Source organism: Streptococcus hepaticus, from assembly GCF_043656315.1.
Taxonomy (GTDB): Bacteria; Bacillota; Bacilli; order Lactobacillales; family Streptococcaceae; genus Streptococcus; species Streptococcus hepaticus.
Genome location: NZ_JBINIY010000002.1, coordinates 109,691 through 165,297, shown reverse-complemented (window position 1 = coordinate 165,297; position 55,607 = coordinate 109,691). Strand labels below are relative to the sequence as shown.

Sequence of the window (55,607 nt, the reverse complement as noted above, 5' to 3'; positions counted from 1 at the left end):
TCTGATAGTCAGAACGACAAATAGTTACGAGGGCCTACATGGACTACGCAAATGGCATCTTCCTGAACCCATCGTCTTAACTTTGGGAGTTATGCTCACTTTTCTGCCCATTTTGCCGCAGCAAGCACAAGCCATTCACCAAGCCTTGCGGCTAAGAGGCATCTTTTTACGCAAGCGGGATGTTCTCTTTCACCCTATCCAGTATGGAGAATACCTCCTCATTCCACTTTTAATGGCGACGCTTCGCCGGGCTCAAGAATTAACCATGGCACTCATGACTAAAGGGATTACACCGCACACGCGGCCACAAGAATTTTTCACCAGTAAATGGAACTGGTTAGATTGGGGAATTAGCCTATGCAGCATCGGACTCTGCCTCTTCATCAGCCTATCATCACTGCCAACTCCCTAAGTTTTACCTACCATCATGCAGAAACAACTGCTTGCCAAATTGATGAGCTCCATATCCAAGCCGGAGAATGCATCTTGGTTGCTGGTCCATCTGGCTCAGGAAAATCAACCTTTCTCAAACTCATCAACGGACTCACACCTGAATACTTTACTGGTACTCTCAAGGGACAACTAGAAATTGCAGGTATCCAAGCTGGTCAAGCTACGACAGAAGAACTTGCCCAACAAGTCGCCTCTGTCTTTCAAAATCCTAGTAGTCAATTTTTTCATCAGTTGGTCGAACATGAATTGGTTCTTCCTTGTGAACAAAAAGGCATGGCAAAAGAGCGTATCGCTAGTAAATTACAGCAAATAGCTTCAGATTTTCAACTCCACCATTTGTGGGGCCGTCAGGTACAAACACTTTCTGGAGGAGAACAGCAGAGATTGGCTCTGGCCTGTGCCAGTATGCAGGACACTCCTATTCTGGTCTTGGATGAACCGGCTGCAAATCTTGATGAGTCTGGAACTAGAATCATCAGAGAACAGATTGGTCAGCTAAAAGCAGCTGGAAAAACCATTCTTTTAGCAGAACATCGAATCGATGATTGGATTGATTTAGCTGACCGTATCTTCTACTTCACTCAAGGACGATTAGAAAGAATTTTCCAAAAAGAAGAACTCCTAGCACTAAGGGACGACGAACGGAAAAAACTTGCTCTACGTAGCCTAGATGTCAGCGAAAATAAGAAAAAACTCCTACAAAAGACAAGAAATCTTTCCAGTACAAGTTCTACAGGCGGTCTCTACCTAGAAGAACTGTCAATCATGGCAGGGCAGAAAAAATTTGGTCAACTAACAGATTTGACATTGCCACAAGGGCAGATTATCGGACTCATGGGGCCTAACGGCTCAGGAAAATCCAGCCTAGCTAAGCAATTGGTAGGACTCAAGTCTGTTCCAGATGAAGCCATTTTTTGGAAAAGTCAACACCAATCCTCCTCCGAAAGACTAGACCATATAGGGCTTCTACTACAAGATGTTCGCCTCCAAATATTCACACTGACTGTCGCAAAAGAGTTGACTCTTGGCAGTAAATCTCTGGCAAGTATAGAGGATATTTGCCAAAAATTAAAACTAAACCATCTAATGCACCGCCATCCTGCTAGCCTATCTGGTGGTGAACAACAACGGCTACTCCTAGCAGCCAGCCTTCTGAGTGGGAAAGACTTTCTCATTTTAGATGAACCTAGTAGTGGACTCGACTACCTACAAATGGTAGAAGTCGCTCAACTCCTTAAAGAAGCCAAACGCCATGGACAGACTATCCTCCTCATCAGTCATGACCTTGAACTACTAGACTTGGTCTGTGATAGTGTCATTGACCTCACCAAAGTCATAAAAATAACCTAACCCAGATACAGACTGGGTTAGGTTTTATTTTTCTATAGTTGTCCGTGGCAGCATATTGAGCAAAATCTGTGTCATCTGCTCAGCCGTTTCCTTCTTTCCACGAGTAATCCACATTTGGTAAATCCCAAAAATGGCATGGCTAAGATAGACACTATTGTAAAGTTTTTCTACTGGCGCCTTGTCCAAGGTCTGGTATTCATCATACAGTTCTTTAGAAATCATGGTCTGCAACTTATTGCGAATATAGGTCTGAATTTCCTTGGTACCATTTTGTGTTAACAAAGCTGCAAACAAAGACTCTCTGTCCAAAAACTCGAATATTTCTAGTAAAGCCTTCTCTTTCTGAAACTCATTTTTATCAAAAACATATTCTAACTTGCTAAAGAGAGTCTGCTGATAACGGTCAATCATTTCATATTTATCTTTGTAATGTGTATAGAAACTAGAACGGCTAATACCTGCATTCTTAGCTAGTTGACTGGTTGATATCTCATCAAAACTCTGGTGTTTCAAAAGATTAACCATAGCTTTTTCAATAGCTTTTTTCGTTCTCTCTCTGCGATTATCTGTTGACATATGCGCCCTTCTCATCTTTTTTGACATTTTTATACATTGTGTCCAAATACCAGTTCTAAAACTTGTTTTTTGCTTCGCTACGTGTATAATATATTTTATCATATTTTTTAAACAATGTGTCTAAAAGAGGTTAAAATGTTAGAAGAATTAAAAGGACTTCTTAAGAAGCCCATGTCAATGATTACACTGATTGGAGTCGCATTGATTCCTACCTTATACAATGTGATTTTCCTATCCTCCATGTGGGATCCCTATGGAAATCTTGAACATCTCCCCGTCGCAGTTGTCAACCAAGACCAGTCGGCTAAGTTAGAGGATAAAAACATTCATATCGGTCAAGATATGGTGGACAATATGTCTAAAAACAAGATCTTAGACTTCCATTTTGTTTCTGAGAATAAGGCCAAAAAAGGACTGGAAAAGGGTGACTACTACATGGTCATTACCTTCCCAAAAGACCTTTCTGAAAAAGCAACAAGTTTGATGACAGAAAAGCCCGAAAAACTAACCATCCATTATCAGACGACCAAGGGACTCAGCTTTGTCTCCTCTAAAATGAGCGAATCAGCCATGGCTAAACTCAAAGAAAAAGTTTCTGAAAGTGTCACTGAAACCTATACTTCTTCGGTCTTCAAAAGTATGACCAAGCTGCAATCAGGTATGACAGAGGCTGCTGATGGTGGGCAGAAATTGCTTGACGGTACGGACAAATTGCAGAACGGTAGCCAAACCTTGACCAGCAATCTCAATACCTTGTCCTCTTCCAGTCAAACATTTTCAACTGGTGCCACTACGTTAAACAAGGGAATTGTAACCTATACCGACGGTGTTGCCAGTCTTTCAAGTGGTTTGAATAGCTTGAATTCTGGTGTCACTGCTTACACAGACGGTGTGAACAAATTGACCAACGGAGCCCAAGCTATCAACAGTAAGTCAGATACCCTCCTAGCGGGTATCAATCAGCTCAAGGCAGGCTCTAGTCAAATTCAACAGCTAGTAGACGGTTCTCATTCACTAACAGCTGGTTTAGAGGAAATGGCTAATAAAACTAGTCTTTCCAATGAACAATCTACTTCTCTTGACCAAGTCAAACTAGCCTTACCGCAAATCAATGCAAGCCTGCAAACGATTAATAGTCAATTAAATAGCGGAACAAATCCTGATACACAAGCTATCGAGACTGCTCTAACAACCATAGCAGGTCAAGCGCAAGCTATTTTGACAAGTAGTCAAGCTGAAAAAACTGCTATGCTTACAGCAGTACAAGCAACTTCCGCTTATCAAACCATGACCAGCGACCAACAAGCTGAAATTACGGCTGCCATCAACAATACTCCTTCAACAACTGCCAGTGCTGCGCAAAACATTCTTGAAAATGTCAAAAACATGTCAGGAGAACTGCAAACTCTCCAAACACAAGCCACTTCACTCGGTCAACTCAAAACAGCACTCGGTCAACTATCAGTAGCTTCTACTCAAGTCCTTCCTGGTGCGGTGACCAGCATTCAAACCCTGCAAAATGGCTTGTCAGGTGTCAACATGGCTCTCACTCAAAAAGTCTTACCGGGTAGCCACCAACTCAGTACAGGTATTGTTACCTTGCAAGGCAAACTTGCTAGTGGTTCCGACCAACTATTGACAGGAACTAGCCAGTACACTACTGGTGTTGCTCAATTAGCAAACGGTGCTACTACTTTATCAAGTAAATCTAACCAGCTCCTAGATGGCACAAGCAAAGCCTCTGCTGGCGCTAATAAGCTAGACAGTAATTCTAGTCAACTAGCTTCCGGTGCAAGGCAGTTAGCTGATGGTGCAGAGAAAATCGCTGACGGCTCTTCAAAATTAGCCGACGGTGGACAAAGCTTGACAGATGGCTTAACCACACTCAATGCTGGCACAGATAGCCTAACCTCATCCCTTCGTGCAGCTAGCGAGCAATTATCTCTGGTTTCTACTACCGAAGAAAATGCCAAAGCAGTCTCCAAGCCAGTCAAACTAAAACATAGTGACAAGGACAATGTAGACAACAACGGTGTCGGCATGGCACCGTACATGATGTCCGTTTCCATGATGGTCGTGGCCCTCTCAGCCAACGTCCTCTTTGCCAAGGCACTTTCTGGTCGCCATCCTGAAAATCGCTGGCAATGGGCTCGCAACAAACTCTTTATCAACGGAACTATTGCCACAGTCGGCGCCATCGTTCTCTACCTTGCCGTTCGTTGGGTCGGTGTCAATCCTAATCATGAGGGGCTCACATTAGGCATGACTATCTTGGCCAGCTGGACCCTCATGGCTCTGGTCACAGCCTTGGTTGGCTGGCACAATCGCTTTGGCTCCTACGCTTCACTCATCCTCTTGCTCTTGCAACTGGGTTCTAGTGCGGGAACCTATCCGATTGAACTGAGTCAAAAGTTCTTCCAAACCATTCAGCCTTACCTGCCTATGGCCTACTCGGTAGCTGGTCTTCGCGAAAGCATTTCTCTTACTGGAAATGTCGGCTCACAAGCTGGTCACCTAGCTTTCTTCCTCATCGGATTTATGGCATTAGCTCTCTTGATTTATCGTGATCAAGAAGATTTATAAACAGACAAAAACGGAGGCAACTCCGTTTTTTCTTATTTCTTCAATGAAGTTTGATAGAGTTGGCGCGTCTTGAAGCCTTTGTTCAAAATGTCCAACATTTCTGCCTTGCGTTTTGCTTGCGTTGCTTCTTGCTTAGCAGAAAAGACATACCGAGCCCAATCCTTTTGATAACCTGGCGTGAGACTATTATAAAAAGTCAAAGCAGCCTCGTCCGCCAACAAGAGTTGACGGATATCATCAATACGCTCTGCGTAGTCAGCCACCTTCTGAGAAGCGGCACTTGATTTCTTAGGATTGACCAGATTTTTCACCGAAATCATGGTGTAATTAACATCAATAGCCAACATCCGATTAAATTTCAAGCTAGTATTTTCAATAAAATGTTCTTTATTGATACCCAGATATGGGAAAATCGAATCTCGTCCAATGGCTTGGTGCCCCAAGGGATTTTTCTGTTTAGGGTAAATGAGGAAAAGTTGTCCATTATCCGTTAAAGACTGAGCAGCCAGTACGTGGTCGATGACCGATTTCATTTGGACCAAGTCATAGACGTAGGCGACAAGGAGGTCTGCTTGAGCTAGGTCAGAACTTGAAAAATCTGTCCAGCCGTCAAAGGGTGAGGCTTCCTTGCTGGCTGTCAGCACCGCTTTTTTATCAAACTTATGCAAGCCAAGCTTCTTATCCAAATCTGTATCTGCACTAGCCGTGAGCTTTTCCAGCCAAGCATTCGTGAGCACTGCGTGATCTTTTTTGAGGGTAAAATAAGAACCGCGAATGGTACCAGCCAACTTGGACTTCTGACGGGCAAACTTGAACTGGCCTACCAACTCAGTAGGCACCTCCATACCCTCAGAAAGCTTGAGACCAACTGCCTGCTTCTTGCGGTCCTCCATGTCGTAGAGAATATTAATGGTCAATCCATCCTCATAAAAAACGTGGGTCCAAAGAATGTGGTCCTCCAAGAAGAGTTGGGAAATTTCTAAGGGTTTAGCTGCAAAAACTAGGTCCCTCTCCTCTTTTAACAAAACATTAATATCCGCCATAAGATCGGCTTTTTCAGCTATTGGAAAAGTCTCAAAGACAACCTTGTACTTGTTCCAAAAATAGCGTGCCTCATTCGCCCGCATACCTGCTAGCGCCTCCGCCACTGGCGATGACTCCAAACCAACTGTTGATACTTCCTTAAAATCAATAATCATCTGTTTTCTCCATTTTCTAGATACACTATTATACAGGTTTTAGGGAGAAAGAGGAAATGATTGGCACAGGGATTACTATTTTCGTTGGCGAGTATAGAAACTAAGGAATTTTCCAATCCAGAAAAGAAAAGCAAGAACAACAATCAAGGCACACAAACCGTTTACGGTCATGAGAAATTTATAAACCGTTGGAAAATGATGATTACAGACATAAAGTCAGATAAGGTAAGCACAGAAAAATAACCATGTCACAAATGATTTTTTCTTCATCATATGCACCTCTTGGGTAGTTTTTCTTTCATTATATCCTACGCATTAAAAGGTGTCCGTCCCTACCTCACTGTCTCCACTTGCCACTCTTTCCACCCGTAAAAGCGGATGGCTCCTTGTTGGTCAGTGCGAAAGACGGTCATGTTTTGTTCTGAAAATCGTTCCAAGATTTCTTGGTGCGGGTGCTGGTAGCGGTTCTTTTGCCCCGCTGAAATCAAGGCTAGGTTTGCACCGATATGTTTCAAGAAGGCTGGATCTGACGAGCCTTTTGAGCCATGGTGACCTGCCTTCAAGATATCCACAGGTAAGTCAGGGTAGGCTGCCATCAAACTTTCTTCCCCCTCTTTTTCCAAATCTCCCGTAAATAGAAACTTCCTATCCAAGAGTTGACCGTATAGAACCAGCGAATCATTATTGCCTCCGTCTCCTTGCTCAAAGGGATAGAGTACCTGCAAATTAGACCCCATCATAGAAAATTGATGCCCCGACTGAATCGCCTGCACCTGTACACCAGTTTGATGGAGCTTAGCTACAAAGTCTTCATTTGTCAGACTCCCTAGCGATGTATAAATGGTCCCAATCTTAAAGGCCTTCACCACAGGTAGGAGATCGCCGACATGGTCTGTATCGGTATGCGTCAAAACCAGACTATCAATCTTACCCACACCTCGACTACGCAGATAGGGAACCAAGGTCCGTTCCGCATTGGCTTGGCTAGACTTCTGCCGCCAGCTCTCGTCTGAGCTAAAATCCACCTTTCCTCCCACATCAATTAACATCGTCCTCCCCGCCACATCACGCAAAAAAATGCTATCACCCTGACCAATATCGACCACCGTCACTTCATTTGTCAGGGGATTTTTTGTTATGAAAAATAGCAGAGCTGTGGAGAAGATAAGCACCGCCGTCCATTTTTTCTGTCCCCAGTAGTCATAGGTCAGCCCCAATAGGATGAGAAGCGCCAGCAAAACTGGTATTTCTGGCTTGCCAAAAACAAATGGATAGGGAAATAAGTTGGACAACCAAAGCATAATTTTTTCCAAAAGAACAAAGAAAAAGTTGACCTGTGTCAGAGAAATCAAAGGCGACAGCAGAAAAATAGCGGTCACCCCTGGTAGCATGAGGCTGTCAAAGAGAAAGGAAAATAGGAAAGTTAACAGGATAGACATGGGCTGGAAACTATAAAAATAATAGATTAAGATAGGTAAAACGCCAAGGGTCAGTGCTAAACTTTCCACAACTATTTTCCGCATGCCGCTCAGACTATCAAAGTCAAAAACCGTCAGCAAGAGGGCATAGCTAAAGGACAAAACGCCACCAGCTGTCAGGAGAAAATGAGGTGTCAACAGAAAGCAAATCATAGCTGTCAGAGCAAGATTATCCAAGCGCCTTATCCCCAAATTTCCCAATATTTTCTGAATCAGTGAGCGCACAACTGATACTGAATATCCTGTCAAACCTGCATAGACTAGGGAAATTGGGAATTGCAGCCAGTCCACCATTTCCCGTTTTACCCCCAAACGCAGAAAGCCCCGTCGAAACAAGTCCATAAAAAAGCCCACCTGCATACCAGACAAGGCAAAGAGGTGAATAATCCCCAAACTACTGTAAATATCACTCATCTCATCAAAATCACTGTCCAAGTCACCAAACAAAAGTCCCGTCATATAGTGGCTCATTGGAGCTGGAAATTGTGACTTGATGTGCACCAGAGCCGTCCTACGCCAACTTGAAATCCAATCAAGCGGATTCCAACTGCTGTAAACAGTCGTTGAGTGTATCTGCTCGATTCGGACTGTTCCATAAATTCCTTGGGTTCGTAGATAGGCTGCATAGTCAAAGCCATTAAAATTTCGTTGAGGAGTGGGCTTTTCTACTACCGCTTCCACTTCAAGTTGAGTTGTTTTTGTTAACTTTTGAAAGAATTTTTTCTCTTCCTGACTTTTTAATTTGTAAAAAACTTGGTAGGTCTGTCCAGCAGATTTGCCTCGAAAAGACAGACTGTCACCGTTGACTTTAATGGTATCTACTTGCATAACCAAACTGGAAATCTGATTTGGTAGGGCCTTTTCTTTTTCCTGCGCTAGCCATTTTTCTCCTAAAAAAAGAGAAAGAAAGACCAACAAAATGGGAAGTATGGTTGCTAGTTTTCGCCTGTATACCCAGAGTAGGCGTAAACTGAGACTAACTGAAAGTAAAACCGACAAGAATGAAAAATTAAAAACGGCAAAATAAAGACTAACAACTACCACTGCTAGATGGATGGGGACTATGTCCCATTTATTAATCCACTGTGACATAGGGGCGAATATTTTCCAGCGTTTTGTCGCCGATGCCAGAGACATTATTGAGGTCATCCACCGACTTGAAGCTACCATTAGCCTCACGGTAGGCGATGATATCTGCTGCCCGCTTGGCACCAATTCCTGTTACCGTCTGCAAATCTGCTTCTGTGGCAGTATTGAGGTTCACAAGATTAAAGCCTGAAGAACTGGACTGTGCACCATTCGTCACATCTTGCTGACTAACAACTGACCTATTTTCCTCACCAGTAGCTACATAGACAACCGCTTCATCGCTGACTTTTTGTGCTAAATTAACTGATTTTTGGTCGGCATTTGAGGCAAAGCCTCCTGCCGCTTGGACTGCATCATTAACTCGGGCACCTGATTTGAGCTGATAGAGGCCAGGTTTAGCAACAGCTCCTTTGACATCAACAATTATTTCGAGCGTTTCTTCTACCGCTTCCTTTTCCTGATTTGCGGATGAACTGCTTGCGATTGTTTCTATTTTTGGAACCAAAGCCACCTGTTCTTGACTTTGAGCAGATTGGCTAAACAATATGACTATAGCTACTAGCAAAGCCACACAGACCAGACCTGTCTGCCACTTGTACTCTTTAATGATTTCTATGAATTTTTCTTGCATAGTTTCCTCCTACTTTATCTATTCGTAGAAAAAAGAAAAAAACTGAGACTGCTGTCCCAAGTTTAATCTTCTAATTTAACATCTGGATTGATAAAGAAGCTAGCTACATACGAACCAATATAGGTTACCAACAAGATCAGCAAGACCAGGACAATGACTGGTATACGATAAATATAGGTTAGTGGATTTAACTTTTTCTTGGTTTGATAAGAATTTGCCAACACATCTAATCGGCTAAATTCCGCTTCGATACGGCTAGTTACCTCTGCAATTCCTGCTTCGTCCATGCGTTTAATGTCTGACACATCAATGAGATGACCAAAGACCACATCTACTCGTTCACCTGTCAAAAGCCCCTTCAAAGCATTGGGTCCCACATAGTTGGCTGGCATAATTTTAACCTTAGCTGTCTTAGCAATCACAGCCACACCACCTTTTAATTCTGTTGTATGGCGACTCCCAGAAGGAAACATGACCAAAGACCGATCACTTTTTTTCAACATTTTAACAGGGTATTTGAGAACTGCCTGACTCGGATTTTCACGGTCAACTGGAAAGGCACCACACTTGCGAATCCACCAACCAAAACCACGATTCTTAAAGAGCTCTTTTTTAGCCATAAAAATAAATTTCTTAGGCGCTGCACCAAATCCGAGGAAAATCGGATCCCAGAAATTCTTATGAGGAGCAACCAAAATGTAATTCTCATCTTCTGGCAAAATATTTTCCTTATCATGGTAATGAACATTGCCATTAACAGCCCAGAGTAGAAAGACCAATAGATTTCTCAAAAATGAATAAAACATAAACTCTCCTTTTCAAACACTCTTCATTATACCATATTTTTCCGTCTTTTCAGCCATTTTCTTCCTGATAAAAGCTTCCTATGCTATAATGTTTTTATGACAAATCAACACTTATTAGACGGTGAGCGGATTGACCAGCTCTTTTCAACAGACGTTAAAATTATTCAAAATCGGGAAGTTTTCAGCTATTCTGTGGACAGTGTCCTTCTGTCCCGCTTTCCAAAATTACCCAGCCGTGGATTGATTGTGGACCTTGGCAGTGGAAATGGTGCGGTCGGTCTTTTTGCCTCTACCATGACCAAAGCACAGATTGTTCAGGTCGAACTTCAAGAGCGTCTGGCTGACATGAACCAGCGCTCCATCGTTCTCAATCAACTAGAGCAACAAGTCTCTGTTATCAACGATGACCTAAGCAACCTCACCCAGCACATGGATCATTCCAAGGTGGACCTCATCCTCTGTAATCCGCCTTACTTCAAGGTAGATGAGCAGTCCAATCTCAACCAAAGTCAGCACTACTTACTGGCTCGTCATGAAATCACAACCAACCTAGACGCCATCTGTCGAACTGCCCAACAGGTTCTCAAATCCAACGGACGACTTGCCATGGTCCACAGGCCTGATCGCTTTTTAGACATTTTGGACACCCTCAAACGCTATAAATTAGCTCCAAAACGCATTCAATTTGTCTATCCAAAAGCCAGCAAAGAAGCCAATATGCTTCTCATCGAAGCTATTAAAGACGGCTCTACCCAAGGCTTGAAAATCTTACCTCCACTCATCGTCCACGAAGAAAATGGAGACTATACCAAAGAAATCCACGAGATTTACTATGGAAAATAAAGCCTATATGTACGTCGTCGAATGCGCTGATGGTAGCCTCTACACCGGCTATACAACAGACATTGCACGCCGCATTCAAACCCACAATCGAGGAAAAGGTGCCAAGTACACTAAAACTCGTCTTCCAGTCACCTTACTTTATTGGGAAGAATTTGACAGTAAAAATGCGGCCATGTCCGCGGAAGCTCTTTTCAAAAAGAAAACCAGACAGGCTAAATTAGAGTATATCAGAGAACAGTTAAACAGATTCTCCTCTTAGATAATCTGTTTCCCACTAACAAGTTAGCATTAGTCTGACTTGTTTTTTCATTTGATAATTCAAACATATTTTTCTATAAACATTTTCAAAAAACGTTCGTCATTTTACAAAAACTTATTGAATGAGAGCGTTTTTTAGGTTATAATTGTTTGTGAAATACACTTTTAATACAAAGGAAGAAGATTCATGAAAAAGAATTATCGTTTAAAATCTGCCTTAGCACTCAGTCTGTTGAGTCTCGGTCTTCTGGGTAGTGTTGCTGCTGCAGACCAAGTCAATGTTCAGATTCTAGGTGTCAATGACTTCCACGGAGCTCTCACATCAACAGGGAGTGCCTATATGGAAAACGGTCAAAAAGTATCTGGTGCAGGTACTGCTGCCCTCCTTTCTTCTTACCTCAATCAAGCTGAAAATGACTTTTTAAATAACAATGCTGGCGGTGTATCCATTCGTGTACAAGCTGGCGATATGGTCGGTGCTAGTCCTGCTAATTCTGGACTCTTGCAAGATGAACCAACTGTTAAAATCTTCAATGCCATGAAATTCCAATATGGCACACTTGGAAACCATGAATTTGATGAAGGTTTAGATGAATTCCACCGTATTATGACAGGGCAAGCTCCAACTCCTGGTCAATTCGCCTCTGTTGTAGATTCTTACCCACACGAAGCCAGCCAACAAAGCATTGTCATCGCAAACGTTGTAGATGGAAATGGAAATGTCCCATTTGCTGACTGGAAACCTTACGACATCAAAGAAATCCAAGTCGGAGAAACAACTGAAAAAATTGGATTTATCGGTGTGGTAACAGGTGAGATTCCAAATCTTGTCTTGAAAAAACACTATGAAAACTATACCTTCCTGAACGAAGCAGAGACTATTGTCAAATATGCTAAAGTCTTGCGCGACCAAGGTGTCAAAGCCATTGTTGTCTTGGCTCATATTCCTGCTACTAGTTCAGCTGACCAAGCTCAAGGGGAAATGGCTACTATCATGCAAAATGTCCAAGCCAAGGATCCTGAGAACAGTGTTGATATTGTCTTCGCTGGTCACAACCACATGTATACAAATGGTACAGTAGGCACTACCCGCATCGTTCAAGCGACTTCACAAGGTAAAGCTTTCGCCAATGTGACAGGAACCATCGACACAACAACGCATGACTTCACAACCGTTCCAACAGCTGAAGTTAAAGCTGTTGACCCTAACGGCGGTCTAGCTCCTGATGCTAGCATTCAAACCATTGCTGCGGATGCAGATGCGCGGATCAAGCCAGTTACAGAAGCGCGTATTGGTACTGCTACTCCTGCTGAAACGATCACTCGTGAAGTGGATAAAGATAAGGAGTCTCCAGTTGGTAAAGTTATTACAATTGCTCAGTTAGAAATGGCACGTCAAGCTGGTTATGCTGCGGATTTTGCTATGACAAACAACGGTGGTATTCGCGCTGACCTTGATGTTCAGGCTGACGGCACCATCACTTGGGGAGCTGCTCAAAAAGTACAACCATTTGGCAATATCTTGCAAATCATTGATATGACAGGTCAAGATATTATCGACGTCCTCAATCAACAATACGATGAAGAAGAAAAATACTTCCTTCAAATTTCAGGTTTGAAATACATCTATACAAACAATGAAGACCCTGCCCAACCATATAAAATTGCTAAGGCCTACAAAGCGGATGGTACCGAATTAGACCCAGCTGCTACCTATAAAGTTGTCATCAACGACTTCTTGTTTGGTGGTGGTGATGGATTTAGCGGCTTTACTGGTAAACATCTTGCTGGCGCTATTAGCTCTGATACAGAAACATTTGTCAACTACATTAAAGATCTTGATAGCAAAGGACAAGCCGTTACTGTTCCAGCCGACAAGGTGAAAACGTATATGACAGCCGAAGAATTGTCTAAATTGGAGCAAGGAACAACAACGACTACAACTAGCTCATCATCTACAGTCCAAACATCAACTTCTCAAACTCAGCCAACTACTCCATCAGAAACTCCTGAACCATCCACTACCCCTGAAGCGAAAAAAGTTGGAAAAACACAAAAAATCTTGCCTCGTACTGGTCAAGAAATTGTAAACTTCCTTCCATTAGCAGGACTAGGAATTTTGGTTGGGCTTATCCGTTTCAAATCAAAAGCTAAAAAATCTTAATTTAACCCAAAACACCCGCAGTTGCAAAACTGCGGATGTTTTATTTTATCCATGTAAATGCCCGGCAAGCAATAGTCTCAACTGGTTGAAAACCAAGGCTCGTATAGAATGCGGCTGTCTTTTCTGTCTGATCGGTCAGCAAGTGAATCTGGTATACATGGACATATTTTTCTAAAGTTTTTTGAACTAATGTCCGCCCAATTCCTTGATGCTGATAGGCTGGATGAACTAAAATGTCTTGAATGAACAAAATAGAGACTCCATCACCGACTGCACGAAGAAGCCCAACTAACTGCTCACCATCAAAAGCAGCAAGAACAAATAAAGAATGCTTGATGGCTTCTGCCACCATCTGCGGATTTTGTGTATAGTTTGTCCAACCAACAGAATCATATAAATGCAATACATTCGATAGTGCTAAATCCGGATTTTCAATAAAGTTCATCGTTCTCTCCTTTACACATATTCTATCACAAAAAAACTTCCTAAGAATATTTCTTAGGAAGTTAGACTTTATTTGTCACCTTTATTGCGGATTACAAAGCCTGTTTTCTTTTCACTTGATGTGTTTTTATGTGGCTTTTTATTGTCCTTGTGACGATTGTCTTTTTTGAAGCGGTCACGATCATCGCGATCACGACGTTTGAAATCACGGTCATTACGGTCGCGGTCTCCACGACGACGATCTCCACGGTAACCACCGCGGTCACGGTCGTTACGATCACGATTACCACCGCGATCATTGCGACGGCCACCGCCACCTTTACCCTTGAAGCCACCACCAGCTGGTTTGAATGGCAATGGACGTTCTTGAGCGATTTCCACTTTTTCTTGCATATCTGGGTCTTGGACTGTCAAAGTCAAGATATACATAGCCAATTCTTCTGGTGAAAATTCTGCTGCCAACTCACGTGCATCTTTGCCAAATTTCTCAAAATTAGCACGAATGGTTTCGTTAGCAAAATCACGTTCGATTTTCTTAAGAGCAACTTTTTTCTTAGCTTGGAAGGCATCTTCAGCAGTTGCTGGTTTGAGACCCTTCATACGCTTTTTAGTCGTATTTTCGATGATTGCCAAGTAGCCCATTTCATTTGGTGAAACAAAAGTAATAGACTGACCAGACTGACCTGCACGACCAGTACGACCGATACGGTGCACATAGCTTTCCGCTTCTTGTGGAATATCGTAGTTGTAAACATGAGTCACACCAGAAATATCCAACCCACGCGCCGCAACGTCTGTCGCAACCAAAACATCCAAGTTGCCATTTTTGAAATCACGAAGAACACGAAGACGTTTGTTTTGATCCAAGTCACCGTGAATACCTTCTGCACGGAAACCACGGATTTTCAAACCACGTGTCAATTCATCCACACGACGTTTTGTACGTCCAAAGACGATAGCCAATTCAGGTTGATCTACATCCATGAGACGGGTCATAGTATCAAATTTTTCGCCTTCACGAACACGGATATAGTATTGATCTACCAAATCCGTTGTCAATTCTTTCGCCGCAATTTTCACATGCTCAGGATCTTTCATGAACTGCACACCGATACGCTTGATTGCATCTGGCATCGTTGCTGAAAAGAGCAAGGTTTGACGACTTTCCGGAACGCGACTGATGATTGCTTCAATGTCTTCCAAGAAGCCCATGTTGAGCATTTCATCTGCTTCATCCAAAATCAAGGTCTCGATATTGTCCAAACGAAGTGCCTTGCGTTTAATCAAGTCAAGGAGACGACCTGGTGTCCCAACTACAATGTGGGCACCTGAACGAAGAGCCTTGATTTGTTTTTCAATAGAAGAACCGCCGTAAACAGAGCGAACTTTTACGCCTTTTGCACGACCAAAACGGAAGAGTTCTTCTTGAGATTGTACAGCCAATTCACGCGTTGGTGCAATGACCAAGGCTTGAATGGTTTGATTTTCAGTATTGATTTTTTCCAAAGTTGGAAAGCCAAATGCAGCTGTTTTACCAGTACCTGTTTGGGCTTGACCAATCACATCTTTACCTTCCAAAGCAAGTGGAATGGTTTGTTCTTGGATTGGTGATGGCTCTGTAAAGCCAGCGTTTTCGATTTCTGCCATCAATTCAGCAGACAAGTTTAATTCAGTAAATTTCAATGTATTTCCTTTTCTAAAGACAGTGCGAAGCTGTCTCACAGCGCTTTCTTCTGTTGTTTTCAACAGTCCTTTTGACTTTTCTCCCACAGCAAGATTCCCATCGCATACCAAAACTTTGGTAAGGAGGATTCGAGTAGAGAAAAGAACGACAAGGGATTAAACAACTTAACTAGTGTAACACAAAGCAAGGTAAAAAGATAGGACAAGCCTTGTCTTTTTATATAAACACGTTTTCATGAGATTTTTTCCAGTTTTCAGACCGATATTTTTAAAAATGCTGTCATTTACTCTTCTGCAATCTAGCCATCTCATTATCCTGTCTCATTCAGGTTCTTTTTGAAAATGAATATTACTATAAAAAATAAGCCAGGAAAATGTCCCAGCTTATTAAGCATTTTAATTATTTAGCATGTGCTGCTGATTGGTTACCAGCTTGACGACCGAAGATGATGATATCTGCTACTGCATTACCACCGATACGGTTTTTACCATGGATACCACCTGTTACTTCACCAGCTGCGTAGAGACCTGGGATAGCTGAGCCGTCTTCTTTCAATACTTCTGCATTTGTATTGATTTTAAGACCACCCATTGTGTGGTGGATACCTGGTGCAACTTTAATAGCATAGAAAGGTGCTGCAGACAAGTCATGATCCATACCAGTTGTACGACCAAATGCCGCATCAGATTTTTCTGCAACAGACTTGTTCCAAGCAGTCATTGTTTCCTTCAACGTCGCTGCATCAACTTTCAATTCTTTAGCAAGATCTTCGATGGTAGCTGCTTCTACAACCAATCCTTTTTCTTTGTATTGGTTAATAGCTTTTACACGTCCACGAAGGGCATCATCAAAGATGACATAAGCATAGTTAGGTTCAAGTTTGTTAATAGCTGCAGAAACATTATCACGTGTTTCCAATTCATTGACAAAACGTTTACCTTCTTGATTGATAAGGATCGCACCCTCACCACGTACAGCTTCTGTGATCAAGTAAGATGTTTTTTGTTCTACAGATGGGTGGATTTGGATTTGGTCCATATCTACAGTAGCTGCACCTTCTTTTTCAGCAAGAGCAATACCGTCACCTGTTGAACCTTCTTGGTTAGTTGTTACATAACCTTCTAAGGCAGGGTTCAATTTTGTAACCATCTCCATGTTGGCACCGAAACCACCTGTTGTCACAACAACTGACTTAGCCATAACTTTTTTAGTTTTTCCGTCAATTTTTACTTTGACACCTGTTACAGCTCCGTCTTTGTCCAACAATGACGTAACATCCGCATTTACAAAAGTTGGGATTTTACGCTCAGTAACGTTCGCATACAATCCATCTACCAAGTAACGACCAACTGCTGAACCATCTGTAGGACGGTGTGTACGTGTGACACTCATACCACCTGTTGTAGTGATATTGTCAAGAGTGATTCCCATACCATCCAACCATTCAATGGCTGATGCTGAATTGTCTACAAAATAGCGAAGCAACTCAGGATTGTTTGTTCCCTTACCACCTTTAAGAGTTTCTTCGTAGAACAAATCGTTTGAGTCTTGGATACCTTGTGCTTTTTGAAATTTTGTTTCAGAAGCATTCATACCTGCTGAAGATTTTGACGTATTTCCCCCAATAACTGGCATTTTTTCAAAAATCACAACATTTGCCCCTGCATCTTTTGCAGAAATAGCTGCTGCCATACCAGCACCACCAGAACCAACGATGATAACATCGTATTTTTCTTTTAATTCTTTGGGATCAGTATAAGTTTTTTCAGATGCACCTGAAACGACTTCTTCTGAACTACTTGGTGGAGTAGAAGATTTTTCTGTTTCTTTAGCTGTTTTAGTGCCTCCACAAGCAACTAAAAAGACTGTGAGCAAGCTAGCCAATAAGACTAACCAATGTTTCTTTTTCATCATTGTTCCCCCTAATATTATTTTTTTAATGATGCTTTTATATTGTACATTATTTCACAAACGTTGACAAGCTATTTTGAAAAGAATTTTTAAGGAATAATAAAAAAGTAAACACGATACTTTCGTGCCTACTTTTTAAAATTATTTTTTAGCAAACTCAGCTGCTTTTGTACCAGCTTGACGGCCAAAGATGATAATGTCCGCAACCGCGTTACCACCGATACGGTTAGAGCCATGTACACCACCCGTTACTTCACCTGCGGCAAAGAGACCTGGGATAGCTGAACCATCTTCTTTCAATACTTCTGTGTTTGTATTGATTTTAAGACCACCCATTGTATGGTGAATACCTGGTGCAATCTTGATGGAGTAGAATGGACCTTTAGAGATATCGCGGTCCATACCTGTTGTACGGCCAAATTCTGTATCATTCTTAGCAGCAACATAGCCATTCCATGCGTCAATAGTAGATTTCATGTTTTCTGGTGAAACGCCCATTTCTTTTGCCAATTCTTCAATGGTATCTGCTTTTACAACCATACCTTTTTCTTCGTAAGTATCAATTGATTTAGAATGTTCACGAAGTTGTTGGTCAAAGACAACATAAGCATATTGTTCTGGAAGCGCATTAATGGCTGCAGATACATTGTCACGTGTTTCCATTTCATTGTAGAAACGTTTTCCTTCCGCGTTGATAAGGACTGCACCTTCTCCACGGATTGCTTCCGAAACGAGGAATGATTTTTCTTGGTAAACTGTTGGGTGGATTTGAATTTTATCCATTTGAACAGTTGCTGCACCAAGTTTTTGAGCCATGGCAATACCATCACCTGTAGCTCCTTCATGGTTAGTTGTTACATAGCCTTTAAGTTCAGGTTTGTAGCTTGTAATCATATCCATGTTGGCACCAAAACCACCAGCAGTATCAATAACAGCTTTGGCTTTGATTGTTTTTTCTTTGCCATCAACAGTTACTTTAATACCTGTTGCAGCACCATCTTTTTCTGTAATTTCTGTTACATCAGCATTGACAAAGATTGGAACTTTTTTCTCCATCAAGTTGTTGTAAAGACCATTAACAAGGTAGCCACCTACTGCTGAACCATCAGCTGGACGGTGAATACGTGCCTTAGAGAAACCACCTGAGAAAGAAACGTCACTCAATGTGATACCAATGCTATCCAACCAGTCAATCGCTTCTGATGAGTTATCGACTAGGTAACGCAGCAATTCAGGATCATTTGTTCCCTTACCACCCTTAAGGGTTTCTTCGTAGAACAAATCGTTTGTATCATCAATACCTTGTGCTTTTTGGTATTTTGTTTCAGAGGCATTCATACCACCAGATGATTTAGTTGTATTTCCCCCAATAACTGGCATTTTTTCAAAGATTGCAACAGTTGCTCCTGCTTCTTGAGCAGAGATAGCTGCTGCCATACCAGCACCACCAGAACCAACGACAACTACGTCATAGCTCTTCTTCATTTCTTTTGGATTAGTATAAGTCTTTTCAGATGCACCTGAAACTACTTCTTCTGAACTACTTGGCGGAGTTGAAGATTTCTCTGTTTCCTTAGCTGTTTTAGTGCTTCCACAAGCAACTAAAAAGATTGCAAACAAGCTAGCCAATAAGACCAACCAATGTTTCTTCTTCATCATTGTTCCCCCTAATATTATTTTTTAATGATGTAAATACATTGTACATTATTTCACAAAATTATGCAATCGTTTTCTGTAAAATTTAACTCATTTTCTTTACTATTTTGTAAAAAGTCCCTTACTTGTATTGTGCTCTGGATTTCAGTATAATAACAATCACTAGGTAGTTAGAGAGGAAACAAGTATGCAAGAGACTATATTTGGAGAGTATAAATGGATTAATATTGATATTGAGCAGCACCCAGATAGCCACTCACTTCCGCAAGAAATTGATCCTGAGATTATCAACTATTCCTTAGATAAGAATGAACGAGCTTTTATGGAATATGATATAGATTCTGACAGTTTGACACTGGTCTTCAATGTTTTAGATCCCATTCAAGAAGACCAATATTACGAGACAATCCCTGTAACGTTTGTCTTAAACAATAAGCAACTCATCTCTATTACCAATCATCGAAATGCCTATGTTTCTCAAATGATGGCTACCTATTTGACAAATCATCCCCATGTATCTGTCAAAACCTTCCTCTTTGCTACCTTAACGCTTTTAACTAAAAAATATTTCCAGGCAGTAGATTTTATTGATAACGAAAAAGACGAACTCAATCGCAAACTCCGCCAGCAAACGAGTAAAAAAAATCTGCTGGCCATGTCCGACTTGGAGACAGGTTCTGTCTACCTCCTTGCCGCTTCTAACCAGAATGTCCTACTCCTAGAGCAGCTGGAAAGTCACCATAGTCAGAAAAATAATAGCGACGCTGAAAAGGAGCAATTGACAGATGCCCTCATTGAAGCTCGCCAGTTGGTCAGTATGACGCAGCTCAACTCACAAATTCTTGCCCAACTATCTTCTTCCTTCAACAATGTCCTCAATAACAATCTGAATGACAACTTGACCGCTCTTAATGTCATTTCCATCAATCTAGCCATCCTTGCCTGTATCACTGGATTTTTCGGGATGAATATCCCCCTTCCCTTTACCGATAGGGAACATACTTGGATTTACCTTTGCATTATTTCGGTGATCATTTGGTTTATCGTAGCCAGACTCCTTCTCCTCTTTGTTAGAAATAAGCGTTAAAAAACAGCCCTCAGGCTGTTTTTTAATTACATCTTCTCTTCCAGTGCTACATCTGGATATTTATCCGCAAACCAGCGGAGGGCAAAGTCATTTTCAAAGAGGAAGACTGGTTGGTCAAAGCGGTCTTTAGCCAAGATATTTCGGCTAGATGACATGCGCTCATCCAAGTCCTCTGGTTTAATCCAACGAACTGTCTTTTTACCCATCGGTGTCATGACTACTTCTGCATTGTACTCGCCTTCCATGCGGTGTTTGAAGACTTCAAACTGCAACTGACCAACAGCACCGAGCATGTATTCACCAGTTTGGTAGTTCTTGTAAAGCTGGACGGCTCCTTCTTGCACCAATTGCTCGATTCCTTTGTGGAATGATTTTTGTTTCATGACGTTCTTAGCTGAAACTTTCATGAAAATTTCAGGTGTGAAGGTTGGGAGTGGTTCAAATTCAAATTTATTTTTACCAACAGTAAGCGTATCCCCAACTTGATAGGTTCCTGTATCGTAAACCCCGATAATATCACCAGCAACCGCATTCTCAACATTTTCACGGCTCTCTGCCATAAACTGAGTCACGTTGGATAGCTTAGCCCCCTTACCAGTACGAGGCAGGTTGACAGACATACCGCGCTCAAATTCACCCGAAACAACACGCACAAAAGCAATACGGTCACGGTGACGTGGGTCCATGTTGGCTTGAATTTTGAACACAAATCCTGAAAAATCTTGATTGAGTGGGTCAATCACTTCACCTTCAGTCGTCTTATGACCGTGAGGTTCTGGCGCAAATTCTAAGAAAGCATCAAGGAAGGTCTGTACACCAAAGTTTGTAAGGGCTGATCCGAAGAAAACAGGGGTCAATTCACCATTGAAAATAGCTTCTTGTGAAAATTCATTTCCTGCTTCTTGCAAAAGCTCAATATCTTCCAAAACTTGGGCATAGAAAGGATTGCTCCCAAAAAGCTTGTCCCCCTCTTCGATGGTCGCAAAGCGTTCATCCCCTTTGTAGAGTTCCAAGCGCTCATTGTGCAAGTCATAGAGACCCTCGAAGGATTTCCCCATGCCGATTGGCCAGTTCATTGGATAGCTGGCAATGCCCAGCACTTCTTCCAATTCTTCCAAAAGGTCAAGTGGCTCACGTCCATCACGGTCCAATTTGTTAATAAAGGTGAAAACTGGGATATTACGGTGTTTCACAACTTCAAACAGTTTTTTAGTCTGCGCCTCGATCCCCTTTGCAGAGTCAACGACCATGACCGCCGCATCCACCGCCATCAAAGTACGATAAGTATCTTCAGAGAAGTCCTCGTGCCCTGGCGTATCCAAGATATTGACGCGTTTACCAGCATAGTCAAACTGCATCACAGATGAGGTAACAGAGATACCACGTTGTTTCTCGATATCCATCCAGTCAGACTTGGCAAAGTTCCCTGTCTTTTTTCCCTTAACAGTTCCCGCCTCGCGGATTTCCCCACCAAAGTAGAGCAACTGCTCCGTAATAGTCGTCTTACCAGCATCCGGGTGAGAGATGATGGCAAAAGTACGACGTTTCTTAATTTCGTCTTGTAATGTCATATTCTTTCCTTTTTCTTTTTTAAAATAGCAGAGCTATCATCTATATCTTATCCGTTTATTTTTTTACATTGGTAAACTCCTAATACGTAAAAAAGTAGAGCTAGACCTCTAACTCTACTATTATACCCAAACTAAGGCTTTTTATCAATCCTTATCAGCTGAGAGTACCAAGGAAGCCTGTAAACTTTTCTGAAAAGCGGTCGCAGTCAAGGTCAACAAGAGAATAAAGACTCCACTGACTAGAAATAGATTGAAGACCGGTTGTTGACTATGCAAAATAGGTGTATCTGCTAAAAAGCCGTAATTTCCTCCTGTCAAAAAATTGACCAGTATTAAAAGGCTATTTAATATAATTGTCACCTTAGCAATCCAAAATGCATTTATCTGAACCAGTGTCTGACTCTCTTTCAAATGAAGCAAGCTTAAGGCGAATAAGCCAAAATGTCCTGTGAAGAAAAAGAGATTCGTCACATGAAAAAGAGGGTAGGGATAAAATGCAGGATAAATCATGGCTAAGATAGAACCAACCACTCCAATTAAGGCAAAATAATCCTTGATTTGTCCTTTAGGGCAAAATAAGAGTATAAACATAGCCATTCGACAATGATAAAGTGGCAATAGCTCAGATAAGGGTAGGCTTGCCCAGATAAACCAAGTATAGACTACGATTAGCTGAAACAGCATGCCATTACGCCAAATCTTTTGAAAACTAGCTTTGTGACTCCAAAGTTGGACAGCATAAGCAATCAAGATTAAGCATAAGATGGACAAAAAGTGTATCGATAATGGAAAATGAGGTAATTCGGTACGAAGTGGTGAAAAAAATGTGTGCATTTGTTCATCTTTCATTCAAGTATTTCATTCTATTATACCAAAAAACGAGGCTAGCTCCAACACCACAAAAAACAAGCAATAGATCTGCCTGTTTTACATCTTATTTCTTATTCATTAGAGAACGTAGATAAAAAGTGGTTACTAGGCCAATCGAATAAAAAGCTAGAAAGACTATAAGCGTCGTCGTATAAGATTGAGACCAAGAATAGTTTTCCGACAAAAGAATGGGACCGAATAAACCTGCTGCTGCCCAGGCCGTCAAGCTATAGCCGTGCAAGGCGGCTAATTCCTTAGTTCCAAACATATCACTGAGATAGGCTGGAAGAAGGGAGAAACCAGATCCATAGCACTTCATGAGGACAGACATAGCAATGGAAAAGAGCATCGCTTCCTTGGCAAAGAAGAGGCTAGCTGTCATCCCTAAATTCACCAAGAAAAGGATGAAAAAGGTCAAGGGACGGCCAATATAATCTGAAAAACTTGCCCAAAGAAGACGACCAAAGCCATTGAAAATCCCTAGTAACCCAACCAGTACCGCAGCTGATTCAGCAGATAACCCTGCCATATCTTGTGCCATTGGAGAAGCCGCTGAGATCAGGCCTGTCACGCGAGGACCAAATCTCTCAACCAACCGTCCCATAAAAGCAGCTGACATCCCCAAGCAAAAAATCGCTAAACTAAAGGCAAAGGCCACCGCAAAAACATCCCAGGAGGTTTCTTCCATAATAGGGTTTCGATAAACACTCCAAGCATAGGTCGAACCCAACATCAAGTGTAAGACAACACCGAATAATGCAACAACGTATCGATTTGTTTTCTTCAAAAGAAAGCACCTTCAACGAACATTTGTTTTGTATTTTTTATTTCGTTCGCAAAAATACTGTATCAGATCTCTTTTTCTTTGACTAGAAATATGCTCATGAACCATTTTCTAAACATTCCTAACACTTTTTAGAAAAATATGGTTTAATAGAAGAAAGAACTATTCTAAGGATAAATCATTATGCAAAAAACACCTTCACTAAGCAGTTTTTTCCTCCGAAACTTGGCCATGATTCTCATGCTCATCGACCACACTGGCCTAGTCTTCTTTCCAAATCACATCTGGATTCGGGCAATTGGACGGCTAGCGTTTCCCATTTTTGCCTTCTTGCTTGTCCAAGGATTTCTCTACACTCATGACCTGAGAAGCTACATCGGGCGTCTCCTAGCTATGGCCATTCTAACCGATATTCCCTATCATCTCATGTCCGAAGGAAAACTGGCCTACAGCCCTTTCCAAAATGTCCTCTGGACCTTTGTCATCGCCCTTATCAGCTTGGCAAGTATTGATTATCTCAAAAAATTAGAGAAAAAATGGGCACTGCTACCGATATTACTGGTCTTGCTAATTGCCTGTAGTCTAGCTGATTATCTAGGAACAGACTATGCCAGTCGAGGTGTCGCCATGGTGCATGTCTTCTACTTCTTCCAAGGACAGAGTCTTAAAAACAAAAGCTGGCAACTCTTTTTCTTCTTTATCATCAATGTCATCATGAAAAATTTTCCTCTAATCCAAGAATATGGCTGGGAGGCTGTTTATCAATCCTGGCAAATCTATGGTCTGGAAATTATCTCTATCCAGTACTGGGCGCTCACGGCTCTTCCTATCATCTGGCTCTATAGTGGCCAGCAAGGCTACAAATCCAAGATTAGCCAATCTTTCTCCTACCTCTTTTATCCCCTTCACATGTTGCTACTCGCCCTTATCAAGGTATTGTAAAAGGAAACAGTTCATCCTGCTTCCTTTTCTTATTTTTATTCTTCCAATCGTTTCACAATTTCTCCTAAATTCATGGAATTGCTTCCTTTGAGGAGAATTTGGTCATTTGGCTGAAGGACTTCTTTTACCTTATTAAAAAGGTCTTCAAATTGGTCTTCTTGGTCATTTTTCTTGAAGAAAAATACTTTTCCAATCGGAAACATCTGACTAGCTAGTTGGGCTAAATTTTCAATGTCTTGCCCGTAAAAAATAACCGTATCTAGGTATTCCGGGCTGAGGCTCATGATCATCTGATTGTGAAGAACCACAGACTGTTTGCCTAGTTCCTTCATTTCTGCTAGGACAGCAATTTTTTTGCCATCTGGATTGGCTGGAATGCTCGAAAATGTTTCCAAAATCAACTTCATAGCTGTTGGGTTGGCATTGTAGACATCTGATAAGATATCAGCTCCATTGCTGGCCTTTTTCCACTCTGTGCGGTTTTTGGTTAGTTGCAAATGCGCCAAGGCTTGAAGAATTTCCTCTTCTGCTATACCTAATTTTTGTCCAACAAAGGCAGCTATCATAGCATTGGTGGCATTGTACTTACCAGTAACAGGTAAATAAATCTCTTTTTCTAGGAAATTTGTCTTGAAGGTTAGGTGATCCTTGTACTCTGATAAGTCGCTAATAGACAGTGCAGCATTTTCCCCAAAACGAACCACATTCTGCTGCTTGGGTAAAAACTTATCAATGATGCTATCTGCTGGTGCTACCAAGAGTCCACCGACCGGCATGCCGTCTGCGATTTGAAGTTTCCCTTGGGCAATCTTTTCACGTGTTCCAAAGAACTTCAAGTGCGCTTCGCCAATTAGGGTCACAACACCGATTTTAGGCTTGGCAATCGTTGAAAGCAAATGGATGTCGCCCAAGTGATCCTGTCCCATTTCCAAGACCAGCATTTCCGTATCATCAGGCATATGAAGAGCTGTGTAGGGAAGACCAATTTCGTTATTGTAATTCCCCTGAGTCTTATAGGTTTTGTAAGTCGTTGATAAAACGTCACAAATCATATCCTTGGTCGTCGTTTTCCCATTCGAACCCGTCACAGCGATGACTTCCGCATCCATCTTTTCTAAATAATACTTGGCTAATTTTTGCAAAGACTTGAGGCAGTCATAGACCCAAATATGGGGTCTGTCTCCCAAATCTCTTTCAGAAAAAGTGGCCAGAGCACCATTTTCAAAGGCAATATCAATAAAGTCATGCCCATCACGCGCTCCTTGAAGAGGAAGAAAAAGATCTCCCGCTTGAATCTTGCGGCTGTCAAACTCGATATTTCCTAAATCAAAGTCTGGAAAGACTGTGATATCATTTCTAGCACCGACAGCCTGCGCCACCTCGTGTAAACTTAATTTCATGTTATTTCTCCAAAAGGGAGCGGGACAAGAATCGTGATTTCCTAGAAATCGATTTTGCCGTCCCGCCCCCGCACAGTTGACTAGCACCAAAGGTCTGGGGGACCTTTGGTGGCTATAAATATAGCTAGTGAAACTAGCTTCAATTATTCGAAATTGCTTGCATAGCAAGGAATGAGAACATTCAGTCAACTACTGCGTCAATCTACTTTATTAATAAATGTGAAAGACTCTAATTCAAATGGCTTTCGCGTTTTTCAAACATTTCCTGCGCCAAACCAACCAACTCTTCAATCAAATCTGGGTAGGCAAGCCCCATATTTTCCCAGAGAAGAGGATACATAGACCACTGAGTAAAACCTGGCATGGTGTTGAGCTCATTGAGATAAATTTGACCGTCTTCTGTCAAGAAGAAATCACAGCGGGAAAGGCCACAACCGCCAATCGCACGGAAGGCAGTTGCTGCGTAGTCCCGCATTTGGTCCATAATAGCTGCGTCAATCTGAGCAGGAATAGCCATGGTAATCTTGTTGTCGATATACTTGGCTTGGTAGTCGTAGAAGGCTACATCCTTCACAACTTCACCTGCTTCCGTTGTTTTCACATCTGCATTTCCAAGAAGTCCAACCTCAATCTCACGCGCCACAACGCCTTGTTCGATTAAGATACGGCTATCGTATTTGAGGGCTAGGTCAATGGCTGCACGCAACTCTGTCTCATCACCAGCACATGAAATGCCGACAGATGAGCCCATATTAGCAGGCTTAACGAAAATTGGGAAGGTTAATTTTTCCAAGGTCTCCGCAATAATATCCTCCAAATCAGCGCCTTCTACATAAACAGTATAGGCAACCTGTGGTACACCTGCTGATTCCAAGACATGCTTGGTCGTGATTTTGTCCATGGCAACACTAGACGACAGGATATTAGTACCGACATAGGGCATTTTAAGCACTTCAAGGAAGCCTTGAATCGAACCATCTTCGCCCATTGGACCATGTAAAACTGGGAAAACAACAGCCCCTTCTTCGTAAATATCGCTCGGTTTGATTTGTTGACTGGCAACAATGGTCTCATTTGTCATAAGCTTTTCATCAGCTGCTGGCTGACTTGAAAATTCTTGGGTCTTGATAAAGTCGCCAGTTTGCGTGATGAAGTACGTTTTGACAAAGAATTTTTCGTAATTTACGGCACGCATGACGCTCTCAGCTGAGAGAACAGACACTTCTCGCTCAGCAGATCGTCCACCGTAAAGCAGGACTAGAGTTTGTTTTGACATGAGTTTCTCTTTTCTATAAAATTCATTTCTATTATACACTAAATTGATAGACAGGACTAGAAAAAATCACAGAGAGTTTCTATTTGACTTATTCCCCGAAAGACTTGACGGTATTCCAATTTGACACTACAATAAAGGCAAATACAATATCTACCGGAGGTCAAAACGATGAAAAGTAAGTCAGAATTGCTTCATACGTTTATCATCGCTGCAGCCATTATTATCAGTGCATTCACCATTGGAAAATCCATCTCCAATGGTTTGGATAGTATTGCTCAAACTACTGAATATGGTTTCACTATCATCAGTAACCAATTAGACACCACCATTCGTAACTTACCCTACAAGAATTAAAGGAGCTGGGCTCAAGTCCAACTCCTAATTTTATTTAAGCTAGAATTGCAAGACGCAGTGGTTGATTGGCATCTTTGTTCGCTTTTCAAGCTTCAAAGATAGCCCAATCAACTGTACGGGGGTGGGAGAGAAAAGGTCCAGTGGACGTTTTCTGCCTGAGCTTAAAAAATAAGGGAGCGAAGGGAACTCTTTGCTAATTGCTATGAGTTCTTTCCCACTCCCTTATTTTTACAATTCTGTTCGGTTTTCAATCGCGCGCAACAAGGTTACTTCGTCAGCGTATTCAATGTCAGCTCCGACTGCTAGTCCACGCGCTAGGCGGGTCACTTTGATACCTGCTGGTTTGAGGACACGAGAGATGTACATGGAGGTCGCCTCGCCATCAGCCGTTGCGTTAGTGGCAATAATGACCTCTTCTACTATGCCATCCATGAGGCGGGTAATCAGTGTTTTGAGATTGATGTCATCTGGACCAACTCCATTCATAGGAGAAATCAGCCCGTGCAACACATGGTAAAGGCCGCGATATTCTTGAATATTTTCCATGGCAGATACATCACGACTATCTTCCACAACCAAAATTTTGGTTTTGTCTCGCGTCTGCTCTTGGCAAATACCACAAGGATCTTGGTCTGTCAAATTGCCACAAATGGAGCAATAAGACAGTTCCCGTTTGGCAGCCAAGAGGTTTTTAGCAAATTCATTGACCACATCGTCCTCCATCCCGATGGTATAAAAAGCCAGACGAGTCGCTGTTTTAATACCAATACCGGGCAATTTAGAATAAGAGTCAATCAGCTTAGCAATAGGTGTTGGGTAGAGCATGGTTTTTCTCTCTTTTTTTAATTTATTTCAAAAACGTTGATTTCAAGGGTTTTTCAAGGTGCGTTTTTCTTGTTTCGCTCATATTTTTTTGAAAAAATATGAACCTTTTGCCCCTTTTTTGCCCCCTATTTTAATAATTTCCTTGGAACATTATAGCATAAAAACCCTTGCCAACACATCCATCAAACTCATAGTCTTAACAATCTCATCAGCCTGCACTTGATCATCATCAGTCAAGTAGTCCACTATCTGACCATTTTTGACTACCACTCGCACACTATCTCTGTTCACCAGTCCTGCGTCAACCGCTCGTTTAAAATCGTTTAAATCTAACATGTTTCGTCCTCCTTGTCTATATATTCGTAATCATAAAAGAAAAACCACTTGTAAAAAGTGATTTTATAGTAAAAATAACATTGATAGTATTACTGATCCAAAAGATAAAATCATTATGGATAGGTAAAATCTATGTCGTCCAAAAATATGTCCTAAATGATTGCAGCGACCTGCACAAGTACATGATCTATCAACAAAAACTCTTCCTGTTATTTTTGCAATCCATAACAATTGAGCATACAGTACCGTGAACAAGAACATGACTAACAAACTAGAAATAAAGATTGTTCTAGGTAAAGAAACATTAGTACTACCTAAATTCTCTAATATTTTCGCCAAGGCGTCAAAACCACCGAACATAACAAATACAAAAGAAGAAAACACTCCCAAGATGGCGATAAAATCTGTATAAATACTTTCTAATTTGTCTGTTGTACGTTTTAATCGCTTCTCAAGATCTTTATTTTCATTAGAAAGCTTTGATACATTTAACTGCTCAATAGAAATTTCAGAACGGAGATCCCAATTCCGTTTTTGCATTTCATCTCTTAAAGAAACATAAAGATGATGCCTTTGAACATAAGATAACTCAGCTTGATTAACCATTTTTATAAGTTTTCGCTTAGAAGTATCTTCTAAATAATTGCCAATAATATCTTTTACTCTTTCAAAAAAAGAAGAAAATTCCATGTACTCATTAGTGTATATAAATTTAGCAATCTTTTGATACTCAATAAGTTCACTATCCTCGCGCTTTGATATTTCTTCGATTAAATTATCTATATCTTTTTTTAATTTATCAGATATATTTAGCGCATTTTGAGTGGAGTCATCATCAAATTCAATTGGCGATTGGACAATCTTCTGATTGTATTTTCCAGCAATCTCGTTTTCAACTAATGAAATAAAAAGTTCTTCAATGGTATAAAAATGATTAGCCATTTCTCAAAACCTCATCTAACGGATACGGAACATTACTTCGTCCTAGAATTATTTGGCTTTCGTTGTTTCTCCAAAATGGATGTGAATGACTCGCGTTTACCATTTGGAAAACGTTAATATTTAAGAATTTATCAATCAGATCATTTAAAGGAGCATACTCTAAATGACTAGAATATTCTCCTAATATTTTATCAGACCCAAACATATAGAATCTATTGTATTGAGATTCCACAACTGGACCATAGCGCCATACCAAAAAAGGTTCATTATATATTTCTTCTTGCTGATTCCTATTTAAAACTGCACTTGAATTTCTAAGTACAAAATACATAACCTTTTGTAAAGTCAAGTTAGTAACAGGTATATTATTTTCATTTGCTCTTGCAAGAATATGGTTAGCAAACCGTTCCATTGTCATATATATACCTCCTTCATAAAATAAAAAATAACACAAGCAACACATCTGTCACCTATGTTTATATAACAATTATATTATACAAATTAACAAAATTCAACGAAATTTATCGATTGTTTTTTTATAATTACGTAAAAAGTTTCTTAAAAATCGAAAAAACGATACTTTTTTTTGAAATTGAGCTGATTTTAATTGGAAATATCAGTGAAATTTTTAAACTTTTTCAGAAAACAAATGTTGATTTTTTATGATGTTTTTTTATAATTATTCCATGAAAGGAGAAATTTTATATGAAAAAAGTATCATTATTTTTAAGTTTTATTATGTTTAGTCTTGTGTTAGCGGGATGCCAACCTACACCTATTCAGCTCCCAAGCACAATTGCTGGGAAACCTATTCAGTCAGTAACTGTTAAAGATTTAAAAAGACTCGGAGTGATTGACCATATTAAAAAAAGAATTCACTTGCTAAAGGTTGACGATGAGGATGCGTATGAGTTTCTCATCAAGAACTACGGGCATCAGTTGTCGGAAGAAGTAATTCAATATCTTGTAGATTAGAAAAAACACAGCCAGTATTACTGGTTGTGTTTTATTGTGGATTGAAGCTACTACAAACTCCCTTTAAAATTGACTTCTATATTAAGTCTTTTATGATCTTCTGACACATAGGCCCCTATTACTTCCAACTTGCTTTCTCTTGGAAATAAAAATTCCAATTCTGAAGGAACATAAGAATACGGTTCAACAAATGCCGCATAACTTCCTCTCTTGACTCTAATTCTCAATTCTATAGGTCTATGTGTCATCGCTCCATTTTTCAAAGCTGTGGTACTCATAAAACTATGCTTTGTATACAAGGTTCCAGAAACTATCTTATCCAATATCTCTGGAGCAAACTGACCGTTTACATAATAGGTTGCCAAGTCTTCTTCAGTTAAACCCAAATCCAATAAAAAGGACGAATACACATAGCGATAAACAATAATATTCCAAGGAATCATCATCTTATGAGTAGCCTGATCTAACAAAGTAATCTCTTTTTGAAGCTCTGGTTTAAGTGTAGTAATCTCTCCTTGAGCTGCGTCAATACTTGAATTGATAGGAGTAGCCTTATTATAAGTATAATCATGCATTATCTGCTTCTCAGAATCTGTAAATACGACATTTTTCGCAAAACATCTGTTGGCAATATACTTTGTAACATCCGAATCATTAAACTTAAAGTAGGCTGCGTCTTCGCTAAATACAACAGAATCAGTCTCGTCATAATAGTCAGCTGCAAATACCGTAGCTTGTCCTGCAAATAAATACAGCACACATGACAAAGCAAGTAACAAGTGTAAAACTCATTGTTTCATTTCTATTCTCCTTTTTTAAAAAACTCCGGGATTGCTCCCAGAGGATGATTTTATTTCATTGATACTTTCTTGATTGATGTCTTTTTCATTCGACTATATGTATTCAATCTACTTTCATGTAAGGTTGCAGGCACATAATAACCTTCTGGCGTCTTACGAATCCCTATCACAATAACCTTCTTCTTCTCGTCTTTATAGAAAACAACGCTTAGTTGCATTGTATTCCTCGTTAAATCTTTATCAAGTATACAGACCTTAACTTTATCTTGATAAAATATTTCGTAGAAAAATTCATAATTACGAACTCTTGGAAGAACTTCTGAAAATCTGCTGTGTTTGGAGTAGTCACTTAACATAAATTGGCTACTTTTCACAGATTCGATCCATGTCCTAGCTCGTAGTCCAATACCTAATTTGTGGATACCTAAAATATGATATAAATCCTCTACTTCAAATCGTACAAGTATTTCAGGTAATTTATTATAACTCGTTTGGAACAAACATTGTTTCCCGCTGAAATTCAATTCGTAATCTTCTACAATCTCTTTAATATCCACTAGATAAATCTTTCGTCAAAAATAAAAAAGCGCGGGTCGGATATTCCACCGACCGGGGCTAACGATTAAGAGTTGAGGACTCTTAACTCTCCTTAGTGCTTCTTAGGCTTATCACCAGAGAACAGTTCTTAAGCTCTGCCAAGCCGTATAGCGCGCTTCTGCTATACGCTCAAATGAGTTTAGAAGTGGTTAGAAAGGAGGTAGTAAATGATATTTTTACTGTTCTTTTAACCACCCCCATTATGACATATTGTTTCGAATTCGTCAACAATTTAAAAAACGCAAAAAAAGCCTCTGGGATTTCCCAGAGGCTCGTTTTTATTTTAGACCATCAATCAATTTTTTAACCGTCACATCATCAAGTGTAGACTTCTCAGCCTTACCTTGCCATGCGTCGAATGTTTTGGTGTCAAGTTGGTAGTGTTTGACACCTTGATTCCAAAAAACGGTTGGCATTTTAGCATCTAAGATTGGCAAAAACTTGCCACCCATCATAAGTGCAATACCACGTCCTTCTGCTGAAATTGTAATCACGTCTGTTTCCTCATTTTCTTTCTTTTCTTCTTGTGGTTTTTGTTCTGTAACGTCATACGGCAATCTAAACCAGCCAATGACACCTTCGTAATTCCGACTGTGGTTACGAGTATAGCCACCGCCGCCCTCTTCGAGCTGGTCGTTTATACCATTACCGTTATCGTCTCGGTAACCGTCGATATTTTGCTCAATGGTTGTCATACCATTTTGATCCGCAGAGACCACCACACCGATGTGTCCGAACGGGTCACCAGCTCCCCACCGACAAACGAAGAAATCACCAGCTTGTGGAATAAGCTCTGGTGAGCCATCGTTGTAGATGACTTCAAGACCTTGTTGTTCTGCCTTAGTCAAACCATCTTTTGCATTTGTGTAAGCCAGATTCTTCTGCCCAGCTGTAAAATGCTGCACGATATGATCGATTAAGGCTACACACTGTCCACCATACCGGTTGGTTGGTACTGTAATCTTTTGGCCAACAAGGCTCTTAGAATATGCTACTACATCATTTGCTTGCACCATTTACTTCCCCTTTCCAGCTGTCATTCATCTGCTTAACCGCTGACTCGATAAAGGTCTCCAACTGTGATTCCGATAGCGTGATATTGTATTTTGACAACTCGCTGACGACACGACGTTTAGCCATATCGTACTTGTCAATGTGATTGTCGTCGTCAATCGCTACAATCTGCTCTACTGCATTGACTGCATTTTTAGCCACGATTTCGGCAATTAAAACGGCTTTTTCGCCACCTTTAGCTGTAAGGTAGGTTTTTACCTGTTTAAAGGCTAAACCAGCTAAAATTGTTAAAATAGACAGCGCTGTGTTGACAATAAGTGTTGTGATGTCGTTCATGGTTATTCTCCTTTTTCGATTTGATCAAGACGGTCATTCATCCGTGACATTTCTTTTTGCACATTGCTGACAGTATGCGTGATGGTTGACAGTTCGACTGTAGTTTTTTCCAAATGGTTCATCAGACGGTCTTCTCGTCTGTTGGAATCCGCTTTTGAGTTCTCGTGGAACTCCATCAACTTTTTCTCGCGTTTATCCGACGTGCGGACCAAGTAGCCAACCACGATGATAAACAAGAGGACAAAGAGGATTGCCCAAACCGCTTGACTTGTAGCAATTCTCTCCGCTTGTTCTACTGGAATTCCCATAGATTATTCCTCTTTACTTACAGTTGGCTCTGTCCAGTCTGGATTTCCGTTTTCGTCAAATTTCATGACATAGTAATCAAGGTTAAAGAGATCTGCGACGTTGATTGTGGTAGTTGTGCCACCCCATTGGTTAAACGCCCAAACGGTTTCAACTTCCACAAATTGACGTTTACCTTTTACAATGGCTGGGCGCTTCTGCACGTCGCGATACATGTAAAAGTCATTTTGCGCGTTCTTGCAACGGATGAATTCGCCGTTTTCCTTCATGTACTTCAAGGCTGTCGCGAGGTCAAAAGGTTGTGTGATGGTATTGATATCAAGTAGTGTGTTTTCCGTAATAAGTCCTGCCATGGTTATTCTCCTTCAATGATTTCTGGTTGTGTTTGTTCGTTAAGTAGCGCGGTTAATTCGTCTACTTGTGCTTTTAGGTTAGTAATTTCCTGCTGCGCTTCTGACAATTGGACCGCCAGCACATTCTTGGTTGTGGACTCATCTGCCAATTTGGTAGACAATTCGTTGATGGTTAAGCGTAGCGCTTGATTGATTTGTTCTTGTGTCATTGTTTCTCCTTAACCTATATTGTTAGTATTGTACTCGTTGATGATAGCTTTTCTCAGATCGTAGTTGTCGAGATTCCATCCAATCCCATTTAGGTGCAACCAGCACTTCCAAAGGGATTTTATGGATTTGATAATGTTTGCCATTTCGTAAAATCCGTCAAGTTTTGTCGTTGATATACTCAGCTGTCTATTAGACGAAAAGGAATCGCTTAGAACAATCTTGTCTCCGTATATCTCAGTTTGGTCTGTTGTATCGTTTGACCTAAAAATTCGGACACCTGCAAATCGACCAGCACTTTGCGAGTTGATACCTTCATTGTGCGATGTAACACCTAATCCAACGTAAGTACCGCCTGCACTTGCGTCATTAAAATGCAAAAAACCAGTAACGTCTCCTACTCTGCGTCTCAGAGCATTTCCAGAACTGTTAAAGTCAATTGTTGCTGATGAGTTGAAAGAGATATTTGCCTGATTAAGATTGATGGACATAGCTCCATTTGTTGCATTGAGTATACCACCGCTAATCTTAGTAGCTGACAGCGTAACAGCTTGCACCTGTGCAATAAATGCATTTTTGGCAAACAATTGAGATAAATACGCTTCGTTTACAGTCAACTTGTTGAAAAAAGCCTGGTCAACTTTGAGCTTATCTGCCGTGATAGCTTCAGTCGCAATTCGTGCTGCATCTAGGTAACCTGTTGTTACTTTACCTGCGTCAAGACCAGCAATCTTAGCAGATGCAATGACACCATCTTGGATGTAAGTCGTGCCAGTAATCTGCACCAACTTACCGTCAATCTTGACTGTACCGTCCTTGTTTAGGTTTAGCTGATTTAGCACTGTTCCTGCACTTGTCAGATTTTTAATAGACCATGACCCTGCCAGTTGGCTCATCTGTGTCTTGAGTCCATTAGTACCCAGTACTTCAGACTGGATTAAGTTCGCCGTCTGTGTGACTCGACTGAGATTATCTAATATCGTGCCAGTAGCCCCGACAGACCCGATGGTCTGCGTGTGGCTATTGACTGTTTCTTCGACTCTGTTAAAGTTTGTGACGGTCGTTAGATCCTCTGTTGCTAGTGACCAGTCCGAAGCAATAGGACCGCGATTCAGCTTGTAACCACCAGCCATGAACCAGCCTTGGTCGCTAGGTGACATCGCAAAGCGTGGTCTGATTTTACCGTCTCTAGTCGGCACAAAGGTAATTTTAAAACGTTGGATTTCTGGACCGACACTCTCGATTATTGTTTCACGACGAGTCGCACTAGTAATGTGATAATCCCATGTATCGTACAAGTAAAAGTACAATCGACCTGCGTTTTCTCTAGCAATATAAGCTGTAAAAGTATACTCAACCCCAGATTTTACTGTAATTTCAATTGACGGCGACGTTTTAGCACCACTCGACCATTTTTTAAAGGTAAAAGGATAGCCGTCTACTATCTCATCAACGAGGACTGCACCTTCTGTGTACCAGTCATCTTTGTGTGTATTCCCTTTCTTGATCATATCCTTTGTGCCACGCAGTAGATTTTGACTACTGATGTCAGTCGGAATCATGTTTCTAGTCGCTGTAATCTCTTGCGTCAGACCTTCCGCAGTCTGCGTAATCTTCGTCTCAGCGTTGCTCACACGACCTGTCAGCGTGTCTAGCGATGACTGGTTAGCCTTGGACTGCAACTGCTGAGATGTCTGATTGAGTAGTGTCTGCGCTTCTGAGAGATTGCCTTCTGTGGTTTGCATGCGTTGCGTTAGATTAGCGTAGTTTTGATCAGAGGATTGCTTGTATTCTGCCACTACTTGCCGAATATCCTCGTTAGCCTCGGACCAGTCTTTATTGAGATTGCCATCATACAAAGCTGGTGCACACATATAAAAATTGTTAGTCTTGCTAAAATGACGACCTAAAATGACAGATTTGTCAGTTGTGGTACTAGCTCCATTTTGAGTCCAGACAATCCAATAACGTTTCCATTCTGTACCTATAACAACTTTAGCTAGACCATCTGGGCTGTTACCACTGTAACCAGTGCTTGATAGAGAGCTAGTAGTCGTGTTAGGACTATAAAAATAACAGTGAATTTCTGTTTGTGCGTCTGCTTTTGCGTAAAATGAGACAATGTACATATTTCCATTTACAATTACAGATGTGTGTTGACTAAATGTATCTACATAACTCTGTGTATAGCCTTGCGGAATAATACTTTTAGCAATTGTAAAACCTTGATACGTATCTGTCGTATTAAACCTGTTTCCGCGACTATCAGCTAACGTCTTAGTGTTTGTCAATAGATTACGACTGCCGACAGACAGATTTTCGTACTTAGTCGTCAATCCACTCAATCCGTCTTCGACAGTCTTCGTTCGTTGATTCACGCTACTAATCTGACCAGCATGACCATCCACGGTTTTAGACAGCTCTGTGACAGTCATTTTAGTACCGTTAGCGGTATCCTCTACTGTCGTGACACGATTGGTTAAGTCCGTCTGTGCCTGAGCCTGTGCAAGTAGGTCTTTAGCTTGTTGAGTGAGTAGATCATTTGTGGATTGGAGCTGGTTGCCAAAATTAGCGATTGACTGGTTCGCGCTCGTGGCGATCTGCTTAGCTTCTTGAGCGAGGTTGTTAGACAGTCCGGCAATACGTAACGACTCTGCAATTTGAGCGTTTTGAGATTGTTCCTCTTGTGCGATTTGATTTGATACCTGCTCTATCTGCTTTCTGATATCAGTAGCTAATGATTCCGCTTTTTGGTTTGCACTAACTATGCCTTGCCGGATTCCTTCTTCCAGTTCGGTTTTAATAGCTCCTGTTTGTTCTTCAAATTTCTGGTTCACATATTCCAATTGTTGTTGGACTTCTGCTGCCAAATCCGTAGAGACTTGTTCAATTTTTTTGGCAAAAAAACCTTTGTAGATATACTGAGTATCGTTACCCGCTTTGCTATCTGCACTAATTTGTCCTGATAATCCACCTTTAAAGTTAAAGGACTGATGTAAGACAGGTACTTTAAACGACTCTCCCTTGTTGGTAACGATTGTCACCCAAGAACCAACGTCTAGTCGTAAGTGACCTTGGTATTTTAAGGAGTATGGATAATACCTCAAATCCTTCAAATCAGAATACAAAGAATCTAAGATATTCTGTATCATAAATGAGTTTTCTAGCTCAAGAGACCGACCTGTTCGCAAGCCTACAGACAATGTTTCCTTGTCTTTTTTGCAAGTAATACCAGCTATTTGATACTCAATTTCACTACGTTCCAAACCGTGCAAATAATAACTATCGGCTGTGATTGTCAGACCACTTTCTTTAAGACCGCGTATTTCTAATTTTCCATCGCGATTGAAAAAAGCAGAAAAGCCAAGCAATTGAATTGCCTGACTTAATACTTCTCGAAATGTGATGTCTTTTTTGCTTGGAGTAGACCGAATATGGTGCTGAATAGCTCTAAAACCTAAATCGTCAGTCTGCAACGTGATTCCTGTTTTAGCTACAATCTCTCTAATTACATCACGAATCTGTGCAGGATAGCTCAAGTCTGTAAGATATGGTTGATTTAGTTTAAACATTCCATCCATCAGGTCTAACATAGTCTGATTACGGTTGCGATCTAATTGGATATCATTGATATACCACTCACCCATCTTTGTCCATTGCAACCGACCGTCCACTAACAGACCGATTTCGGGATAAATCTTATCTAGCTTGTTAAAGTTAGTCAAGATTCGAGTAAAAACAATTTTGGCCGAGCCTGCCACGGTCCCCCCTGGCTTAAAGGTATCGCCAGCAATATAACCGTAGCTAAAACTTGCCTCTTTGATGTCGCTATTAGCATACGTTCCGACACGGATAGAAAATGTACGGTTCCTAGCTAACATCGCTTCGTTAAATGTTGCCATACTCACCTTACCTTTCTATGAAGTTCATTTTTAGACCAGACCATGGCTTTAAAGTATTAGCAAACGAATAAACTGGTGTTGTTCTGTCGCCGACATAAAAAGTCTTGGTGCTCTGTCCAGATAGCGGATCAGGATAGCTAACATCAAAAAAGACCGGAGAGACTGCGTTTAGTAAAGTCTGTATTTCATTCTGTGTCAACTGTCCCCACTCGAGCTCGATTTTTCTCTTTGTGGTGATGCGGTCGCGAACCATATCGCCATTTGCGTTTCGGCCAGTCTCTCCATCAATGTCCTGTATTCCTACCTGCATTGTCTTTGGCGCTTTAACAGTTACGCCATTTATGGTAAATGCGCTCAATTATCTCTCCTTTCTTTAAATGTTGAGCAGGATTTCTCCTGCCTGTTCCTGTGCTCTGTTGATTTCTCTGATAGCAAATCGTCCAAATTCTTGTCCGCCGATGTTGATGACGATATCTCCATCGCCGCTAAATCCGCCAGCCTGTGGTAAGCCTCCGCCTAACGCTCCGACAACTGCAGAGCCAACAACACGACCCATAGTTTGGAGGAACCCGGTGTTTTCAAGCGGCATTACAACCTCTTTGCCAGCTTCACCGATCATGGCCATTGTCGGACTATCGACGATACCACCACGAGCTAGCCTTGGGAAGTTTACGCTTGGCACATAACCAAGGCTCACACCAGGAACTGCGTTGATAATATTGATAACGCCGTTCATAGCGTCGATAAACCAGTTGATGGCATTTTCGGCCGTGGACAATACTGCGTTTACTGCGTATCTAAACGCTCCACCGATTGCATCTCCGACAGCGACACCGATATTTCCAAACATCCCTGTGATATGACTATAAATACCTTGGAAAAAGCTACCGACACTAGCGAACGCATTTGTCACATTGTTCCAAGCCTCACGGAATTTTGAGCTAAACCAAGACGGAATACTTGAAAGATTCGATTTCAATTCTTCGTATTTCTGGCTAAACCATAAACTTAGCGGGGTAAATATACCTGTAATAAAGGTCCATGCTTCATTGAACTTGGTTTGGAACCACTGCGCAACCGGGGTAAAGACAGCTACAACTTCTCTCCACCAGCGTTTGAAATTATCGATCATTTCATCGATATCAATTCCAAGATTTGCAAGTAATGTATCAATGATGCCTTTGAACAAATCCTTGATACCATTCCACGCCTTGTCCCAGTCGCCAGTAAACACCCCAGTCAAAAAGTCAAGTAATCCAGATAATGCTAATGAGATACCTCCGATGGTGCCTGCAATCCGCTCAATTACCACGATTAACGTAGATAGCAAAAAGTCAGCAAGCAATGCTAGGATTGGCATCAACACTTCTGCGAGCATGTTCCAGTACGGCTGTAGGTTTTCCTCCCAAATCGTCTTGATAAAGTCAAACAAACTTCCCAGAGCTTTGGAAATGTTGTCAATCGCCGGTTTGATGTGCTCATCATACATTTGACTAAATTTTTCACCAAACACAGTTAGTACAGGATTGATATGAGCATTCCACCCATCTATCAGAGTGCCGATAATCTCGGAAAATCCTCCCGAAAACGATTCGATAAATGGAGCAATATGCTTGTCGTACAGTTTGCTAATAGTTGCACCAGCATCATTTATATATGTTTCAAAAGTTTCAAAGAATGGAACAATTGCAGTAAACATGTTTTGCAGGGTAGTAGATAGCTTAGGAACATTGTCAGTAACTATCTTCTCAATAGCCTGCGCCAAATCTCCACCTAGGCGGCTACCAATGTCTATAATTGTGCTTCCTGCGCTTAAGACAGCAGATACAATCGCACTGCCAATTCTAACGGCTCCTGATGATGTAATTGCATCGTAAAAGCCATTTGATAGCTCTTGAGCAATATTTCCTGCGGCTTCGGCGACAATACCTAGATTGATAAACAAAGACACCAGAGCGCTCTTAATACGCTCTTTTTGACGCTCTAAGCCATTAGCAATACTTTCGGCAACAAAGACACCAAAGCCAACTGCAACCGTGGCTAGAGAACCCACGAATTGTCCCAAGGCATAAGCTATCTTGTCGAGCATGGTCTGAAATGACTTGACGACCTTTGGATCGGTAAAGATTTCCTGTAAGGTCTTTCCGATTCGAACGACTGCCGCTCGAATACGTTCTAAACCTTCCGCTCTAAACGAGGCGTTAAATCCTTTTTTAAATAGGTCAAACAGACCTTTTAGCTTATCTCCCCATCCATCAAAGATTGACTTGAAATTGTTATCCATGTCAGTGAGTTCGATTTCTGGCAAGATATCATTAAACCCACCTCCAGCGCCAGAGCCTTTCCCACCTTTGCCCTTGCCACCAGAGCTGGAATCATCACCGTCATTCGCTTTCAAAATGGAAATTTCATCGAATCCGGCAAGCCCAAGTAGTTCAGATTTGACTTTCTTGGCTTGTTTAGCTGCGCCACCAAGGCTGTCTGCCATATCATCTGCACCGCTACCAGCGTCACCCAAAGCGTCGTTCAAGTCCCCGGAGGTCCCTGCAGCATCTTGTAAGCCTTTGTTCGCATTAGCGACCGCGCCATTTTTGACGCTTGCTTTTTTGTTAAACATTAGTCCAACAAATTCAGCTAGTTTAGCAGTGATGTTTTTAAGAGCCATAGCCAGTGAATTTAGGACTGGCATTACTGCATTGACAACTGGCAATAAAGCATTACCAATATTTAGTGCAGCGTCCTTTAAAAGCGACTTAAACAGGCTTACACGACCATTAACCGAATTGGATAGTGTATCGCCATACTTAGATGTAGCCTGCTCCAAAATCGCCATGAGACGGATTTGTTGTTGAGTATTGTAGTCAAGGTCTTGCCAAGATTGTCCATTCGCGAACTTTTTAAAGGCTTCTGTGGACTCAATCATAGCCACATTGACGTTGATTCCTAAATCTTCTCAATAATGTTATCGCATGGCTTTTTATCCATACTTCTTACAATTTCTTGTAAGTTCGGCATATATTTTCACCTACAACCGAATTGTTTAGGTGCTTACCACTCGTGGGGATATTTTATTCTATACTTTTTGACAAAACAAAAAGCACAGGTTCAATCCCTATGCTCTACGGTGACTAAGCCTTTTTAATTGCTTAGTTTACCTCGGTATCGTCATGTTTTAATTCTTTGAAAGTGTACCCTTTATAATGTTTCTTTTCACCATTCAAAACTTTGTCAATAAAAGACCTAGCTGGAAAAATATCTTTTGAAGCATCGCTTTTTGATGTGTACTCCCTTGTTTCTCCAGTTTCAAGATGAATAGCTACGATAGGAATTTTAGGCTTGCCACCATCATATTTCCCCTTATTAGCTTCGCTGATTTTTCGTTTTGTTTCTTCAGAGTGCTTTTTACCAAAGAATGAGTTCTTAGAACCTATTCTTTTTTTGGCAATATCGCTCATTTTCTTTCTAAAATCATCATCTCGTTTTTTACCTGTATTTGATATTGAGCGTTTTTTAATGGCTGTTGGGTTATTAAAATATTTTGCGTGAGTTTTGTATCTCGCTTTTGCTTCAGCACTTAATTTCTCTTTGGTGCTTTCAGCAAGTTGTTTATCCCTAACTCCACCACTTTCAATATTATACGCATTGTCAGATAATGATATCCAATAACTTTCTCGTTCGTCTAAGATGTTATCAGATGCTTCTTCTAAAATAGAAAATTGAAACTCTTCTTCTCCAAACAAATTAAAATCATCTTGCATTTCTTTTGAATAATGCTGGTTATGACGAAGTTTATATTTGTGATCATCGAATCGTCTTTTTATATTCTTGGATTGACCAAAATAGCTTCTTCCTGTTTTGGTACATTTAATTTCGTATATAACGCCCATAATATCACCTCTTTTTAACCAAGTATATTATATCACATTTATACCGAAGTTTCAAATTAAAATTTAGAGTTCTACCGATTTTGGTAAGTTCTTAATCCGCTTATTTCTAAGCGGTGCGACAAAAGTCTATCGCTTCCGTATTCCCTAGCAAACCTGACCGAATCCGTTCCATGACATCTGTAATAGACCGCCCTGCGCCCTCTGCAATAACCGCTGATGTCTGTAACATTTTGCCTGTGTATGCAGATAACTTTTGACTATCTTTGATAAATCCACTAAATAAATTCGAGTAAACTCCAGCGTATTTAGTAGCCTCTCCAACAGACATGTTCATTGCGTTGGCATTTCTGTCAATCCATTTCAAAAATGTCTGACTGGACTCACCCATTTGCCGATTGATTTGGTTGATTGACGCTGTTACTTCAAGCGCCATTTGAGTAGAATACATGCCTAAATCAAGCATTTTCTTGCCAAGGTAAGCAAGAGAGGCGATTTTAGCCAATCGGCCAAAAGCAGCAGCAATACCGCCAGTCGCACCGCTAACAGCACTTCTAGCTCGTTTCGTGCTTTGCTCGACCTTGTCATTGGCCTGCTTGACTTTACCTTCAACGTCCTTCATCTTTTGCTTAAATGGACCAATCTCAGCCTCAATGATGACCTTTAGTTTTTCAAGTGTCGTACTCAATCACATCCTCCTTTCCTTTGCTGGTTAAAACGCTCTGCAAATGCTCGCATGCGTTCTCTGTGCAGTAGCAATTCTTGTTTCCTGCGCTCTTCTTCCACCTTTTCTCTCTCTTCGGCAAACAGTTGAGGAGCATACTCCCACATATCAATCGGTTTAGCATCACTGCTAAGCAACATGGATACATGATTTGCAATCATTTGAGACAACATGTAGTTGGTCGCCACCTTCTCCTTTTGCTTCACAAGATAATTTCGGTTAAAGCTCTCGATTAAGTCTTTGATTTCCTTAATCGTATAATCCCAAAAATTAAAAGGGCTAATCCCTGCATCAAGTGCGATAGGATATAGCTCGTCGATTAATTCGGTAATGGTTTCGATTTGTCTTATTTCACCGCTTCCAGAGCTGGGGTTGTCTCCTCCTTCTCCTTGCGGGGAATAAAACCCGATACTTCAAACAATGGCAAGATAACCTCTGTCAAAAGCTCAACCTGCGAATTGCCCTCTACAACGTAATCGTCAAAGATATCGTAGACATCTTCCAGTGACACGCCGTGACTAAATTTTTGCATTGCTCCGTGGATGACTAAGAGCATGATTTTCAAAGGCGGGATTTCAAATCCATTGCCACTGCCCATGAAAATCTTGATTAAATTGATTTTGAGATTTTCTTCGATGCTGACTACCTGTCGCGTTGTAAGGCGAAGGTCGTAGCTCTTTCCATTGACTGTCCAAGTTGTAAAAGGTTTGTTTTTCATTCAGTTTATCCTCCGATTGGGTCAGTAAATACTAAGTCTGACTGCAAAGCTACTTTGAGGGTAAATTCAATGACTCCATTGACACCGCCACCGCCGAGTTTGACAGCTACTTGCCCTGCAAATTTGACCTTGGTTGTATCTGGGTAGGTCATTTCAAAGTTGGCTTTTTTCTTAGCATCAGCTAATTTGCGCAGTACACGATATGAGTCGGTTGGTTTGTCATTTTTGTATGAAAACTTAAATTCCAACTCTCCCGCGTCACCGATGCCCAATTCATACTGTTTGACAGTGTCGGCCAAGGTTGTGTTTTCGACTTTTTCAGGCTCAATACCTAATTCAGGTACTTCTTTGAGTCCTGTTAGATTTGTGTAACTTTCTGTGCTGGTTTCGTTAAAACCAAGCGTAATTCCATTTGCTAACATGTATTATCCTTCCATTCTTGCTTGATAGACTAATTCAGAGTTGAGGTCAACAACGCCTTCAAAACGCATAACCTTGTGTTTAAGATGACCAGGGTCTGGTGTATCAACAGACTGTGTCCGGCGCATACCTAGCGACATAAACGCAGCATCAACAGCTACCGCTGTGGCGCTAGTTGAGCCAACGTCGAAGATGTCAACCTTATATCTGATTTCAGCCTTCTGTTCTTTACCGTCATAGACTTCATAAGGCTTGTTCTGTTCTTCCAGATAGATAACTACTGGGTAGCTTTCCCAGTCCTCGGGATACGTGTCTGTGACGTTGTCTGCAATTTTCTGCAGTTCCTTGTAAATAATTGGTTTAATGTTTATCATTTTGAGACCTCTCTTAATCTACGTTTAACGTAATTTCCGATATTCTTTACAACCCTATCCTCATTATCTTTGAGGGCAGGATACATAAACGGTTGAGCAGCTTGACCATACATCTTATAAAAGTCGCCTACCTCTTGGAAACGATATGGACCGACATCAATTTGGTCTTTATGGACAAACCACGGTTCAGTCCGATAGCTGATAGACGCTTCTGGTGATATTCCCGAATGGTCTGTCGCTCCTTTTGGACCTGTGCCGAATTCGACATATGGAGCATGTTCCAAATTGTTGTACATACTCCCGATAACCTTGCTACCTTTTAGATCAACCTTCGTCTTAATATTGCGACGCAGTTCCCCTTCGTTGGCAGGGGCTAATAGCTTGGCTTGTGGCTGTACAATCGTTTTCAGAGAATTATCAACCCCAGTCCGCACGATGTCTATGCTGACATCTGTTGATAATCTGTGCAATTTGGTCATCAGTCTGTCGTAATTAACGATTTCCGACATACTCAAGTTCCAATACGATGTGGTCTGTATACGGCTTTTTAGAGATAACCTTGTGAGTTACCTTCTCACTATCGATACACACACCGTCTTTTTCGGCTATTTCAGCGCTTTTTTCGGCTAATCCGTTTAAGATATAGTTCAATCGCTCTCCGTAAATTTCAGCTTGTAATCTGCCACCAGCAGGCCACGTTTCAAGCTTTACTTCCCTGGCATGTTCATAATCATAAGACACAGTTTTATTGCCCTCGTCGTCTTTTTTGACGACAAAAGAGCAAACCTTACGAGTATTCAGTCGGTTTTGCTTCAAACGCACGTCCACTGACCCTCGCTAATCTGTATTGATTTATGCTGGTTAGTAATGTATCGGAAATTCCGTCTTTGTAACTGACAGAGATACCTCCCTCGCTCCGAGATAACTCACCTTCACTGCCTTGTCTGTTAAACATTTCAAGTGCTAGTTCCAACTGGATTCTTTCGAGCGCAGGGAGCATCTTCGTGCGATTTGTCTTTGTCAAAATGATATTTTTAGCCCTCAAAAGCAAAGACGAGAGGAGTTTTTCGTCGCTCTCGCCTGTCAATACTTTCAAGTCCTCAAGGTTGTTTTCTGCCATGAGACCTCCTATTTAGCAGGAGTTCCACCCGCTGCCTTTTTAGATTTTTTGATTTCTTCTACGACATCTTTTACATCGATGTCTTGATCTTCAAGATGTTTGACAAACTCTTCATAACGTTCATCTGTCATCTCAAATTCTGTACCAGCCTTACGAATAAAGCCAGCCTCCCAGTCGTGGAAATCAACTTTTGCTTTAAGCCTTTTCATTTAGAGCCTCCAATAGTTCTTCCTTGGTCATCGAAGTATAACCTTCAACACCTTTTTCTTTTGCCAAAGTTTTTAATTCCTTGGCGGTCAAAGAAGCGTAGTCAGTCTTTTCAGACGTTACCACATCATAATGTCGACGCAACAGCATACCCACTACACACCTCCGAATTTAACGACTTTCTTCTCATCGTAGAGGTAAACACCATAGTGTTCATCGCCAGTGATGACAGTTGTTTTCTTCAAGATGTCACGGTCTGTTTCAATTGTCACATCACGCTTAAGGTTGATGACAAAGGCACCGTATTTAGCAACATCCTCTGTATCTGTTTCGGAAGTTGAAACTTTAACCAAGAAACCTTTGCCTTCATCAACCTTTTTAGAGCGCACAATTTGGACGGCATGAACTTCACCAAAAGTACCATTGACAACTGTGTCCGCTCCGAGTTCAGAACCACGAGTCCATTCTTTTTGGGCGTTGGCACGAAGTTTGATGGCATCTTTTGGATTGATGATAGCAACATAGCGTGCGTCATCTTCATCTTCGAGGACTTCCAAGGCTTTGTCGATATTATCGACAGTCGTAGGTGCTTCTGTGATGTTTTGACTAGCACCTTTTGCTGCAGTAACAAGGTCATTATCAACCTTGTTAGCAATGGCCAGGGCAATTTGGTGAGTAGCTTGGCCAAGCGGGTCTCCAAATCCGGACAGGACTGCTTCATCTGTCAATTCAATCCCCTTCGCAGCTTTTTTGATTTCCATTTCGCGGTGTGATGTCTCCATTTGGTCTGGTTCGATAGCGCCCCCTTCAGCAACTTCCTTAGCGTCCCCGCTATATACCCACGCAGGAACTGTTAATTTTGAACCAGGTTGACCTTCGAGGGCACGTTCGACGTACGCGAGCGGAGTGAATTTAATCATCTTAGGAAGTTTTGCAGAAACCATATCAGCCATTACTTCCGGATTGATCATGGTTGCGAGTTTTGTTTGTGTCATAAAAAATTATCCTTTCAATTTACGATAGAGTTCTGGGTTATTCTGCAAGAGCTCATTTCTACTTGCATATCCCATCTTATTAAATTGTTCTTTTGTGATTTCTCCCGAATCACTTGGCGCTCGTTTAATTGGAGCACCACCTTTGGTTTTATCGGCAATACCTTTCTGCACGGCTAATTCCCACGCAGATTGTAACTTGTCGATTGAGGTACGTACACTATCAGCGTCTGTTAGATTGACATTATCAATCAATTCAGATGGCAATCCGCGCTCACTAAGGATTGACTTAGCTTCAGCAGTCAGCTCACGTTTGCTGATTTCAGCTTCACGTTCTGCCAACGCTTGTTCACGCTTGTCCATCTCATATTTTTGCTTGTCATCAGCATTCATCTTCGCAAGTTTCTTAGCCTCGCTTTCCTTAGCCTCTTGCTCTGACTTCCACTTGGCAAACTTCTTGTCGATGATGGCATCAACATCAGCGTCTGTGTACTTCTTTTTGTCTGTTGGTTGTTCAGGTTGTTTTGGTTCAGCTGCTACCGTTTTGTTACCTTCTTCAACCGTTTCGACTGTTTGTGTTTCTTCATTCATGTGAACCTCCTATGTTTTAAGTCGTCCCCGACTGTTAAATTCCATGGCTTTTTTTGTCATCAATGCTCGGACAAAAAGAAAACCGCACGGGATTCCATACGGTTAGCTATATTTAGTGGTTGCAGTCTTTCCTACCAGCCAAAATGAGTGATCACCTCCTAATTTTGGGTATAAGAAAAGCACCTAGATTCTTCTAAGTACTTTACATTCCCGGAATCCATTCCTTTAATTCTTTTAATACTTTGTATACTTGTTTCATCTTAGTATTATCCTCTAAATACTCGATACCTTTTGTTGTAATTCTGACTACATAAGGGTTTTCAATATAAAACCGTCCTGACATATCTCCGGTAATCTGAGAACCGGTAAGGTATCCATCATCAAAAAGATTACGGTATACATTCATCAAATATGGTTGATTGATTCCTAGAGAGTTAGCAGATAGTTCATTGTCATCTACTTCCTCTCCTCTTTTCATTTTTTTAAAGTAGTAAGTTAATACTTTATAAACCACCACCCAATAGTCATCTTTTGCCATTATACCACCTCAATTGTTTTAATTTCTGATTCATTAAATCCAACATACGGATACTTGTCGGTTTTAATGGTAATTTCGTCGTACAGTTCTTCTTCTGTATCGAGCTTTCCCGTAAATGTATTGCAGTACCCTGCCAAGACAGTATCGTCAGTAAAAGTAACTTTTATATTTTTACCTAAAAAATCATGCAGACTATTCCACGACATAACTATCTCCTTTCTTTTGGTACTATATGCGTGCGATTTGCAGAGTGATGGATTTTTATCACATTAGTTTCAATAGAACCAAACTCGCTGACTGCTACGCCAATCGGAAATTCTAGTTCAACGATTTCCTTGTTAGTTCTTTCACCTTTGCGGTCTCTCTCAACTATTCCAGTACCACTATACTTATCTAATAACTCTTGTACATCTATATCATCATAGATGTAGGATTTACCATCCTCGTGTGTTGATTCCATGTGTGGTAATTGCTTTTCTGGATTAATTTTCGAACCCCATTTGCCGATTTTTATCTTCTTTTTGACAAATGCATTATCGCCAAGTCTATTGTATTTCTCGACATTATTATACTTCATTCTAACAAAACTATCCAGTGATTTTGGCATATTTTCTTGGTCTAATAGGCTTTTCCAAGAATTATACTGTTCTTCATCTTGTTTGAGCTTAGTCTTGTTCAGATTGTCGACGTTATACTTAGGTTTTACATACTGATCATACCAATCCTCGTATGTCATATCACCCGGCACTTCAATATTGTGACCTGTCTCGGGGTCTCTTGCTCTACGTTTAATACGCTTGAGCCATTCTTCGTCAAGCGAGGCAATCGTGTCTGACCTGCACCATGGATGCAAAGGCGGGTAATTGATACCTGTTTGACGCTCAGAGAGTTTGTAGACTTTCCCGTCATGCTCTCTGCAGATACTTGATGTTCGCAAGTCTAACGTGGCCAAAAAACGATAATACTTGATATCCGCTTCCTCGTAAGACTTAGCTTCCATCTCTGCGTGGATATGAGCTGATTCGGTCCTAACAAGCCTTCTAGCATTTGACTTGCCTTTATTGAACTTGCTATCGATAGCCTGAGCAGTCTCTTCGTCAGAGCGACCTGCAAGCAGACTAATAGCTAACTCCTTTTGTAAGTCATCAGCTAATTGTGTCGTGTTGTCCCAAATGCGTTCCGAATAGTTCTTACCAAGCCATTCCTGATTCACTATCTCCGAGATGGTTTCCTGAGAAATATTGTCAAAACTGTAGCCAATTCCTGATTGCTGCTGGATCTCAAACGTTGATTGATAATAGACATCCTCTGCAAGATCCTTGTAAAAAGCCCCTGTTTGCTCATTTTCGGCTTTGAAAATCGGTTGTTTAATGTTAGCCACTTGCCGTTGTAACGACTCATAGCGCTTAATTCTCGATGCGTAGGATGCAGAATCAAGCGTAATTGCTAGTTGCCTTAATTCCTCGCTATCTGTTACACTGTCTATCGCTAGCCTGAGCTTGTTAAAGTCGGCTAGATTGTCAACGTTTTGCAAAATCCGTTTAGCTTCGTCCTCCGTCAGTCCATGGTCTTGTCTAAACCTCTCAAAAATACCATCAATCTTCGATGTGATGTGTCTGTTGGCCAGATTGTAGATCTCGTTAAGATTGTCAGACATCTTCTCCGCTTTATCCATGTCTCTGACCATACGCTCAGCCTTACGACGCTTCCAATAGTTTAGCTTACTCATCTAGATCATCTTCTTCTGACTGCTCAACAGGACTGTTGACTGTGAATGCAGGCTCTGGTTCTCGCTCCTTTTCTTCTTCGAGCGCTTCAATTTCTGCATCTGGGTCTTCGACAAATGGCAACAGAGTAATCAATTGACGCAGGCTAACCTTGCCTGATAAATTGCTGATAATCTGGGATAGTTCAAGCAAGTTCTTAGGCAATCCACGACTAAATTGTGGCACGATTGCTTTTGCATTGTCGTAAATTTGTGTCAGATTGTAATAATAGGCAAAAATCTCAATGCGTTTGCGTAACGATTTGACGTAATGCTGCTGTTTTGTCTTAGTAATCATTTCTAATCCTAAAAGCTTAAATTCCATGGCCACACCAGAGGTGTTCCCTGCAAACTTCTCGTCTGACAGGTTCGGAATATGACTAAATGTATAAATGTCTTCTTTCAGCGACTTGCGCAGGACCTCAACAGATGATTCATCCAGGACATTTTTCAAAAATTCCGCTCGTGCATCTGCAGGCAACTCCAATAAACCTTCTTCACGTAGAATGGTCATAGCTTCTCTTGCTTCTTCTTGGTCATCTGCTAGCGCAGCGCCGTAAAGCGTCAGGATGCTTTCTACTGCTTGCTCTTTATCGTTGACACGATTACCCATCAACGAGTTGTAAGCATCAATCAAACCAATCTGTTGCTCATAATCACCAACCATGTACCGATTATTTCGATATTCAATGATTGGAATCATACCAAGATTGTGTTCTTCCGGTTCTGTTGAATCGTTTTTGCCATCTTTTAGAGAAAAAGAATAGTGCCAAGTGTCTGTATAGACTTCTGCGCGATAAGTCGTACTATCTTTTACATCGTCCTCAATCTCGTAATAATAGACAGCAAACAGCGGTCGTTGCTCAATTGAGTCATCGTAAACAATAAAAGTATTTTCTGGCTCTAAGCAACGAGCAGATAATTCATTTTCACCTTCTTTGACAAAAATAAATTCGTAAGACCTGCCATAGATAGCCATATTCAAAGCATTATCTGCGTCAACAGAATCAACTTCGGCCACGTCAAAAGCTCCCAATAGCTTCTCTAGGTCTCCGTCGGCCGTGTTCGTGTACTTGATAGGATTGCCCATAAAATAACCTGTCGACGTGTCTGCGATGTCCTTAGCATGGTTGCAGACCGGCTTGTAGTTTGGCTGCCCTTCTCTACGAACATGCCTAAGGATGGCGTGACTGCCTAAGTAGTAATCTTTAAGTTTTTTGAGCTCGGTTCTTAGCTTAGTGTGCTTCTGAATCAACTTGTAGATGATTTGCTGATCCAGGTTATCCTCGTTATAATTTTCGCGAGAATAGATAAATAATTCTTGCATGCTGCTCCTCTCTATAATCCGTATGTTGATTTGCGTTTGACTTTCGCTTTTGTCTTAATCTTGTTGTTGATACTCTCTACAATCCCCGTCAATGCGTCTGCAGCATCGTCGTGAGCATTCTTGCCTTCTCGCTGATAATTCATCAACTCACTGTATAATTCCGGCCAACGATGTCTCCAATTTTCAGGGAAGTATATATGTTCCATAATCCACGTCGTATTCGTTAAAATACGAGCTTGTTTATTCTGAGATTGATGGAACCAATTGAATACCGTATAATGATTGCCAAAATCGCCCTTTGTCAGCCTCTCAACATTGCGAGCAAAACCACGACCACCGTTATTACTCTCAATATCACAAGTGTTAACTTGGTACTCTGCCAACTTTCTAGCAAGTAATGGCTCTGTGACCTCCATTGCCTCCTTGGTAAAGACTACATCCAATATGTAAGCTTCATTATCGCTTATAACGCCATAGATGTAACTTGATAGATAGTCACTACCAGTATCAGCCGTATCTGTGTAGGCTGCTATGCGTTTGAATGCCGGTTTACTATCATAAGTCTTAAACTCAGAATACAATCTACCTTTGATATCGATTGGCTCTTGTTGGTAGTTGGCCGAGGCTATATCAGCTCCTAACGCTCTACTTTTTTGCAGATAAGCCTTCTTACTAAGCACCTCGTCACACAACATCGTGTCAGTCGCTTCGTTGTAAGCTTTCATGCTGATGTGTTTGACTTTATGGCCTGACTTCGGCAACTCTACCAAAGCTTTGCCTGCTAAGTCGTTGCTATGCCAGCGTGTCATAATGATGATGATTTTCCCACCTTCTTCGAGACGAGACAGCATGGTGTTGGTAAACCATTCCCAGTGTTGCTGCAAGATGTTCGCGTTATTAGCTTCCAAAGCACTTTTAATTAGATCATCAATAATAAGGACATCAGCACCGAAACCAGTTGCTGTACCAGTCGGACTAGTTGCTAGGTAATTGTTGTACCCTCCTTCAAGAGACCATAGATTCATGGCACCGTCACCATATTTAATCTTAATATCAGGAAAAACATCACTAAAAACCGTAATAGAATCGTCTGCCTTTGTCTCTTGAATAGCATTACGAACATTTTTTGAAAATACCGTTGACAGTGTTTCGTTATATGATCCTGTCATCACTTTTTTAGTATTGTCACGGCCAAACATCCATTGAACAAACATTCCAGCGGTACGAGATTTCCCATGCCGAGGAGGCTCATTGATAACTAGTACATCGTGTTCATCATCATCTAAAAAGCCTTGCAAGTCATTGCAAAGCTCTACTAGATATTGACGATTAGGTTTGTAAAAATCCGGGGCCATTAACCGACAATAGTAAAAGAAATCTCGACGTGCAAGTTCTAACTGTGCTTGTCTTTTGATTGCTGCCTTATTCATCATCAATCAACTTCCTTAACTCATCCGTTGTCAAGTCGGCAAATGGGTTGGTTTGGTTGATATTGACTTCACCGTCGTGTGTCACTGCTTGTTTTGTTTTAAAATCGTTGTCACGACGTTCTAAGTACCATTTTGACAAGTCTATATCCCCATCTTCAATCGCTTTCGATATATTAAGTTTTGCCCGTGTTTTCACACGTTGCTTAAGCAACTCTTTTCGGTCAAGAAAATCAGGATTTTTATCGCAATAATCATAAAGTGTAGGTTTACTGATATCGGCATAAAGACAGGCTTCTTCGTCGCTTAAACCTCTTAAAAATGCTTCCTCTAATTTCTTTACCGTTCCTTGTGTCATTTTTGTAGGTCTACCACGCTTTGTTTTTGCCAATATCATCACCTCCAATCAAAAAAAGCCACACGATGTGTGACTTCTGCCCGACATCTATGTCGGTCTGTTTTACCACAAGAAGAGGATTCGAACCTCCATCTCTGGGTTATCAGCCCAGCGTTTTGCACATGCGTCTCCTTTTGATGCGTCCATCAAACGCCCACGCTTTAAACTACCTTGTCCATAATCAAAAATAGCGAGTTCGACGGTAGTTAAAGTTGTTCCCTAATTGTGATTAGGCTAAGGTAAAAGATTGTCTCTTCTCGCTATTTTGATAATACTATTTTAGCACCCCAATTCGTATTTTTGAGTATGACTTTGTACCGATTTAGTATCAATTTGTACCGATTTAGTACGATTTAGTATCAGATTTAAGCTTTCAACGCCTTTTCGTTTCAGCATAAAATAATTATTACGTGTCATTTCCAATCTATCCATAGCTTCCTCAAAGGTTTGACAGCTTGCGTATGTCGTAATCAATACATGTCGCTGCAACATATCTGGCATTGTCATGATAATGTCCATGATTTCCGATTTTCGGGCTACCAGCGACTCAATCTGTTTCACATTGTATTCAGACACGTCAAGAATGGTTATGTTCTTGTCCTCTTGCGACTGTTTCAGGCCTCCCTGAACCTTCATATCTGACCACTTCGGAGAGCTCAAAATAGAGCTTCTAGTAGCCTCAATGTCGTTTTTTAATTCGCTGATTAACTTTGGAATGACACGCAACTCTTCTAGCATTTTTTCAGCCGGTGTTTTAATTCTGCTCACTTAACCTCTCCTTGTGGTATAATATTTTTAGGTTAATATATCGAAGAGGTCAGTCGCAAGGCTGGCTTTTTATAATCTTGAAATACCGTAGTAGCTATATCCACAGTATTCAGAGCAGAAACCGTATCTATTAAAATATTGTTCAAATAAACCAATTTTATCGTTGCAAACTGGGCAATGAGTTCTGTTATATCTCTGTTCCTTATTTAGACCTTTTAATATTTTTTTCTTTTTGGTACGTTTATTCATTTCCTACCTCCTTTCTGCTTTATTTCCGCTTACCGCCATCACGGATGGATGTGTTTGAATTATTTTTAAGGAGTTTCCTACTTTCTAATTTTAATTTTAGCGGAATGACAACGATCAGTATTATCCGAACCGTTGCCGAATATGAAAGCGTACGGCCTTTTTGACGTCGATACCGAGGACGTAAGACTGACAAGCCTTCGAACTCTTGCCAGCCACATTTAGTTAGAAAAAGTCTAGGTTAAGTTTAACGAGGATTCCAGCTCGTATGACTAACAGACCTGTGACAGTCTGTTAACCTAATCACTCTATTATCTAGCTCGCTTTTAACGTCGTTCTCGAGACGTATTTTTGTTGTCTAGTGTATTTACCCTCAGACGTTTCTAAACGTCCTTAGAATTGATTTTAGATAGGTATGCGGCGATTCTATTGCAAAGCTCTACATTCGGAACGGTTTCAGCTAATATCAGCCGTCTTGCATGTGTTTCGGATATACCTAACACCTCTGACCATTCAAGTGGTGTCATGCCGTTGCGCATAAGCTCGCAGTAGTCAATCGGATACATTTCTTTTGGATCTCCTGTATGCGCTACGTGAGGCTGTCTGTACTTATGTCGTCTGACTCTGTTTGGTTGTGTAATCAATTCCACACCCCCTCAATTTCTAAACGATTGTCTGATAAAAAATTAAACTCAAAGCCAATTTGACAATCCGACGAAACACGAACCAATCCAGTTTTCAAATCTACTAATTCATGCAAAACTGGATAAACATTGGCTATCGTTAAAACAACCTCTTTGTCCTCGTCGTACATCTGCAATTCTTTGATTAGTTCTTTGATGGTCATCCCAATTCCTCCAACGCTACCCACCGAAATTGTTGGTATTTTTCCGCTTCTTCTTGGGTGCATTTGTAGGCTAAATCCAGTATTATTTTTGAGTCACTTGAAGGTTTAATCATAAAGCCTAATTCTGACAAGTAAACAAAATGATACACAGCAAACCTCGGCTCTGGTACATCAACCAGTAGCACGCCTATTTTTTCGTTAGTCATTGTTTACCTCTCTAAAATCTGGATGCTTTAACAACTCGGGATTTTCAAAAATATTCCCAACTCTCTCAAAGACACCGCTGATATAATAACAAACAGGTTCAAACATGCCGTGGTGTAGCTTTACTGGTAAAAGCTCGCCTGAGTGCATTTTTACCACATCCCCTTCAAAAATCTCTACACCGTTTTTGTCTTTGAGATGTGTTGATTGCATGAGGTATTTATCATCAACGCTCCATCCTGTTAATTTTTTAGGCGACAGCTTTCTTGCCTCGTTGATATAGACATTACCATTCCAAATAATAATTTGGTCGTCAGTAACCATCATGTTTTCGTGCATGTTCCATATTCTAAACTTCGGAATCATCTTCGACCTCCTGAAATAAAACATCAAATCCAATAGGACTATACGTATCGATTTTATCGTTTTCAAAAACAACAAAACGACCAATCTTTACAACTTCTTCCTCCTCGAAAATACCATCATAAACTACTAATTGACCATCTCGCATATATACATCATCTTCGATATTATTTGCGAGCTTCCTTATTTTTTCAAAAGTTTCTTTTCTTCCGTCCCATTCAAATGCATCTAAGTATTTTGGATTAGCTACGACTTTCATCACTCTACCTCCTTAAAATCAACTAGCAACCCAGAGTCCCGCCTCAATCCAAGCCATGTAATTTCTTTGTCTAAATAGGGGTCGTTTGAATCTTTTTCGACATAAACCATATACCCTTTATGCCAAAATTCCACTGTTACACCATCGTCTAACACGGCCATTAATTCTTTAAGTTTCATGACTACCCTCCACTTGCTTCTCCAGTCTGTATGTACCGCTTCAAGTCCGCCAATTCCTGCCGAATAGCCTTGTCCTGACTAATAAGAGCCAATTGGCGTTCTTCGTATGTTCGGACGGCTCGTTCCATACCAAGACGGAAACCACCAATACCGGCAAATAAGTCTAAAAATTTCAAGATGCTTCCTCTCGTTTTTCCAGTATATCTACCTGATGTAACAACCTACCTACGTTGAGTGTGAGAGCTACGATTGCAC

General features: G+C 41.0%; 65 protein-coding genes, 1 tRNA gene and 2 pseudogenes (1 of these 68 cut by a window edge). 11 read left to right on the top strand and 57 right to left on the bottom strand.

Annotation, left to right across the window (positions count from 1 at the left end):
- Nucleotides 1-412, top strand: the 3' portion of a protein-coding gene (locus tag ACHUFA_RS03205) for an energy-coupling factor transporter transmembrane component T (RefSeq protein ID WP_394404895.1). 287 nt of this gene lie to the left of the window's left edge; only the last 412 of its 699 coding nucleotides appear in the window; its start codon lies beyond the left edge, outside the window; its stop codon occupies nt 410-412.
- The gene (locus ACHUFA_RS03200) at nt 358-1,803 is read left to right on the top strand and encodes an ABC transporter ATP-binding protein (protein ID WP_394404894.1); all 1,446 of its coding nucleotides are present in this window, start codon (nt 358-360) and stop codon (nt 1,801-1,803) included. Before ACHUFA_RS03205 ends, ACHUFA_RS03200 begins: the two co-directional genes overlap by 55 nt.
- Nucleotides 1,804-1,827: 24 nt before the next feature.
- On the opposite strand, the gene ACHUFA_RS03195 is transcribed toward ACHUFA_RS03200, so the two are convergent.
- Nucleotides 1,828-2,379 (bottom strand): TetR/AcrR family transcriptional regulator, encoded by a 552-nt coding sequence (locus ACHUFA_RS03195; RefSeq protein WP_222347308.1) that lies wholly within the window; start codon nt 2,377-2,379, stop codon nt 1,828-1,830.
- A gap of 135 nt (nt 2,380-2,514) precedes the next feature.
- Between ACHUFA_RS03195 and ACHUFA_RS03190 the strand changes: the two genes are divergently transcribed.
- Complete coding sequence (locus ACHUFA_RS03190) at nt 2,515-4,962, top strand: YhgE/Pip family protein (protein WP_394404893.1); 2,448 nt, start codon at nt 2,515-2,517, stop codon at nt 4,960-4,962.
- A 32-nt stretch (nt 4,963-4,994) separates the two neighbouring features.
- Here the strand turns inward: ACHUFA_RS03190 and ACHUFA_RS03185 are convergent, their stop codons facing one another.
- Together ACHUFA_RS03185 and ACHUFA_RS03180 are read right to left on the bottom strand one after the other, a co-directional pair.
- Nucleotides 4,995-5,282 (bottom strand): YdeI/OmpD-associated family protein, encoded by a 288-nt coding sequence (locus tag ACHUFA_RS03185; protein WP_318530333.1) that lies wholly within the window; start codon nt 5,280-5,282, stop codon nt 4,995-4,997.
- 393 nt (nt 5,283-5,675) lie between these two features.
- Nucleotides 5,676-6,161, bottom strand: a pseudogene (locus ACHUFA_RS03180) (DUF8821 family protein); the annotation flags it as partial.
- A gap of 60 nt (nt 6,162-6,221) precedes the next feature.
- Here ACHUFA_RS03180 and ACHUFA_RS03175 point away from each other — a divergent pair.
- A complete protein-coding gene (locus ACHUFA_RS03175) occupies nt 6,222-6,404 on the top strand; it encodes a hypothetical protein (protein ID WP_394404892.1) in 183 nt (60 codons plus the stop codon).
- Nucleotides 6,405-6,493: 89 nt separating this feature from the next.
- On the opposite strand, the gene ACHUFA_RS03170 is transcribed toward ACHUFA_RS03175, so the two are convergent.
- From ACHUFA_RS03170 to ACHUFA_RS03160, 3 genes are all read right to left on the bottom strand, one after another.
- A complete protein-coding gene (locus tag ACHUFA_RS03170; RefSeq protein WP_394404891.1) occupies nt 6,494-8,731 on the bottom strand; it encodes a DNA internalization-related competence protein ComEC/Rec2 in 2,238 nt (745 codons plus the stop codon).
- Entirely contained in the window at nt 8,715-9,359 is a 645-nt protein-coding gene (locus tag ACHUFA_RS03165; RefSeq protein WP_394404890.1) for a helix-hairpin-helix domain-containing protein, read from the bottom strand. The genes ACHUFA_RS03170 and ACHUFA_RS03165 overlap by 17 nt, the downstream gene beginning before the upstream one ends.
- A 62-nt stretch (nt 9,360-9,421) precedes the next feature.
- Nucleotides 9,422-10,165, bottom strand: a complete 744-nt coding sequence (locus ACHUFA_RS03160) for a lysophospholipid acyltransferase family protein (RefSeq protein ID WP_394404889.1) — start codon at nt 10,163-10,165, stop codon at nt 9,422-9,424.
- Nucleotides 10,166-10,261: 96 nt separating this feature from the next.
- On the opposite strand from ACHUFA_RS03160, the gene ACHUFA_RS03155 reads away from it, so the two are divergent.
- From ACHUFA_RS03155 to ACHUFA_RS03145, 3 genes are all read left to right on the top strand, one after another.
- Nucleotides 10,262-11,008: a tRNA1(Val) (adenine(37)-N6)-methyltransferase gene (locus ACHUFA_RS03155; protein WP_394404888.1), complete on the top strand. Its 747-nt coding sequence runs from the start codon at nt 10,262-10,264 to the stop codon at nt 11,006-11,008.
- Nucleotides 10,998-11,267 carry a GIY-YIG nuclease family protein gene (locus ACHUFA_RS03150; RefSeq protein WP_222347300.1) on the top strand — a complete coding sequence of 90 codons (270 nt, stop codon included), beginning with the start codon at nt 10,998-11,000 and terminating at the stop codon, nt 11,265-11,267. Before ACHUFA_RS03155 ends, ACHUFA_RS03150 begins: the two co-directional genes overlap by 11 nt.
- A gap of 186 nt (nt 11,268-11,453) precedes the next feature.
- Nucleotides 11,454-13,430 carry a bifunctional metallophosphatase/5'-nucleotidase gene (locus tag ACHUFA_RS03145; protein WP_394404887.1) on the top strand — a complete coding sequence of 659 codons (1,977 nt, stop codon included), beginning with the start codon at nt 11,454-11,456 and terminating at the stop codon, nt 13,428-13,430.
- Between the two features lie 40 nt (nt 13,431-13,470).
- Here ACHUFA_RS03145 and ACHUFA_RS03140 read toward each other — a convergent pair whose 3' ends face one another.
- From ACHUFA_RS03140 to ACHUFA_RS03125, 4 genes are all read right to left on the bottom strand, one after another.
- Entirely contained in the window at nt 13,471-13,875 is a 405-nt protein-coding gene (locus tag ACHUFA_RS03140) for a GNAT family N-acetyltransferase (RefSeq protein WP_222347298.1), read from the bottom strand.
- A gap of 68 nt (nt 13,876-13,943) precedes the next feature.
- Complete coding sequence (gene cshA / locus ACHUFA_RS03135; RefSeq protein ID WP_394404886.1) at nt 13,944-15,557, bottom strand: degradosome RNA helicase CshA; 1,614 nt, start codon at nt 15,555-15,557, stop codon at nt 13,944-13,946.
- Nucleotides 15,558-15,957: 400 nt separating this feature from the next.
- On the bottom strand, nt 15,958-17,469 hold the full coding sequence (locus ACHUFA_RS03130) for a flavocytochrome c (RefSeq protein ID WP_394404967.1): 1,512 nt from the start codon (nt 17,467-17,469) through the stop codon (nt 15,958-15,960).
- Between the two features lie 141 nt (nt 17,470-17,610).
- Nucleotides 17,611-19,125 carry a flavocytochrome c gene (locus ACHUFA_RS03125; protein WP_394404966.1) on the bottom strand — a complete coding sequence of 505 codons (1,515 nt, stop codon included), beginning with the start codon at nt 19,123-19,125 and terminating at the stop codon, nt 17,611-17,613.
- Nucleotides 19,126-19,312: 187 nt separating this feature from the next.
- On the opposite strand from ACHUFA_RS03125, the gene ACHUFA_RS03120 reads away from it, so the two are divergent.
- Entirely contained in the window at nt 19,313-20,212 is a 900-nt protein-coding gene (locus tag ACHUFA_RS03120) for a magnesium transporter CorA family protein (RefSeq protein WP_394404885.1), read from the top strand.
- A 26-nt stretch (nt 20,213-20,238) separates the two neighbouring features.
- On the opposite strand, the gene ACHUFA_RS03115 is transcribed toward ACHUFA_RS03120, so the two are convergent.
- The 3 genes from ACHUFA_RS03115 to ACHUFA_RS03105 form a co-directional block, all read right to left on the bottom strand.
- Entirely contained in the window at nt 20,239-21,783 is a 1,545-nt protein-coding gene (locus tag ACHUFA_RS03115) for a peptide chain release factor 3 (RefSeq protein WP_394404884.1), read from the bottom strand.
- A 144-nt stretch (nt 21,784-21,927) separates the two neighbouring features.
- Entirely contained in the window at nt 21,928-22,632 is a 705-nt protein-coding gene (locus tag ACHUFA_RS03110; RefSeq protein WP_318530328.1) for a TMEM164 family acyltransferase, read from the bottom strand.
- A gap of 85 nt (nt 22,633-22,717) precedes the next feature.
- A complete protein-coding gene (locus ACHUFA_RS03105) occupies nt 22,718-23,440 on the bottom strand; it encodes an MFS transporter (RefSeq protein ID WP_222347294.1) in 723 nt (240 codons plus the stop codon).
- 180 nt (nt 23,441-23,620) lie between these two features.
- Here ACHUFA_RS03105 and ACHUFA_RS03100 point away from each other — a divergent pair, with 180 nt between their 5' ends.
- On the top strand, nt 23,621-24,379 hold the full coding sequence (locus ACHUFA_RS03100; protein WP_394404883.1) for a TraX family protein: 759 nt from the start codon (nt 23,621-23,623) through the stop codon (nt 24,377-24,379).
- Nucleotides 24,380-24,414: 35 nt separating this feature from the next.
- On the opposite strand, the gene ACHUFA_RS03095 is transcribed toward ACHUFA_RS03100, so the two are convergent.
- Together ACHUFA_RS03095 and ACHUFA_RS03090 are read right to left on the bottom strand one after the other, a co-directional pair.
- A complete protein-coding gene (locus ACHUFA_RS03095) occupies nt 24,415-25,779 on the bottom strand; it encodes a UDP-N-acetylmuramoyl-tripeptide--D-alanyl-D-alanine ligase (protein WP_394404882.1) in 1,365 nt (454 codons plus the stop codon).
- A gap of 229 nt (nt 25,780-26,008) precedes the next feature.
- A complete protein-coding gene (locus ACHUFA_RS03090) occupies nt 26,009-27,055 on the bottom strand; it encodes a D-alanine--D-alanine ligase (RefSeq protein WP_394404881.1) in 1,047 nt (348 codons plus the stop codon).
- A 168-nt stretch (nt 27,056-27,223) separates the two neighbouring features.
- Here ACHUFA_RS03090 and ACHUFA_RS03085 point away from each other — a divergent pair, with 168 nt between their 5' ends.
- Nucleotides 27,224-27,409: a hypothetical protein gene (locus ACHUFA_RS03085; protein ID WP_222347290.1), complete on the top strand. Its 186-nt coding sequence runs from the start codon at nt 27,224-27,226 to the stop codon at nt 27,407-27,409.
- Between the two features lie 228 nt (nt 27,410-27,637).
- Here the strand turns inward: ACHUFA_RS03085 and recR are convergent, their stop codons facing one another.
- The 4 genes from recR to ACHUFA_RS03065 form a co-directional block, all read right to left on the bottom strand.
- Complete coding sequence (recR, locus tag ACHUFA_RS03080; protein ID WP_222347289.1) at nt 27,638-28,234, bottom strand: recombination mediator RecR; 597 nt, start codon at nt 28,232-28,234, stop codon at nt 27,638-27,640.
- A gap of 150 nt (nt 28,235-28,384) precedes the next feature.
- On the bottom strand, nt 28,385-28,570 hold the full coding sequence (locus ACHUFA_RS03075) for a competence regulator inhibitor paratox (RefSeq protein WP_222347288.1): 186 nt from the start codon (nt 28,568-28,570) through the stop codon (nt 28,385-28,387).
- A gap of 63 nt (nt 28,571-28,633) precedes the next feature.
- Nucleotides 28,634-29,512 carry a hypothetical protein gene (locus tag ACHUFA_RS03070; RefSeq protein WP_394404880.1) on the bottom strand — a complete coding sequence of 293 codons (879 nt, stop codon included), beginning with the start codon at nt 29,510-29,512 and terminating at the stop codon, nt 28,634-28,636.
- On the bottom strand, nt 29,505-29,930 hold the full coding sequence (locus ACHUFA_RS03065; RefSeq protein WP_222347286.1) for a Panacea domain-containing protein: 426 nt from the start codon (nt 29,928-29,930) through the stop codon (nt 29,505-29,507). Before ACHUFA_RS03065 ends, ACHUFA_RS03070 begins: the two co-directional genes overlap by 8 nt.
- 287 nt (nt 29,931-30,217) lie before the next feature.
- Here ACHUFA_RS03065 and ACHUFA_RS03060 point away from each other — a divergent pair, with 287 nt between their 5' ends.
- Complete coding sequence (locus ACHUFA_RS03060; RefSeq protein ID WP_222347285.1) at nt 30,218-30,487, top strand: YajG family lipoprotein; 270 nt, start codon at nt 30,218-30,220, stop codon at nt 30,485-30,487.
- 50 nt (nt 30,488-30,537) lie between these two features.
- Here the strand turns inward: ACHUFA_RS03060 and ACHUFA_RS03055 are convergent, their stop codons facing one another.
- From ACHUFA_RS03055 to ACHUFA_RS02870, 38 genes and pseudogenes are all read right to left on the bottom strand, one after another.
- On the bottom strand, nt 30,538-31,266 hold the full coding sequence (locus tag ACHUFA_RS03055; RefSeq protein WP_318530327.1) for an ADP-ribosyltransferase: 729 nt from the start codon (nt 31,264-31,266) through the stop codon (nt 30,538-30,540).
- Between the two features lie 71 nt (nt 31,267-31,337).
- Entirely contained in the window at nt 31,338-31,844 is a 507-nt protein-coding gene (locus ACHUFA_RS03050; RefSeq protein WP_394404879.1) for a PBECR4 domain-containing protein, read from the bottom strand.
- Between the two features lie 318 nt (nt 31,845-32,162).
- Complete coding sequence (locus tag ACHUFA_RS03045) at nt 32,163-32,900, bottom strand: CHAP domain-containing protein (RefSeq protein WP_394404878.1); 738 nt, start codon at nt 32,898-32,900, stop codon at nt 32,163-32,165.
- Nucleotides 32,884-33,234 (bottom strand): phage holin, encoded by a 351-nt coding sequence (locus ACHUFA_RS03040; RefSeq protein WP_394404877.1) that lies wholly within the window; start codon nt 33,232-33,234, stop codon nt 32,884-32,886. The genes ACHUFA_RS03045 and ACHUFA_RS03040 overlap by 17 nt, the downstream gene beginning before the upstream one ends.
- 2 nt (nt 33,235-33,236) lie before the next feature.
- Nucleotides 33,237-33,536 carry a hypothetical protein gene (locus ACHUFA_RS03035; protein ID WP_394404965.1) on the bottom strand — a complete coding sequence of 100 codons (300 nt, stop codon included), beginning with the start codon at nt 33,534-33,536 and terminating at the stop codon, nt 33,237-33,239.
- Nucleotides 33,537-33,545: 9 nt separating this feature from the next.
- Entirely contained in the window at nt 33,546-33,893 is a 348-nt protein-coding gene (locus ACHUFA_RS03030) for a hypothetical protein (RefSeq protein ID WP_394404876.1), read from the bottom strand.
- A 2-nt stretch (nt 33,894-33,895) separates the two neighbouring features.
- Nucleotides 33,896-34,102 carry a hypothetical protein gene (locus ACHUFA_RS03025; protein ID WP_394404875.1) on the bottom strand — a complete coding sequence of 69 codons (207 nt, stop codon included), beginning with the start codon at nt 34,100-34,102 and terminating at the stop codon, nt 33,896-33,898.
- A gap of 9 nt (nt 34,103-34,111) precedes the next feature.
- Complete coding sequence (locus ACHUFA_RS03020; RefSeq protein ID WP_394404874.1) at nt 34,112-38,002, bottom strand: gp58-like family protein; 3,891 nt, start codon at nt 38,000-38,002, stop codon at nt 34,112-34,114.
- 7 nt (nt 38,003-38,009) lie between these two features.
- A complete protein-coding gene (locus tag ACHUFA_RS03015; RefSeq protein WP_394404873.1) occupies nt 38,010-38,360 on the bottom strand; it encodes a DUF6711 family protein in 351 nt (116 codons plus the stop codon).
- Between the two features lie 15 nt (nt 38,361-38,375).
- Nucleotides 38,376-40,925: a phage tail protein gene (locus ACHUFA_RS03010; RefSeq protein WP_428848819.1), complete on the bottom strand. Its 2,550-nt coding sequence runs from the start codon at nt 40,923-40,925 to the stop codon at nt 38,376-38,378.
- Between the two features lie 223 nt (nt 40,926-41,148).
- The gene (locus ACHUFA_RS03005; RefSeq protein WP_394404871.1) at nt 41,149-41,889 is read right to left on the bottom strand and encodes an NUMOD3 domain-containing DNA-binding protein; all 741 of its coding nucleotides are present in this window, start codon (nt 41,887-41,889) and stop codon (nt 41,149-41,151) included.
- 124 nt (nt 41,890-42,013) lie between these two features.
- A pseudogene (locus tag ACHUFA_RS03000) lies at nt 42,014-42,508 on the bottom strand (hypothetical protein); the annotation flags it as partial.
- A 62-nt stretch (nt 42,509-42,570) separates the two neighbouring features.
- A complete protein-coding gene (locus ACHUFA_RS02995) occupies nt 42,571-42,816 on the bottom strand; it encodes a hypothetical protein (protein ID WP_394404870.1) in 246 nt (81 codons plus the stop codon).
- A gap of 140 nt (nt 42,817-42,956) precedes the next feature.
- Nucleotides 42,957-43,328 (bottom strand): DUF6096 family protein, encoded by a 372-nt coding sequence (locus ACHUFA_RS02990; protein ID WP_394404869.1) that lies wholly within the window; start codon nt 43,326-43,328, stop codon nt 42,957-42,959.
- 5 nt (nt 43,329-43,333) lie between these two features.
- Complete coding sequence (locus ACHUFA_RS02985) at nt 43,334-43,750, bottom strand: phage tail tube protein (RefSeq protein ID WP_394404868.1); 417 nt, start codon at nt 43,748-43,750, stop codon at nt 43,334-43,336.
- Nucleotides 43,751-43,753: 3 nt separating this feature from the next.
- The gene (locus ACHUFA_RS02980; protein ID WP_394404867.1) at nt 43,754-44,122 is read right to left on the bottom strand and encodes a hypothetical protein; all 369 of its coding nucleotides are present in this window, start codon (nt 44,120-44,122) and stop codon (nt 43,754-43,756) included.
- Nucleotides 44,119-44,631, bottom strand: a complete 513-nt coding sequence (locus tag ACHUFA_RS02975) for an HK97-gp10 family putative phage morphogenesis protein (RefSeq protein ID WP_394404866.1) — start codon at nt 44,629-44,631, stop codon at nt 44,119-44,121. The genes ACHUFA_RS02980 and ACHUFA_RS02975 overlap by 4 nt, the downstream gene beginning before the upstream one ends.
- The gene (locus ACHUFA_RS02970) at nt 44,615-44,944 is read right to left on the bottom strand and encodes a hypothetical protein (RefSeq protein WP_394404964.1); all 330 of its coding nucleotides are present in this window, start codon (nt 44,942-44,944) and stop codon (nt 44,615-44,617) included. Before ACHUFA_RS02970 ends, ACHUFA_RS02975 begins: the two co-directional genes overlap by 17 nt.
- Nucleotides 44,910-45,242, bottom strand: a complete 333-nt coding sequence (locus ACHUFA_RS02965; RefSeq protein WP_394404865.1) for a phage head-tail connector protein — start codon at nt 45,240-45,242, stop codon at nt 44,910-44,912. The genes ACHUFA_RS02970 and ACHUFA_RS02965 overlap by 35 nt, the downstream gene beginning before the upstream one ends.
- 8 nt (nt 45,243-45,250) lie before the next feature.
- Entirely contained in the window at nt 45,251-45,451 is a 201-nt protein-coding gene (locus tag ACHUFA_RS02960) for a hypothetical protein (RefSeq protein ID WP_394404864.1), read from the bottom strand.
- Nucleotides 45,438-45,599, bottom strand: coding sequence for a Rho termination factor N-terminal domain-containing protein (locus tag ACHUFA_RS02955; RefSeq protein ID WP_394404863.1), 162 nt, complete (start codon nt 45,597-45,599; stop codon nt 45,438-45,440). The genes ACHUFA_RS02960 and ACHUFA_RS02955 overlap by 14 nt, the downstream gene beginning before the upstream one ends.
- A 5-nt stretch (nt 45,600-45,604) precedes the next feature.
- Complete coding sequence (locus tag ACHUFA_RS02950; protein ID WP_394404862.1) at nt 45,605-46,444, bottom strand: N4-gp56 family major capsid protein; 840 nt, start codon at nt 46,442-46,444, stop codon at nt 45,605-45,607.
- 6 nt (nt 46,445-46,450) lie between these two features.
- A complete protein-coding gene (locus tag ACHUFA_RS02945) occupies nt 46,451-47,032 on the bottom strand; it encodes a DUF4355 domain-containing protein (protein ID WP_394404861.1) in 582 nt (193 codons plus the stop codon).
- 202 nt (nt 47,033-47,234) lie between these two features.
- Nucleotides 47,235-47,570 carry a YjcQ family protein gene (locus ACHUFA_RS02940; protein WP_394404860.1) on the bottom strand — a complete coding sequence of 112 codons (336 nt, stop codon included), beginning with the start codon at nt 47,568-47,570 and terminating at the stop codon, nt 47,235-47,237.
- Nucleotides 47,570-47,776: a hypothetical protein gene (locus ACHUFA_RS02935; protein WP_394404859.1), complete on the bottom strand. Its 207-nt coding sequence runs from the start codon at nt 47,774-47,776 to the stop codon at nt 47,570-47,572. The genes ACHUFA_RS02940 and ACHUFA_RS02935 overlap by 1 nt, the downstream gene beginning before the upstream one ends.
- A gap of 2 nt (nt 47,777-47,778) precedes the next feature.
- Nucleotides 47,779-49,299 (bottom strand): minor capsid protein, encoded by a 1,521-nt coding sequence (locus ACHUFA_RS02930; protein WP_394404858.1) that lies wholly within the window; start codon nt 49,297-49,299, stop codon nt 47,779-47,781.
- Complete coding sequence (locus ACHUFA_RS02925) at nt 49,292-50,662, bottom strand: phage portal protein (protein ID WP_394404857.1); 1,371 nt, start codon at nt 50,660-50,662, stop codon at nt 49,292-49,294. Before ACHUFA_RS02925 ends, ACHUFA_RS02930 begins: the two co-directional genes overlap by 8 nt.
- Nucleotides 50,663-50,673: 11 nt before the next feature.
- Nucleotides 50,674-52,095, bottom strand: a complete 1,422-nt coding sequence (gene terL, locus ACHUFA_RS02920) for a phage terminase large subunit (RefSeq protein ID WP_394404856.1) — start codon at nt 52,093-52,095, stop codon at nt 50,674-50,676.
- Nucleotides 52,085-52,447, bottom strand: a complete 363-nt coding sequence (locus tag ACHUFA_RS02915; protein ID WP_394404855.1) for a hypothetical protein — start codon at nt 52,445-52,447, stop codon at nt 52,085-52,087. The genes terL and ACHUFA_RS02915 overlap by 11 nt, the downstream gene beginning before the upstream one ends.
- A 105-nt stretch (nt 52,448-52,552) precedes the next feature.
- Nucleotides 52,553-52,662 (bottom strand) — tRNA-Ile (locus ACHUFA_RS02910).
- A gap of 103 nt (nt 52,663-52,765) precedes the next feature.
- On the bottom strand, nt 52,766-53,254 hold the full coding sequence (locus ACHUFA_RS02905; RefSeq protein WP_394404854.1) for a DUF1492 domain-containing protein: 489 nt from the start codon (nt 53,252-53,254) through the stop codon (nt 52,766-52,768).
- A gap of 69 nt (nt 53,255-53,323) precedes the next feature.
- Nucleotides 53,324-53,503: a hypothetical protein gene (locus ACHUFA_RS02900; RefSeq protein WP_222347258.1), complete on the bottom strand. Its 180-nt coding sequence runs from the start codon at nt 53,501-53,503 to the stop codon at nt 53,324-53,326.
- A gap of 637 nt (nt 53,504-54,140) precedes the next feature.
- On the bottom strand, nt 54,141-54,347 hold the full coding sequence (locus ACHUFA_RS02895) for a hypothetical protein (protein WP_394404853.1): 207 nt from the start codon (nt 54,345-54,347) through the stop codon (nt 54,141-54,143).
- Nucleotides 54,344-54,553, bottom strand: coding sequence for a hypothetical protein (locus ACHUFA_RS02890; RefSeq protein WP_394404852.1), 210 nt, complete (start codon nt 54,551-54,553; stop codon nt 54,344-54,346). Before ACHUFA_RS02890 ends, ACHUFA_RS02895 begins: the two co-directional genes overlap by 4 nt.
- Complete coding sequence (locus tag ACHUFA_RS02885; RefSeq protein ID WP_394404851.1) at nt 54,546-54,917, bottom strand: YopX family protein; 372 nt, start codon at nt 54,915-54,917, stop codon at nt 54,546-54,548. Before ACHUFA_RS02885 ends, ACHUFA_RS02890 begins: the two co-directional genes overlap by 8 nt.
- Complete coding sequence (locus ACHUFA_RS02880) at nt 54,901-55,176, bottom strand: hypothetical protein (protein WP_394404850.1); 276 nt, start codon at nt 55,174-55,176, stop codon at nt 54,901-54,903. Before ACHUFA_RS02880 ends, ACHUFA_RS02885 begins: the two co-directional genes overlap by 17 nt.
- Nucleotides 55,173-55,352, bottom strand: a complete 180-nt coding sequence (locus ACHUFA_RS02875) for a hypothetical protein (protein ID WP_394404849.1) — start codon at nt 55,350-55,352, stop codon at nt 55,173-55,175. Before ACHUFA_RS02875 ends, ACHUFA_RS02880 begins: the two co-directional genes overlap by 4 nt.
- 2 nt (nt 55,353-55,354) lie before the next feature.
- Nucleotides 55,355-55,528 (bottom strand): DNA cytosine methyltransferase, encoded by a 174-nt coding sequence (locus ACHUFA_RS02870; RefSeq protein WP_394404848.1) that lies wholly within the window; start codon nt 55,526-55,528, stop codon nt 55,355-55,357.
- Between the last annotated feature and the right edge of the window lie 79 nt (nt 55,529-55,607).

Bases quoted from the DNA above. Each gene is read 5' to 3' on its own strand.
- ACHUFA_RS02980 (WP_394404867.1), bottom strand. From the start codon at position 44,122: ATGATAAACATTAAACCAATTATTTACAAGGAACTGCAGAAAATTGCA.
- ACHUFA_RS03115 (WP_394404884.1), bottom strand. From the start codon at position 21,783: ATGACATTACAAGACGAAATTAAGAAACGTCGTACTTTTGCCATCATC.
- ACHUFA_RS03010 (WP_428848819.1), bottom strand. From the start codon at position 40,925: ATGATTGAGTCCACAGAAGCCTTTAAAAAGTTCGCGAATGGACAATCT.
- ACHUFA_RS02975 (WP_394404866.1), bottom strand. From the start codon at position 44,631: ATGTCGGAAATCGTTAATTACGACAGACTGATGACCAAATTGCACAGA.
- ACHUFA_RS02895 (WP_394404853.1), bottom strand. From the start codon at position 54,347: ATGACCATCAAAGAACTAATCAAAGAATTGCAGATGTACGACGAGGAC.
- recR (WP_222347289.1), bottom strand. From the start codon at position 28,234: ATGCTCTACCCAACACCTATTGCTAAGCTGATTGACTCTTATTCTAAA.
- ACHUFA_RS03085 (WP_222347290.1), top strand. From the start codon at position 27,224: ATGAAAAGTAAGTCAGAATTGCTTCATACGTTTATCATCGCTGCAGCC.
- ACHUFA_RS03045 (WP_394404878.1), bottom strand. From the start codon at position 32,900: ATGGTGCAAGCAAATGATGTAGTAGCATATTCTAAGAGCCTTGTTGGC.
- ACHUFA_RS03020 (WP_394404874.1), bottom strand. From the start codon at position 38,002: ATGGCAACATTTAACGAAGCGATGTTAGCTAGGAACCGTACATTTTCT.
- ACHUFA_RS03185 (WP_318530333.1), bottom strand. From the start codon at position 5,282: ATGATTTCGGTGAAAAATCTGGTCAATCCTAAGAAATCAAGTGCCGCT.
- ACHUFA_RS02915 (WP_394404855.1), bottom strand. From the start codon at position 52,447: ATGACACAAGGAACGGTAAAGAAATTAGAGGAAGCATTTTTAAGAGGT.
- ACHUFA_RS03075 (WP_222347288.1), bottom strand. From the start codon at position 28,570: ATGTTAGATTTAAACGATTTTAAACGAGCGGTTGACGCAGGACTGGTG.
- ACHUFA_RS03090 (WP_394404881.1), bottom strand. From the start codon at position 27,055: ATGTCAAAACAAACTCTAGTCCTGCTTTACGGTGGACGATCTGCTGAG.
- ACHUFA_RS03160 (WP_394404889.1), bottom strand. From the start codon at position 10,165: ATGTTTTATTCATTTTTGAGAAATCTATTGGTCTTTCTACTCTGGGCT.
- ACHUFA_RS02960 (WP_394404864.1), bottom strand. From the start codon at position 45,451: ATGAAAAGGCTTAAAGCAAAAGTTGATTTCCACGACTGGGAGGCTGGC.
- ACHUFA_RS02950 (WP_394404862.1), bottom strand. From the start codon at position 46,444: ATGACACAAACAAAACTCGCAACCATGATCAATCCGGAAGTAATGGCT.
- ACHUFA_RS03120 (WP_394404885.1), top strand. From the start codon at position 19,313: ATGCAAGAGACTATATTTGGAGAGTATAAATGGATTAATATTGATATT.
- ACHUFA_RS03200 (WP_394404894.1), top strand. From the start codon at position 358: ATGCAGCATCGGACTCTGCCTCTTCATCAGCCTATCATCACTGCCAAC.
- ACHUFA_RS03095 (WP_394404882.1), bottom strand. From the start codon at position 25,779: ATGAAATTAAGTTTACACGAGGTGGCGCAGGCTGTCGGTGCTAGAAAT.
- ACHUFA_RS03140 (WP_222347298.1), bottom strand. From the start codon at position 13,875: ATGAACTTTATTGAAAATCCGGATTTAGCACTATCGAATGTATTGCAT.
- ACHUFA_RS02965 (WP_394404865.1), bottom strand. From the start codon at position 45,242: ATGGCAGAAAACAACCTTGAGGACTTGAAAGTATTGACAGGCGAGAGC.
- ACHUFA_RS02990 (WP_394404869.1), bottom strand. From the start codon at position 43,328: ATGAAAAACAAACCTTTTACAACTTGGACAGTCAATGGAAAGAGCTAC.
- ACHUFA_RS03005 (WP_394404871.1), bottom strand. From the start codon at position 41,889: ATGGGCGTTATATACGAAATTAAATGTACCAAAACAGGAAGAAGCTAT.
- ACHUFA_RS03070 (WP_394404880.1), bottom strand. From the start codon at position 29,512: ATGGCTAATCATTTTTATACCATTGAAGAACTTTTTATTTCATTAGTT.
- ACHUFA_RS02875 (WP_394404849.1), bottom strand. From the start codon at position 55,352: ATGAAACTTAAAGAATTAATGGCCGTGTTAGACGATGGTGTAACAGTG.
- ACHUFA_RS03125 (WP_394404966.1), bottom strand. From the start codon at position 19,125: ATGAAGAAGAAACATTGGTTGGTCTTATTGGCTAGCTTGTTTGCAATC.
- ACHUFA_RS02890 (WP_394404852.1), bottom strand. From the start codon at position 54,553: ATGACTAACGAAAAAATAGGCGTGCTACTGGTTGATGTACCAGAGCCG.
- ACHUFA_RS03155 (WP_394404888.1), top strand. From the start codon at position 10,262: ATGACAAATCAACACTTATTAGACGGTGAGCGGATTGACCAGCTCTTT.
- ACHUFA_RS02945 (WP_394404861.1), bottom strand. From the start codon at position 47,032: ATGAATGAAGAAACACAAACAGTCGAAACGGTTGAAGAAGGTAACAAA.
- ACHUFA_RS03165 (WP_394404890.1), bottom strand. From the start codon at position 9,359: ATGCAAGAAAAATTCATAGAAATCATTAAAGAGTACAAGTGGCAGACA.
- ACHUFA_RS03190 (WP_394404893.1), top strand. From the start codon at position 2,515: ATGTTAGAAGAATTAAAAGGACTTCTTAAGAAGCCCATGTCAATGATT.
- ACHUFA_RS03150 (WP_222347300.1), top strand. From the start codon at position 10,998: ATGGAAAATAAAGCCTATATGTACGTCGTCGAATGCGCTGATGGTAGC.
- ACHUFA_RS03065 (WP_222347286.1), bottom strand. From the start codon at position 29,930: ATGACAATGGAACGGTTTGCTAACCATATTCTTGCAAGAGCAAATGAA.
- ACHUFA_RS03170 (WP_394404891.1), bottom strand. From the start codon at position 8,731: ATGTCACAGTGGATTAATAAATGGGACATAGTCCCCATCCATCTAGCA.
- ACHUFA_RS03130 (WP_394404967.1), bottom strand. From the start codon at position 17,469: ATGAAAAAGAAACATTGGTTAGTCTTATTGGCTAGCTTGCTCACAGTC.
- ACHUFA_RS03025 (WP_394404875.1), bottom strand. From the start codon at position 34,102: ATGACACAAGAACAAATCAATCAAGCGCTACGCTTAACCATCAACGAA.
- ACHUFA_RS02935 (WP_394404859.1), bottom strand. From the start codon at position 47,776: ATGTCGTGGAATAGTCTGCATGATTTTTTAGGTAAAAATATAAAAGTT.
- ACHUFA_RS03040 (WP_394404877.1), bottom strand. From the start codon at position 33,234: ATGAACGACATCACAACACTTATTGTCAACACAGCGCTGTCTATTTTA.
- ACHUFA_RS03060 (WP_222347285.1), top strand. From the start codon at position 30,218: ATGAAAAAAGTATCATTATTTTTAAGTTTTATTATGTTTAGTCTTGTG.
- ACHUFA_RS02930 (WP_394404858.1), bottom strand. From the start codon at position 49,299: ATGAGTAAGCTAAACTATTGGAAGCGTCGTAAGGCTGAGCGTATGGTC.
- ACHUFA_RS02985 (WP_394404868.1), bottom strand. From the start codon at position 43,750: ATGTTAGCAAATGGAATTACGCTTGGTTTTAACGAAACCAGCACAGAA.
- ACHUFA_RS02940 (WP_394404860.1), bottom strand. From the start codon at position 47,570: ATGGCAAAAGATGACTATTGGGTGGTGGTTTATAAAGTATTAACTTAC.
- ACHUFA_RS02900 (WP_222347258.1), bottom strand. From the start codon at position 53,503: ATGAATAAACGTACCAAAAAGAAAAAAATATTAAAAGGTCTAAATAAG.
- ACHUFA_RS02885 (WP_394404851.1), bottom strand. From the start codon at position 54,917: ATGATTCCGAAGTTTAGAATATGGAACATGCACGAAAACATGATGGTT.
- ACHUFA_RS03145 (WP_394404887.1), top strand. From the start codon at position 11,454: ATGAAAAAGAATTATCGTTTAAAATCTGCCTTAGCACTCAGTCTGTTG.
- ACHUFA_RS03110 (WP_318530328.1), bottom strand. From the start codon at position 22,632: ATGAAAGATGAACAAATGCACACATTTTTTTCACCACTTCGTACCGAA.
- ACHUFA_RS03100 (WP_394404883.1), top strand. From the start codon at position 23,621: ATGCAAAAAACACCTTCACTAAGCAGTTTTTTCCTCCGAAACTTGGCC.
- ACHUFA_RS02955 (WP_394404863.1), bottom strand. From the start codon at position 45,599: ATGCTGTTGCGTCGACATTATGATGTGGTAACGTCTGAAAAGACTGAC.
- ACHUFA_RS03195 (WP_222347308.1), bottom strand. From the start codon at position 2,379: ATGTCAACAGATAATCGCAGAGAGAGAACGAAAAAAGCTATTGAAAAA.
- terL (WP_394404856.1), bottom strand. From the start codon at position 52,095: ATGATGAATAAGGCAGCAATCAAAAGACAAGCACAGTTAGAACTTGCA.
- ACHUFA_RS02925 (WP_394404857.1), bottom strand. From the start codon at position 50,662: ATGCAAGAATTATTTATCTATTCTCGCGAAAATTATAACGAGGATAAC.
- ACHUFA_RS03030 (WP_394404876.1), bottom strand. From the start codon at position 33,893: ATGGCAGGACTTATTACGGAAAACACACTACTTGATATCAATACCATC.